Source organism: Stenotrophomonas sp. ATs4 (genome assembly GCF_051861585.1).
Lineage (GTDB): Bacteria > Pseudomonadota > Gammaproteobacteria > Xanthomonadales > Xanthomonadaceae > Stenotrophomonas > Stenotrophomonas maltophilia_AS.
In genome coordinates this window covers 1-56568 of sequence record NZ_JBLYPK010000015.1, presented here as the reverse complement: position 1 = coordinate 56568, position 56568 = coordinate 1, and the positions used below count along the sequence as shown (strand labels likewise).

Annotated in this window: 51 protein-coding genes (1 of these 51 only partly in view); 31 read left to right on the top strand and 20 right to left on the bottom strand. The window is 66.5% G+C overall.

The features are described 5' to 3' along the window. A protein-coding gene (locus ABR323_RS20905; RefSeq protein ID WP_439450681.1) for a M28 family metallopeptidase crosses the window boundary here: on the bottom strand, positions 1–191 show its start. It extends 1525 nt beyond the left edge of the window; 191 of the gene's 1716 nt are visible here — the first part of the coding sequence; the start codon lies at positions 189–191; its stop codon lies beyond the left edge, outside the window. A gap of 86 nt (positions 192–277) precedes the next feature. After that, positions 278–940 carry a hypothetical protein gene (locus tag ABR323_RS20900; RefSeq protein ID WP_439450680.1) on the bottom strand — a complete coding sequence of 221 codons (663 nt, stop codon included), beginning with the start codon at positions 938–940 and terminating at the stop codon, positions 278–280. A 95-nt stretch (positions 941–1035) separates the two neighbouring features. Between ABR323_RS20900 and ABR323_RS20895 the strand changes: the two genes are divergently transcribed. Together ABR323_RS20895 and ABR323_RS20890 are read left to right on the top strand one after the other, a co-directional pair. Then, entirely contained in the window at positions 1036–2334 is a 1299-nt protein-coding gene (locus ABR323_RS20895) for a murein hydrolase activator EnvC family protein (protein WP_439450679.1), read from the top strand. Positions 2335–2441: 107 nt separating this feature from the next. After that, complete coding sequence (locus tag ABR323_RS20890) at positions 2442–3962, top strand: S41 family peptidase (RefSeq protein ID WP_439450678.1); 1521 nt, start codon at positions 2442–2444, stop codon at positions 3960–3962. A 106-nt stretch (positions 3963–4068) separates the two neighbouring features. Here ABR323_RS20890 and ABR323_RS20885 read toward each other — a convergent pair whose 3' ends face one another. Next, entirely contained in the window at positions 4069–4761 is a 693-nt protein-coding gene (locus ABR323_RS20885) for a rhomboid family intramembrane serine protease (protein ID WP_004138280.1), read from the bottom strand. Between the two features lie 226 nt (positions 4762–4987). Here ABR323_RS20885 and ABR323_RS20880 point away from each other — a divergent pair, with 226 nt between their 5' ends. After that, entirely contained in the window at positions 4988–6355 is a 1368-nt protein-coding gene (locus ABR323_RS20880) for an outer membrane protein transport protein (protein WP_439450677.1), read from the top strand. A gap of 142 nt (positions 6356–6497) precedes the next feature. Further along, entirely contained in the window at positions 6498–7097 is a 600-nt protein-coding gene (pnuC, locus tag ABR323_RS20875; RefSeq protein WP_439450676.1) for a nicotinamide riboside transporter PnuC, read from the top strand. 119 nt (positions 7098–7216) lie between these two features. Here the strand turns inward: pnuC and putA are convergent, their stop codons facing one another. Then, entirely contained in the window at positions 7217–10435 is a 3219-nt protein-coding gene (gene putA / locus ABR323_RS20870) for a bifunctional proline dehydrogenase/L-glutamate gamma-semialdehyde dehydrogenase PutA (protein ID WP_439450675.1), read from the bottom strand. Positions 10436–10709: 274 nt separating this feature from the next. Between putA and ABR323_RS20865 the strand changes: the two genes are divergently transcribed. The 6 genes from ABR323_RS20865 (at position 10710) to ABR323_RS20840 (ending at position 15587) form a co-directional block, all read left to right on the top strand. After that, positions 10710–11186: a DUF2244 domain-containing protein gene (locus ABR323_RS20865; RefSeq protein WP_135272059.1), complete on the top strand. Its 477-nt coding sequence runs from the start codon at positions 10710–10712 to the stop codon at positions 11184–11186. An 11-nt stretch (positions 11187–11197) separates the two neighbouring features. Continuing rightward, positions 11198–12163 (top strand): cytochrome c oxidase subunit II, encoded by a 966-nt coding sequence (gene coxB, locus ABR323_RS20860; protein ID WP_439450674.1) that lies wholly within the window; start codon positions 11198–11200, stop codon positions 12161–12163. 61 nt (positions 12164–12224) lie between these two features. Next, positions 12225–13832, top strand: coding sequence for a cytochrome c oxidase subunit I (gene ctaD, locus ABR323_RS20855; RefSeq protein WP_176022036.1), 1608 nt, complete (start codon positions 12225–12227; stop codon positions 13830–13832). An 8-nt stretch (positions 13833–13840) separates the two neighbouring features. Further along, on the top strand, positions 13841–14110 hold the full coding sequence (locus ABR323_RS20850) for a hypothetical protein (protein ID WP_439450673.1): 270 nt from the start codon (positions 13841–13843) through the stop codon (positions 14108–14110). Beyond that, positions 14107–14697: a cytochrome c oxidase assembly protein gene (locus tag ABR323_RS20845; protein ID WP_439450672.1), complete on the top strand. Its 591-nt coding sequence runs from the start codon at positions 14107–14109 to the stop codon at positions 14695–14697. The genes ABR323_RS20850 and ABR323_RS20845 overlap by 4 nt, the downstream gene beginning before the upstream one ends. Positions 14698–14711: 14 nt before the next feature. Beyond that, the gene (locus tag ABR323_RS20840; protein ID WP_135272063.1) at positions 14712–15587 is read left to right on the top strand and encodes a cytochrome c oxidase subunit 3; all 876 of its coding nucleotides are present in this window, start codon (positions 14712–14714) and stop codon (positions 15585–15587) included. A 20-nt stretch (positions 15588–15607) separates the two neighbouring features. Here ABR323_RS20840 and ABR323_RS20835 read toward each other — a convergent pair whose 3' ends face one another. Beyond that, the gene (locus tag ABR323_RS20835) at positions 15608–15826 is read right to left on the bottom strand and encodes a twin transmembrane helix small protein (protein WP_010484233.1); all 219 of its coding nucleotides are present in this window, start codon (positions 15824–15826) and stop codon (positions 15608–15610) included. Positions 15827–15883: 57 nt separating this feature from the next. Here ABR323_RS20835 and ABR323_RS20830 point away from each other — a divergent pair, with 57 nt between their 5' ends. The 5 genes from ABR323_RS20830 to ABR323_RS20810 all read left to right on the top strand — a co-directional run bounded on the left by ABR323_RS20830 (position 15884) and on the right by ABR323_RS20810 (position 20305). Next, on the top strand, positions 15884–16600 hold the full coding sequence (locus ABR323_RS20830; protein WP_439450671.1) for an SURF1 family protein: 717 nt from the start codon (positions 15884–15886) through the stop codon (positions 16598–16600). A 50-nt stretch (positions 16601–16650) separates the two neighbouring features. Continuing rightward, positions 16651–17220, top strand: coding sequence for a hypothetical protein (locus ABR323_RS20825; RefSeq protein WP_439450670.1), 570 nt, complete (start codon positions 16651–16653; stop codon positions 17218–17220). A gap of 10 nt (positions 17221–17230) precedes the next feature. Beyond that, positions 17231–18394, top strand: a complete 1164-nt coding sequence (locus ABR323_RS20820) for a COX15/CtaA family protein (RefSeq protein ID WP_439450669.1) — start codon at positions 17231–17233, stop codon at positions 18392–18394. Positions 18395–18398: 4 nt separating this feature from the next. After that, a complete protein-coding gene (gene cyoE / locus ABR323_RS20815) occupies positions 18399–19292 on the top strand; it encodes a heme o synthase (protein ID WP_004138490.1) in 894 nt (297 codons plus the stop codon). 203 nt (positions 19293–19495) lie between these two features. Continuing rightward, complete coding sequence (locus tag ABR323_RS20810) at positions 19496–20305, top strand: calcium-binding protein (RefSeq protein WP_439450668.1); 810 nt, start codon at positions 19496–19498, stop codon at positions 20303–20305. 125 nt (positions 20306–20430) lie between these two features. Here ABR323_RS20810 and ABR323_RS20805 read toward each other — a convergent pair whose 3' ends face one another. The 6 genes from ABR323_RS20805 to rpsU all read right to left on the bottom strand — a co-directional run bounded on the left by ABR323_RS20805 (position 20431) and on the right by rpsU (position 25597). Beyond that, positions 20431–21402 carry a bile acid:sodium symporter family protein gene (locus ABR323_RS20805; protein ID WP_132826159.1) on the bottom strand — a complete coding sequence of 324 codons (972 nt, stop codon included), beginning with the start codon at positions 21400–21402 and terminating at the stop codon, positions 20431–20433. A 28-nt stretch (positions 21403–21430) separates the two neighbouring features. Continuing rightward, a complete protein-coding gene (locus tag ABR323_RS20800; RefSeq protein ID WP_439450667.1) occupies positions 21431–21931 on the bottom strand; it encodes a fused DSP-PTPase phosphatase/NAD kinase-like protein in 501 nt (166 codons plus the stop codon). 26 nt (positions 21932–21957) lie between these two features. Continuing rightward, on the bottom strand, positions 21958–23697 hold the full coding sequence (gene dnaG, locus ABR323_RS20795) for a DNA primase (RefSeq protein ID WP_439450666.1): 1740 nt from the start codon (positions 23695–23697) through the stop codon (positions 21958–21960). A 60-nt stretch (positions 23698–23757) separates the two neighbouring features. Beyond that, positions 23758–24702 carry a YihY/virulence factor BrkB family protein gene (locus tag ABR323_RS20790; protein ID WP_135272070.1) on the bottom strand — a complete coding sequence of 315 codons (945 nt, stop codon included), beginning with the start codon at positions 24700–24702 and terminating at the stop codon, positions 23758–23760. A gap of 103 nt (positions 24703–24805) precedes the next feature. Then, complete coding sequence (locus ABR323_RS20785) at positions 24806–25249, bottom strand: GatB/YqeY domain-containing protein (RefSeq protein WP_135272071.1); 444 nt, start codon at positions 25247–25249, stop codon at positions 24806–24808. A gap of 132 nt (positions 25250–25381) precedes the next feature. Next, complete coding sequence (rpsU, locus tag ABR323_RS20780) at positions 25382–25597, bottom strand: 30S ribosomal protein S21 (protein WP_002808376.1); 216 nt, start codon at positions 25595–25597, stop codon at positions 25382–25384. A gap of 166 nt (positions 25598–25763) precedes the next feature. Here rpsU and tsaD point away from each other — a divergent pair, with 166 nt between their 5' ends. Beyond that, positions 25764–26789, top strand: coding sequence for a tRNA (adenosine(37)-N6)-threonylcarbamoyltransferase complex transferase subunit TsaD (tsaD, locus tag ABR323_RS20775; RefSeq protein ID WP_049449411.1), 1026 nt, complete (start codon positions 25764–25766; stop codon positions 26787–26789). A 33-nt stretch (positions 26790–26822) separates the two neighbouring features. Here the strand turns inward: tsaD and ABR323_RS20770 are convergent, their stop codons facing one another. Then, positions 26823–27488 (bottom strand): hypothetical protein, encoded by a 666-nt coding sequence (locus ABR323_RS20770; protein WP_439450665.1) that lies wholly within the window; start codon positions 27486–27488, stop codon positions 26823–26825. A 359-nt stretch (positions 27489–27847) separates the two neighbouring features. Between ABR323_RS20770 and folB the strand changes: the two genes are divergently transcribed. The 4 genes from folB to ABR323_RS20750 all read left to right on the top strand — a co-directional run bounded on the left by folB (position 27848) and on the right by ABR323_RS20750 (position 32542). Further along, entirely contained in the window at positions 27848–28201 is a 354-nt protein-coding gene (gene folB / locus ABR323_RS20765; RefSeq protein ID WP_005407807.1) for a dihydroneopterin aldolase, read from the top strand. A gap of 87 nt (positions 28202–28288) precedes the next feature. Then, a complete protein-coding gene (locus tag ABR323_RS20760) occupies positions 28289–29560 on the top strand; it encodes a mechanosensitive ion channel family protein (protein WP_439450664.1) in 1272 nt (423 codons plus the stop codon). 128 nt (positions 29561–29688) lie between these two features. Next, positions 29689–31863 (top strand): glycoside hydrolase family 3 N-terminal domain-containing protein, encoded by a 2175-nt coding sequence (locus tag ABR323_RS20755; protein ID WP_439450663.1) that lies wholly within the window; start codon positions 29689–29691, stop codon positions 31861–31863. A 130-nt stretch (positions 31864–31993) separates the two neighbouring features. After that, a complete protein-coding gene (locus ABR323_RS20750; RefSeq protein ID WP_439450662.1) occupies positions 31994–32542 on the top strand; it encodes a hypothetical protein in 549 nt (182 codons plus the stop codon). A 118-nt stretch (positions 32543–32660) separates the two neighbouring features. On the opposite strand, the gene ABR323_RS20745 is transcribed toward ABR323_RS20750, so the two are convergent. Continuing rightward, on the bottom strand, positions 32661–33824 hold the full coding sequence (locus tag ABR323_RS20745) for a PQQ-dependent sugar dehydrogenase (protein ID WP_439450661.1): 1164 nt from the start codon (positions 33822–33824) through the stop codon (positions 32661–32663). Positions 33825–33992: 168 nt separating this feature from the next. Here ABR323_RS20745 and yiaA point away from each other — a divergent pair, with 168 nt between their 5' ends. Beyond that, positions 33993–34445: an inner membrane protein YiaA gene (gene yiaA / locus ABR323_RS20740; RefSeq protein ID WP_439450660.1), complete on the top strand. Its 453-nt coding sequence runs from the start codon at positions 33993–33995 to the stop codon at positions 34443–34445. A gap of 80 nt (positions 34446–34525) precedes the next feature. On the opposite strand, the gene ABR323_RS20735 is transcribed toward yiaA, so the two are convergent. The 6 genes from ABR323_RS20735 to ABR323_RS20710 all read right to left on the bottom strand — a co-directional run bounded on the left by ABR323_RS20735 (position 34526) and on the right by ABR323_RS20710 (position 40564). Then, a complete protein-coding gene (locus ABR323_RS20735; RefSeq protein ID WP_439450659.1) occupies positions 34526–34849 on the bottom strand; it encodes a hypothetical protein in 324 nt (107 codons plus the stop codon). A gap of 112 nt (positions 34850–34961) precedes the next feature. After that, a complete protein-coding gene (locus tag ABR323_RS20730; RefSeq protein ID WP_439450658.1) occupies positions 34962–36263 on the bottom strand; it encodes an APC family permease in 1302 nt (433 codons plus the stop codon). Next, the gene (locus ABR323_RS20725; protein WP_439450657.1) at positions 36260–37021 is read right to left on the bottom strand and encodes a L,D-transpeptidase family protein; all 762 of its coding nucleotides are present in this window, start codon (positions 37019–37021) and stop codon (positions 36260–36262) included. Before ABR323_RS20725 ends, ABR323_RS20730 begins: the two co-directional genes overlap by 4 nt. Before the next feature lie 15 nt (positions 37022–37036). Further along, a complete protein-coding gene (locus tag ABR323_RS20720; RefSeq protein ID WP_439450656.1) occupies positions 37037–37885 on the bottom strand; it encodes a MurR/RpiR family transcriptional regulator in 849 nt (282 codons plus the stop codon). 148 nt (positions 37886–38033) lie between these two features. After that, positions 38034–39128 (bottom strand): dipeptide epimerase, encoded by a 1095-nt coding sequence (locus tag ABR323_RS20715; RefSeq protein WP_005412042.1) that lies wholly within the window; start codon positions 39126–39128, stop codon positions 38034–38036. Further along, positions 39125–40564, bottom strand: a complete 1440-nt coding sequence (locus tag ABR323_RS20710; RefSeq protein ID WP_439450655.1) for a C40 family peptidase — start codon at positions 40562–40564, stop codon at positions 39125–39127. The genes ABR323_RS20715 and ABR323_RS20710 overlap by 4 nt, the downstream gene beginning before the upstream one ends. A gap of 132 nt (positions 40565–40696) precedes the next feature. Here ABR323_RS20710 and ABR323_RS20705 point away from each other — a divergent pair, with 132 nt between their 5' ends. From ABR323_RS20705 to hglS, 9 genes are all read left to right on the top strand, one after another. Continuing rightward, positions 40697–42169 (top strand): transglutaminase-like domain-containing protein, encoded by a 1473-nt coding sequence (locus tag ABR323_RS20705; protein WP_439450654.1) that lies wholly within the window; start codon positions 40697–40699, stop codon positions 42167–42169. 51 nt (positions 42170–42220) lie between these two features. Beyond that, entirely contained in the window at positions 42221–45220 is a 3000-nt protein-coding gene (locus ABR323_RS20700; RefSeq protein ID WP_439450653.1) for a TonB-dependent receptor, read from the top strand. Positions 45221–45249: 29 nt separating this feature from the next. Further along, positions 45250–46785, top strand: coding sequence for a serine hydrolase domain-containing protein (locus ABR323_RS20695; RefSeq protein ID WP_439450682.1), 1536 nt, complete (start codon positions 45250–45252; stop codon positions 46783–46785). Then, positions 46718–47431 (top strand): M15 family metallopeptidase, encoded by a 714-nt coding sequence (locus ABR323_RS20690; RefSeq protein WP_439450652.1) that lies wholly within the window; start codon positions 46718–46720, stop codon positions 47429–47431. The genes ABR323_RS20695 and ABR323_RS20690 overlap by 68 nt, the downstream gene beginning before the upstream one ends. 228 nt (positions 47432–47659) lie before the next feature. Beyond that, the gene (locus tag ABR323_RS20685; protein ID WP_087921310.1) at positions 47660–48031 is read left to right on the top strand and encodes a hypothetical protein; all 372 of its coding nucleotides are present in this window, start codon (positions 47660–47662) and stop codon (positions 48029–48031) included. Between the two features lie 232 nt (positions 48032–48263). Beyond that, positions 48264–48674, top strand: coding sequence for an EF-hand domain-containing protein (locus ABR323_RS20680; RefSeq protein ID WP_004139214.1), 411 nt, complete (start codon positions 48264–48266; stop codon positions 48672–48674). A 95-nt stretch (positions 48675–48769) separates the two neighbouring features. After that, complete coding sequence (locus ABR323_RS20675; protein ID WP_049449377.1) at positions 48770–49522, top strand: HAD family hydrolase; 753 nt, start codon at positions 48770–48772, stop codon at positions 49520–49522. A gap of 31 nt (positions 49523–49553) precedes the next feature. Further along, on the top strand, positions 49554–50042 hold the full coding sequence (locus tag ABR323_RS20670; protein ID WP_439450651.1) for a hypothetical protein: 489 nt from the start codon (positions 49554–49556) through the stop codon (positions 50040–50042). A gap of 220 nt (positions 50043–50262) precedes the next feature. After that, positions 50263–51627 carry a 2-oxoadipate dioxygenase/decarboxylase HglS gene (gene hglS, locus ABR323_RS20665; RefSeq protein ID WP_439450650.1) on the top strand — a complete coding sequence of 455 codons (1365 nt, stop codon included), beginning with the start codon at positions 50263–50265 and terminating at the stop codon, positions 51625–51627. A 118-nt stretch (positions 51628–51745) separates the two neighbouring features. Here the strand turns inward: hglS and ABR323_RS20660 are convergent, their stop codons facing one another. Then, the gene (locus ABR323_RS20660; RefSeq protein ID WP_135272091.1) at positions 51746–53260 is read right to left on the bottom strand and encodes an acetyl-CoA hydrolase/transferase family protein; all 1515 of its coding nucleotides are present in this window, start codon (positions 53258–53260) and stop codon (positions 51746–51748) included. Between the two features lie 459 nt (positions 53261–53719). On the opposite strand from ABR323_RS20660, the gene glnE reads away from it, so the two are divergent. Further along, positions 53720–56515, top strand: a complete 2796-nt coding sequence (gene glnE / locus ABR323_RS20655) for a bifunctional [glutamate--ammonia ligase]-adenylyl-L-tyrosine phosphorylase/[glutamate--ammonia-ligase] adenylyltransferase (RefSeq protein ID WP_439450649.1) — start codon at positions 53720–53722, stop codon at positions 56513–56515. Positions 56516–56568 lie beyond the last annotated feature (53 nt).

Sequence of the window (56568 nt, the reverse complement as noted above, 5' to 3'; positions counted from 1 at the left end):
TCGAATTCATCCGAGGCCAGGGTCTTGACCATCTCGGCGAAATCGCCGGCGTTGATCTCAGGCGAGAACGAATGGGCGGCTGGCTTGGCAGCAGAAGTGTCGGTGGCCGGCGCGGGCGCCGGGGTGTCTTCGCCTTTGCAGGCGCTGAGCGCGGCCGCGGCGGCCAGGCACAGGAGGAGTTTGCGGGGCATCGTCGGTTCCTGGAAAACAGAGGGCGGCCGCACCTCATGCACGACCGTTAACAGCGAGTATCACCGAACCGCTAGGCTCGGTGCGCTCAATCCGCCGGAGCGGTTTCGGTGTCGAACGGGATCGGCTCGGCGCCGGTGACCGGGCCGATACGGGCGGTGCGATGCACGTACAGCACCACCTCGCGCTCGAACTGCAACGGGCCGTTGACCACGGCGTTCGGGCCAATGATCACCCGCGGCTTGCGGCTGGCGGTGAGCGAGACACTGAAGTTCGGCTTGCGCACGTGCACGCCACCGTTCACCTGCGAACCGATGCCGACGGTGATGTCACCGTTCACAGTCTCGACATCGTTGCCAACGCGGCTCTCGACCAGGCCGATGCCGCCGTTCACGGTCTCGACACCGCCTTCGATCTGGCTGCCGCGATCGGTGAAGATGCTGCCGTTGACGGTGCTGACACTGCCGCGGGCAATCACTTCGCGGCCCAGGCGTACACCGCCGTTGACCGTTTCGATCTTGCCGGTGCGTGCGCGGTCGGCAACCTTCACCCCGCCGTTGACGGTGTCGATGCTGCCGGTCTCGACGCCTTCGCCCACACGGATGCCGCCGTTGACCGTGTCCAGCTTGCCGTAGCGCTGGCCGGCGTCGGCGCTGATGCTGCCGTTGACCTTGCTGATGTCTTCCTGGGCCGCAACCGGCCCGGTGGCGAGCAGCACGCCCAACAGCAGCGGAATGGAAAGAGATTTCATGGGGACCTCGATGGATGTGCGGCTGGCAGGCCGCGTGCGGAGATGTCACCATTCCCCGGTACCCCCTGCAACTGCCTGAAGTCACTGGAAAGCCCTTGCGCGACAACGCCTTCCCATCACGCCGACATCACATCGCCGCCCAACGCGGCGGGCGCTGCCTGCTGTTGGGGCTGGCATTGGCGCTGGCCCTGCCGCTGCCCGGGGCTGCGCAGACCACGCGCGAGGCCGAGCGCAAGCTGCAGAAGCTGCGCAGCGAACTGAAAGGTGTGGCGCAGGAACGCCGGCAGATCGAAGGACAGCGGGGGCAGGCCTCGCAACAGCTGCGCGAGGCAGATGAGAAGGTAGCCCGCACCGGCCGTGTGCTGGCGCAGACCGAAACCGCGCTGCGCGAGCAGGGCCACGCCTTGGCCGAAGCCGAGCAGCGCCGCAGCACCCTGCAGGCCAACCTGGCCCAGCAGCACCGCGAGCTGGCCGGGCTGCTGCGCGCGGCGTATCAGTTGGGCAACCACGCACCGCTGAAGCTGCTGTTGTCCCAGGACACCGTGGCCGATGCCAACCGCGCCCTGGCCTACCATCGCTACCTGCAGCGCGAACGCGCGCAGCGCATCACCACGCTGACCGCCGACCTGAAGGAACTGGAAGCGCTGCAGGCGCAGATCGCCCAGCGCAAGCAGAAGCTGCAGGGTGCACAGCAGGACCAGAAGCAGCAGGCTGCGGCGCTGGAAGCCGACCGTCGCGATCGCGCAAAGACCGTGGCCTCGCTGGACGAGCGCTTCAAGGACCAGCGCGAGAAGGAACAGGCGCTGGGCCAGGATGCCAAGGCGCTGGAAACGCTGCTGGCCAACCTGCGCGCTGCAGCTGCCCGCGCCGAAGCAGAGCGCCGAGCCGCAGCGCGTCGTGCCGCAGCAGAGAAGGCCGCGGCCGAACGTGCCGCACGCCAGGCCGCAGCACAGGGGCGGCCGCCGCCGCCCACCAAGGTTCCGCCTGCAGTGGCCTCGGCGCCTGCGCCGAAGGTCGGTGGCCTGGGCTGGCCGTTGTCCGGCAACCTGCTGGCGCGCTATGGCGGCAAGCTGCCTGATGGGCGCACCAGCAGCGGCGTCCTGATCGGCGCGCCGGCGGGCAGCACCGTTACTGCCGTGGCCGATGGCACTGTGGTGTTCTCCGACTGGATGACCGGCTACGGCATGATCCTGATCGTCGACCACGGCAACGGCTACATGAGCCTCTACGCGCACAACGACACCCTGCTCAAGGATGCCGGTGCCCGGGTCAGCCGTGGCGACGCGGTGGCAAAGGTCGGTAATTCCGGCGGCCAGGGCGTCACCGCGCTGTACTTTGAGCTGCGTCGTGGCGGGCAGCCGGTCAACCCGGACAGCTGGCTGCAGCGGCGCTGAATTCCGGCTGGCCGCACGCCGCTGGATTCAACGGGAATTTAGCCACGCTTCGCGCATAATCGGTGCATGTGCCTTGGGCACGATGCCATCGTCGACAGGAGTGATCCATGCGCGCAGCCCGTACCGCCACCCTCTTGCTGGCTCTGTTGCCAGCGCTGTCCTGGGCGCAGCAGACCGCGCCCGCCCCGAGCCAGGAAACCAGCGGGCAGGCGGCGAACAGCGAGGAGGCGGTGACCTCGAAGGTGCCGCTGGAAGACATCCGTCGCTTCGTGGCGGTCTACAACGCGGTTCGCGCCGCCTACGTCGATCCGGTCGATGACAAGAAGCTGATGCAGTCGGCGGTGCGCGGGCTGCTGCTCGACCTTGATCCGCACAGCACCTATTTCAACAAGGAAGACGCGCAGGCCTTCGACGAGCAGGCCAGCGGCGCCTATGAAGGCATCGGCGTGGAACTGCAGCAGCAGCCGGACAACGCCAGCATGAAGGTGATCTCGCCGATCGACGACACGCCTGCGGCGAAGGCCGGCATCCTTGCCGGTGATCTGATCATCGCCATCGACGGCAAGCCGATCAGCAAGATCGACGCCAGCGAACCGCTGCGAGGCGCTGCTGGCAGCAAGGTGGTGCTGACCATCGTGCGCGAAGGCAAGCCCAAGCCGTTCGATGTCAGCCTCACCCGCCAGACCATCCGCGTGACCAGCGTGCGCAGCCGCCTGCTGGAGCCGGGCTACGGCTACATCCGCCTGAGCACCTTCCAGGCCGACACCGGTTCGGATTTCCAGAAGCATGTGCAGCAGCTGCAGAAGCAGTCCGGTGGTCAGCTCAAGGGCCTGGTACTGGATCTGCGCAGCAACCCGGGTGGCCTGTTGACCGCCGCCGTGCAGGTCGCCGATGACCTGCTCGACAAGGGCAACATCGTCAGCACCCGTGGCCGCATCAGCATCAGCGATGCACGCTTCGATGCAACGCCGGGCGACCTGTTGAAGGGTGCACCGGTGATGGTGCTGGTCGATGCCGGTTCGGCCAGTGCTTCGGAAGTGCTGGCCGGCGCGCTGCGCGACAACAAGCGTGCGCGCGTGATTGGCAGCCGCACCTTCGGCAAGGGATCGGTGCAGACCGTGCTGCCGCTGGACAACGGCGATTCGGTGAAGCTCACCACCGCGCGTTATTACACGCCCAGCGGCAAGTCGATCCAGGCCACCGGCATCGTGCCGGAGGTCGAACTGAAGCCTGCCGCGCGCCCGGAAGAGGATGCCCTGCCCGCCAGCCTGAGCGACTACAGCGAAGCGACCCTGCCGGGCCACCTGCGTGGCGACGACGAAGGCACCGAGGGTTACCACGCCGGTGCAGTGCTGCCGGGCGATGGCCCGATCAACGACGCGCTGGCCGAGCTGAAGAACCCGGGTTCCGTAGCTGCACGCCTGAAAGCCGAGGCCGCCAAGGCCGCCGCGGCCAAGGCTGCGAAAGCGGAGGCCGCAAAGCCGCAGGTCAAGCCGGACGCGAGCGCCGAGCCGAAGCCGGAAGCAAAGCCGGAAGCAAAGCCGGAAGCAAAGCCGGAAGCAAAGCCGGAAGCAAAGCCGGAAGCAAAGCCGGAAGCAAAGCCCGCACCGGTCCCGGCCAAGCCCTGAGGTAGCGCCGGGCCATGCCCGGCGAAGATCGATTCCGGCCCGGTATCGCCCCGGGGAGGTAGCAACGGAGCGTGGAACCGGCCGGTGGCCGGCACTACCGGACCTGTCAGAACCCGTGGCGCTTGCGCAGCTTGCGCGCGATCGCCGCGCGCACGTAGACCCCGTACACCAGGCCGAACATGAAGCCGCCGATGTGTGCCCACCAGGCGACCATGCCGAAGCTCGGGCCAATGTGGGCGAACACCACCTGCAGTGCGGCCCAGACGCCGATCAGCAGGTAGGCCGGGGCACGCACGAACTCCAGGAAAAGGCCCAGCGGGATCACCACGCCCAGCCGGGCGCCCGGGAACAGGGCCAGGTAGGCACCGATCAGCGCCGACACCGCGCCGCTGGCACCGATGATGATCTGGTCCGGGCTGCCCATGGTGTAGATCGCGACCAGGTTCGATACCGCGCCGCCCACCAGGAACAGCAGCAGCAACCGCCACGGCCCCAGCACCCGCTCGGCGGGCAGGCCGAAGATCAGCAGGAACACCAGGTTGCCCAGCAGGTGCGACCAGTCCGCGTGCAGGAACAGGGCGGTGAACAGGCGCAGCACGCTGCCGTCCTGCAGGGTTGCCCACCAGTCCAGCGGGTGGGTCAGGCCGGTGGACAGGGCGCCCCAGTCCAGCCAGAGACTGCCCCGGGCGTCGTCCGGGCGCGAGATCGACCACAGGAACGCCAGCCACAGTGCCGCAAACAGCACGGGCGTGGCCCAGCGCAGGGCCGCCTTCTTGCGCGACGGGAGGGAGACGAACATGGGCAATAGCCTAGCGCGCGGGCGCCTGCGGCGGGATTTGTCCTGTTCAGCTTTTGAGACGAAAAAAGCGCCTGCGCTGTTATTGTTTCATTAACAGCTCTGGGTAATACTCGCATACGGCGTCGTATGTCGGGAGGGGAATCCGGCGCGCTCCGAAGGGCCCCAAGGCCTGCCGGGCGCAGGCGCACTCAGAGCACCATCACCGCTTACCGGAGAGAGAACTACGATGCAAACCGCTTCCACCATTGCCCGACTGACCCTGCTGGCCGTCGGCGTTGCCGGTGCGCTGGCTGCCGCCGATGCCAACGCTGCCGCCTTCCAGCTGAAGGAAAACAGCGCCAAGGGCCTCGGCCGCGCGTTCGCCGGTTCCGGCAGCGCCGAGGGCGACGCCTCCATCATCGCCGTCAACCCGGCCGGCATGCGCCAGCTGGAAGGCACCATGATCCAGGGCGACGTCAGCGCCATCAGCTTCGGCGCCAAGTACAAGGGCACCGGCCGTACCGGCGTCAGCGCCCGCACCCCGAACGGCTTCCCGGCCCAGGGCGGCAACGGCGGCGACGCTGGCATGATCGCCCCGGTTCCGGCCGCGTATTTCCACATGCCGATCGGCGAACAGGCTCACTTCGGTGTGTCGCTGACCGCTCCGTTCGGCTTCAAGACCGAATACGACAACGGTTGGGTGGGTCGCTACAGCGGCCTGAAGACCGATCTGAAGGCCATCGACCTCGGCTTCGCCGCGTCGTATGACGTCAACCCGTACGTGTCCTTCGGTGCGTCGGTGTTCGTCGAGCACCTGACCATCGAACTGAGCAACGCCATCGACTACGGCAGCATCCTGGCCGGTGCTGGCGCTCCGGGCTTCACCCCGGGCAGCTCGGATGGCACCCTGAAGATCGAAGGTGACAACAATGCCGTGGGCTGGACCGTCGGTGGTCTGTTCTCGATCGACGAGAACACCCACATCGGCCTGAGCTACCGTTCCAAGGTCAAGCACAAGATCACCGGTGGTGATGCGACCTTCGGCGGCGCCGATCGTGCCCGTGCCCTGCTGACCAACTCGCCGAACACCCGTGGCTGGTTCATGGACACCAGCGGCAAGGCCAACGTCACCATGCCGGCCTCGGCTACCCTGAGCGTGACCCACAAGGTCAACGACCGCTGGACCGTGATGGGCGACGTGACCCGTACTGCCTGGTCGACCGCGTTCGACAACGTCACCGTCGACTACGCTTCGCCGCAGCCGAATTCGGAGCTGAAGTTCGGTTACCGCGACACCACCTTCGTATCGCTGGGCGCCGACTACAAGCTGAGCGACACCGTCACCCTGCGCGGTGGTGTTGCGCTGGACCAGACCCCGACCACCGACGCCCACCGCGACGTGCGCGTGCCGGATACCAGCCGCAAGTGGCTGTCGCTGGGCGTGGGCTGGACCCCGTCGGCAAACACCGAGTACAACCTGGGCTACACCCACCTGTTCACAAGCGACCCGAACGTGAACGTGCCGGCGACCACTGCCAACCAGGGCAACTCGCTGTCGGGCAAGTACAAGGTCCGTGGCGACGTGCTGGCTGCTTCGTTCCAGTACAAGTTCTGATCCAGGCCTCGGCCTGACGCAGTACCCGGAGGGCCCCGCGCAAGCGGGGCCTTCTTTTTTTCTGGGGCGGTTTGGGGCATCCACGCATGGTGTGGATCTACCGGGTTGTCTACGCGGCGCGCGGATCCACGACAATAGCGGCATGAACCTGTCCGATCCGAACTTCCAGCTGGAGCTGGCAGCCAACATCGCCGTCGCCGGCTCGATCCTGCTGGCCGGGCGCAACAACGTGCACACCTGGTGGCTGGGCATCGTCGGCTGCGCGCTGTTTGCCGCGGTGTTCGAGCGCTCCCATCTGTACGCGGACATGGTGCTGCAGTTCTTCTTCATCGCCATCAGCCTGCTGGGCTGGTGGCAGTGGCTGCGCGGCGACCATGGAGCGCCGCTGCCGATCACCTCGCTGCGACCACGCGCATGGGCCTGGCTGGCGCCGCTGGCGGTGGTGGCGACCTTCGGCTATGGCTGGATGCTGACCCACCTGACCAACGCCTACGCGCCCTACATCGATTCGGCGGTGCTGGTGCTGAGCGTGATCGCGCAGATCCTGATGATGCGGCGCAAGCTGGAATCGTGGTGGGTGTGGCTGCTGGTGAACACCGTTGCGGTGCCGCTGTACTACAGCCGTGGCCTGCACCTGACCTCGATCCTGTACGTGGGCTTCTGGATCAACGCGCTGGTGGCGTTGCGCCATTGGCGCAGCCTGATGCGGGATGAGGCCGGCACGGCGCCTGAAACACTGTAGCGCCGAGCCCATGCTCGGCTGCACCGTACAAGCCGAGCATGGGCTCGGTTCTACATGAAACAGAGGCACAAAAAACCCCGCTTTCGCGGGGTTTTTCGTTTACCGCATCAACCGGGCGATCAGTCGCCCAGGGTCAGCAGCGAGGCGTTGCCACCGGCGGCGGTGGTGTTCACCGTCACCGTCTTTTCGGTGGCGAAGCGCAGCAGGTAGTGCGGGCCGCCGGCCTTCGGACCGGTGCCGGACAGGCCCTGGCCGCCGAACGGCTGCACGCCGACCACCGCACCGATCTGGTTGCGGTTGACGTAGACGTTGCCGACGTGGACGCCGTTGCTGATGCGGTCGACGGTTTCGTCGATGCGCGAATGCACGCCCAGGGTCAGGCCGTAGCCGGTGGCGTTGATCTGGTCGATCACCGCGTCGAGCTGGTCGCCCTTCCAGCGGATCACGTGCAGCACCGGACCGAACACTTCCTTCTGCAGCTGGCCCAGGTCCTTCAGCTCATACGCGCGCGGTGCGAAGAAGGTGCCGTTGGCTGCCTCAGCCGACAGCTCGGCGGCAGCGATCAGGCGTGCTTCGCGGTCCATGCGCACGGCGTGGTCCTGCAGGATCTGCAGCGCGTCGGCGTCGATCACCGGGCCGACGTCGGTGGACAGCAAACCGGGGTTGCCGACCTTCAGTTCCTTCATCGCGCCGGCCAGCATGGTCATCACCTTGTCGGCGATGTCGTCTTGCACGAACAGCACGCGCGCGGCCGAACAGCGCTGGCCGGCGGAGGTGAAGGCCGAACCGATCGCGTCCTTGACCAGCTGTTCCGGCAGTGCCGAGGAGTCGGCGATGAAGGCGTTCTGACCACCGGTCTCGGCAATCAGCACGCCGATGGCAGCATCACGTGCGGCCATCGCGCGGTTGATCGCACGGGCGGTATCGGTGGAGCCGGTGAAGGCCACGCCGGCCACGCGCGGGTCGGCGGTCAGCGCGGCACCGACGGTGGCACCGTCGCCCGGCAGGAACTGCACCACTTCGGCGGGCACGCCGGCGTCGTGCAGCAGCTTCACCGCGTAGTAGCCGATCAGGTTGGTCTGCTCGGCCGGCTTGGCGATGACGCTGTTGCCGGCGGCCAGGGCGGCAGCGACCTGGCCCAGGAAGATCGCCAGCGGGAAGTTCCACGGGCTGATGCAGACGAACACGCCACGGCCGTGCAGCTGCAGCTCGTTGGATTCACCGGTCGGGCTCGGCAGCTTCTCGGCGTGGCTGAACTGCTCGCGCGCCTGCTTGGCGTAGTAGCGCAGGAAATCCACGGCTTCGCGCACTTCGGCGATGCCGTCGGGCAGGCTCTTGCCGGCTTCCTTCACGCACAGCGCCATGAACTCGGGCATGCGCGCTTCCAGCTGGTCGGCGGCATGTTCGAGGATGGCGGCGCGGCTGGCGGCCGGGGTGCGGTTCCAGGCCGGCTGTGCAGCCACGGCATTGGCCAGCGCCTTCTGCACGGTGGCGGCATCGGCGGCCAGCCACTGGCCAACCACTTCGCGGGTGTCGGCCGGGTTGGTCACCGGCTGCGTGGCGCCGGCCGGGTTTGCACCCGGCACCAGCGGCGCGGCCGACCACGGCTTGACGGCGGCGTTGAGCTGCTCGGCCAGGGCGCGCAGTTCGTTGTCGTTGGCGAGGTTGGCGCCCATGGAGTTCTTCCTGTCGTGGTTCTGGCTGCGCAGCAGGTCAACCGGCAGCGGGATCTTGGGATGCGGAATCGATTCGAACGAGGCGACCATCTCGACCGGATCGCGGATCAGGTCGGCGATCGGGACGCGCTCGTCGGTGATGCGGTTGACGAAGCTGGAGTTGGCGCCGTTTTCCAGCAGGCGGCGCACCAGGTACGGCAGCAGGTCTTCATGCGAACCCACCGGTGCGTACACGCGGCAGGGCAGGTTCAAGCGATCGGCCGGCACCACTTCGGCGTACAGGTCATCGCCCATGCCGTGCAGCTTCTGGTGTTCGTACACACCGCCATTGGCGATGCTGCGCACCGCGGCGATGGTGTGCGCGTTGTGCGTGGCGAACATCGGGTAGATCGCGTCGGCATGGGTGAACAGACGCTTGGCACACGCCAGGTAGGACACGTCGGTGTTCTGCTTGCGGGTGAACACCGGATAGCCCGGATAGCCTTCGATCTGCGCGCGCTTGATCTCGGCGTCCCAGTAGGCGCCCTTGACCAGGCGCACCTGCAGGCGGCGTCCGGCGCGGCGCGCCATGTCGGCCAGGTGGTCGATCGTGTACGGGGTGCGCTTCTGGTAGGCCTGCACGACCACGCCGAAGCCATCCCAGCCGGCCAACGAGGCATCGCCGAACACCTGCTCGATGATGTCCAGCGACAGTTCCAGGCGGTCGGACTCTTCGGCGTCGACGGTGCAGCCGATGCCGTAGCTCTTCGCCAGCTGCGCCAGTTCCAGCACGCCCGGCACCAGGTCGGTCAGCACGCGCTCGCGCTTGGCATGCTCGTAGCGCGGGTACAGCGCCGACAGCTTGATGGAGATGCCCGGGGCATTGTTGACGTCGCCGTCCGGGCGGCCTCCGCGTGCCTTGTGATCGCCGCCGATGGCGTGGATCGCACGACGGTAGTCTTCGAGGTAGCGAAGCGCGTCCTTCATGGTCAGCGCGCCTTCTCCGAGCATGTCGAAGGAGTAGCGGTAGTTCGCGTTGTCGCCCTTGTGCGAGCGCGACAGCGCTTCGCTGATGGTGCGGCCCATGACGAACTGGTGGCCCATGATCTTCATCGCCTGGCGCACGGCCAGGCGCACCACTGGCTCACCCACGCGGCCGACCAGGCGCTTGAACGCGCTGGGGGCATCGGCGCGGGTGGCGTCGTTCATCTGCACCAGCTTGCCGGTCAGCATCAGGCCCCAGGTCGAGGCGTTGACCAGCACCGAGTCGCTGCCGCCCAGATGCTTTTCCCAGTCGGCATCGGCCAGCTTGTCGCGGATCAGCTTGTCGGCGGTGTCCTGGTCCGGAATGCGCAGCAGCGCTTCGGCCACGCACATCAGCAGCACGCCTTCCTCGCTGCCCAGGTCGTACTGGCGCATGAAGGCTTCGATCGCGCCCTGGTCCTTGGCGCGCACGCGCACGCGGGCGACCAGGTCGGCGGCCAGCGCCTGCACCTTGGCCTGTTCCTCGGCGGGCAGGCGGGCCTGCGCCAGCAGCTCGCGGACGTGGCTGGCCTCGTCCTTCAGCCAGCCATCGGTGATGGCCTGGCGGAACGGGTTGGGGGACGCCGGCAGTTCCGGCGACAGCAGCGCCGGGGAACGCAGAGCGTCGCCGGCAGCAGGGAGAGAGGAGGGTGCGTTCATGCCGGTCCGGCCAATGGAAAACTTGGCGATTTTAATCATTTTTGCGCCTTGGGGAAGTGCCCTGAAGCCCCCTTCGTGAAGGGCTGATAGCCCCTAGCCGTGGTGGGTTCAGCGTGTTCAGCAAGCGCGGCAGTATTTGTGCTGAATTCGTCATATGCGTTGCCGGGGTCATGCTGTGTTGCAGCATCGGAAAAAGTGTGAATGCACCCTTGCTACTGGCGAGAGGGCGGGGCTACCATCGAGACGTTTCCCGCGGCAGGAACGCGGTTGCGACATGATCGAGGTGCTGACAGCTCCAGATGGATCAGGTACGCAGCTGCGACTGCGTCCCCCACGGGCGCTTGATGCCCGGCAGTTCGTCCTGTTGTTTGCTGTGTTGTCGGGAGCGATGTGGCTGGTGTCCGCCCTCGGGTGGTTGGCCGGCAATGCATTCGCCCCCGTGTTCGCGCTGCTGTACAGCCTGCTGCTGGCAGCCGCGTTGCGCGCGTTGTGGCGCAGCGGTGAACGGCAGGAGGAGATCCGGGTCGTGCCGGCGTACGTGGAGGTCATTCCCGTACCCGGTGGATCGCCGGTGTTCCGGGCCCACCCCCACTGGGTGCGCCTGCTCACCGATGATGAGAGGGTCCGGCTGGCATCCAGCGGCCGGCAGGTGGAGGTGGGGAGTTTCCTCGCGCCGGCCGAACGTCAAACGCTTGTTGAAACGCTTGAAGATTTGCTCGCCGCCAGCGATGGCGGCAACCGACGACGCTAAGGGTCTAGGCAATGAAGCAAAGCAGAGGGTGGGGCACGAAGTGCGTTGCAATGGCCGCCGCGATGGGGGCCCTGCTGTCGATGCCGGGGACGGCGCTGGCCCAGGCGGCCGATCCAAAGCCGTGGCAGCTGAACATGGGCAAGGGGGTGACCCAGACCTCGCGCCTGGCCTGGGAATCGAACAATCTTTCGCTGATCGTCTGTACGGTGATCGGCGTGATCGTGTTCGGTGCCATGGCCTATGCCATGTTCAAGTTCCGAAAATCCAAGGGCGCGGTCGCCGCTACCTTCAGCCACAACACCAAGGCCGAGGTGATCTGGACGGTGATCCCGGTGATCATCCTGGTGGTGATGGCGTGGCCGGCCACGGCCAACCTGATCAAGATGTACGACACCCGCGATGCCGAGATGACGGTGAAGGTCACCGGCTACCAGTGGATGTGGAAGTACGAGTACCTGGGCGAGAACGTCACCTTCACCAGCCGCCTGGACCGCGAGTCCGACCGCATGCGGCAGAGTGGCAAGGTACCGACCCGCGAGAGCCATCCGCACTACCTGCTGGACGTGGACAACCGGCTGGTACTGCCGGTCGATACCAAGGTGCGCTTCGTCATCACCTCCGACGACGTGATCCACGCCTGGTGGGTGCCGGCGCTGGGCTGGAAGCAGGATGCGATCCCCGGCTTCATCAACGAAGCCTGGACCAGCATCGAACAGCCCGGTGTCTACCGCGGCCAGTGTGCCGAGCTGTGCGGCAAGGACCATGGCTTCATGCCGGTCGTGGTCGAGGCGGTGTCCAAGGAAGACTTCAAGCAGTGGCTGGCGCAGCGCAAGCCTGCGCCTGCACAGGTGACGCCTGCCGCGCCCGCCGAACCTGCCGAACCTGCCGCACCTGCCAGTGAGGCGCCGGCGCAGCCGGCAGCACCGGCTGCCGCCGAGGCCGGCAACGCGCCTGCCGCAGCGGCCAGCGGAGCCTGATGTAACTGTCCGCGGCCGTATCACGGCCGCGGCGACAACCGATCCTGAGAGGTGTTTTGCAATGGCGCACTCGGCAGTTGGGCACGACGATCACCATCACCCGCAGAGCTTCTTCGAGCGTTGGTTCTTCTCGACCAACCACAAGGACATCGGCACGCTGTACCTGGGTTTCAGCTTCATCATGTTCGTCATCGGCGCGTTCATGAGCGTGCTGATCCGACTGGAACTGGCCCAGCCCGGCATCCAGTACATCCGTCCGGAAATCTTCAACCAGTTGACCACCGTGCATGCGCTGGTGATGATCTTCGGCGGCGTGATGCCGGCGTTCGTCGGCCTGGCCAACTGGATGATCCCGCTGCAGATCGGTGCGCCGGACATGGCGCTGCCGCGCATGAACAACTGGTCGTTCTGGCTGTTGCCGGTGGCCTTCAGCCTGCTGTTGCTGACCTTCCTGCTGCCCGGCGGTGCGCCGGCCGGTGGCTGGACGCTGTATCCGCCGCTGTCGCTGCAGGGCGGCTACAACGTCGCCTTCACCGTGTTCGCCATCCACGTGGCCGGCATCAGTTCGATCATGGGCGCGATCAACATCATCGCCACCGTGCTGAACATGCGCGCGCCGGGCATCGACCTGCTGAAGATGCCGATCTTCTGCTGGGCGTGGTTGATTACCGCGTTCCTGCTGATCGCAGTGATGCCGGTGCTGGCCGGTGCGGTGACGATGCTGCTGACCGACAAGTTCTTCGGCACCAGCTTCTTCAACGCGGCCGGTGGTGGCGACCCGGTGATGTTCCAGCACATCTTCTGGTTCTTCGGCCATCCCGAGGTCTACATCATGATCCTGCCCGCCTTCGGCGTGGTCAGCGAGATCATCCCGACCTTCAGCCGCAAGCCGCTGTTCGGTTACCAGGCGATGGTCTACGCCACCGCGGCGATCGCATTCCTGTCGTTCATCGTCTGGGCCCACCACATGTTCACCGTGGGCATGCCGCTGGGTGGCGAAATCTACTTCATGTTCGCCACCATGCTGATCTCGATCCCGACCGGCGTGAAGGTATTCAACTGGGTGAGCACCATGTGGCGCGGCTCGCTGACGTTCGAGGCGCCGATGCTGTGGTCGGTGGCCTTCGTCATCCTGTTCACCATCGGCGGTTTCTCCGGCCTGATGCTGGCCATCGTCGCCGCCGACTTCCAGTACCACGACACCTACTTCGTGGTGGCCCACTTCCATTACGTGCTGGTGACCGGCGCGGTATTCGCGCTGATCGCCGCGGTCTACTACTGGTGGCCGAAGTGGACCGGGCGCATGTACAGCGAGAAGTGGGCCAAGGTGCACTTCTGGTGGTCGATCGTGTTCGTCAATCTGCTGTTCTTCCCGCAGCACTTCCTCGGCCTGGCCGGCATGCCGCGCCGCATTCCCGATTACAGCGTGGCCTTCGCCGACTGGAACCTGATCAGCTCGATCGGTGCGTTCGGCATGTTCGCCACCCCGTTCATGATGGCCGCGATCCTGCTGTCCTCGCTGCGCAATGGCGAGAAGGCCGAGGCGCGTTCCTGGGAAGGCGCGCGTGGACTGGAGTGGACGCTGCCGTCACCGGCACCGGCGCACACCTTCACCACGCCGCCGACCATCCGCCCGGGGGATCTGGCGCATGACGACATCACGCATTGAGGTGGGACATGCATAACGAGAGCCCGCTGCAGACCTGTAGAGCCGAGCCATGCTCGGCTGATGCCTTGGGTAGAGTCGAGCCAAGCTCGACTGACGAAAAGCAGCCGAGCATGGCTCGGCTCTACAACACCGAAGAGCAGCCGACCAGCGGTCGGCCTTACCAGAGCGGAAGCATTGAACAGCAACGCCAGCGCGCCAAGCGCACGGCGATGTGGGTCGGCGCCATCGCCGTGCTGGTGTACGTCGGTTTCATCCTCAGCGGGGTGATCGGCCGATGAGCGAAGCACCGGCCAGCACCGCATCCCGCAGTGCCGGGCTGCCGCGCCTGATCGGCGTGGCGGTGGCCGTGTTCCTGCTTACGTTCTCGCTGGTGCCGCTGTACCGCATCGCCTGCGAGAAGGTGTTCGGCGTGCGCCTGGAGCGCGGCCCCGGCAGCGAGGCCAGCGCCAGTGCCGCCAATGGCAAGCGCACCGTGCGCGTGGAATTCGATGGCGGCGTCAATTCACGGCTGCCGTGGTCGTTCCATCCCGAACAGTTGACCATGGACGTGGTGCCCGGCGAGCTCAACGAAGCGCTGTACTTCGCCCGCAACGACAGCCAGCAGGCCGTGGTCGGCAGCGCGGTGCCTTCGGTGGCACCGGCGCGGGCGTCAGGGTTCTTCAGCAAGACCGAGTGCTTCTGCTTCACCGCGCAGACGCTGCAGGCCGGCGAGAAGCGCGACATGCCGGTGCGTTTCATCGTCGATCCGGACCTGCCGCCCGAGATCAGGACGATCACCTTGTCCTACACCTTCTACCGCAACGATGCGTTGTCCGATCGGCTGGCTCCCGCCGCTGCCTCGGCAGGCGCCCACGCTGCTCCCTGACCCGGATACCGACCATGGCCCAGACACCTACCGACGCCAACGTGTACTTCGTCCCGGCCCAGAGCAAGTGGCCGTTCGTCGGTTCCATCGCGATGATGGTGACGATGGTCGGCGTGGCCAGCTGGCTCAACGATGCCAGTTGGGGCCGCTGGACGTTCTACATCGGCGTGGCGATGCTGGTGCTGACCTTGTTCTGGTGGTTCAGCGACGTGGTGCGCGAATCGCAGGCCGGCAACTACAACCACCAGGTGGATGGATCATTCCGGATGGGGATGATCTGGTTCATCTTCTCCGAAGTGATGTTCTTCGGCGCCTTCTTCGGTGCGCTGTTCTACACCCGCAACCTGGGTCTGTCCTGGCTCAGTGGCGAAGGCCGCGGGGTGATGACCAACGAGCTGCTCTGGCAGGGTTATTCGGCGGGTTGGCCGACCAACGGGCCGGCAGCGATCGGCGGTGCGTTCCAGACCATCCCGGCCTGGGGCCTGCCGCTGATCAACACGTTGATCCTGCTGACCTCCGGCGTGACCCTGACCATCGCCCATCACGCGCTGAAGGCTGGCAACCGCCGCCAGCTGCTGATCTGGCTGGGCATCACTGTAGTGCTTGGTCTCGGCTTCCTGACCCTGCAGGCGGAGGAGTACATCCACGCCTACAAGGAATTGAACCTGACGCTCGGCTCGGGCATCTACGGTTCGACGTTCTTCATGCTGACCGGCTTCCACGGCGCGCACGTGCTGCTGGGCACGATCATGTTGATCGTGATGTGGCTGCGTTCGGCCAAGGGGCACTTCACCCGCGACAACCATTTCGGTTTCGAAGCCGCCGCGTGGTACTGGCACTTCGTCGACGTGGTGTGGCTGATGCTCTTCATGTTCGTCTACGTGCTTTGATCACGCACGCATCGGTGGCCTCAGCCGCCGATGCCGTGCGGTTTGATCCAGCCCATGTAGATGCTCACGATCACCAGTACGATCAAGGCCACCGACACCCCGATGCGGCGCGTCAGTGCGTTGACCGTGCGCTTGGTCTGGCCGCGGTCGACCAGCAGGTAATACAGGCCGGCGCCCAGGTTCCAGACGATGACGATCAGAAACGCGATTACCAGCAGGGTCTTCAGCGAATCACTCATGCGCGGCTCGAGGGCAGGGTGGATGTGCCTATCTGACCGCGTTTGCGCGGACTTGTCATGATGCGCCAGCACACGCCCCTGATCGGATGGTTGTTGGCGCTGCTGGCGATGGCCGCGTTCACTGGATTGGGGCTGTGGCAGTTGCAGCGCATGCATGCCAAACAGGCAATGTTGGATGCACAAGGTCCAGCTGCGGCGCAGGTGATGACGTTGGCGCAGGCGCTGGCGGCTCCCGGCGCATTGCACGGCGTGGCCGACCATGGTCGTTTCCTGCCCGGCGTGGTGCTGCTGGACAACCAGACCCGGCATGGCCGCGCTGGAGTGAAGATCTACCGCCCATTCCGCAGTGACGAGGGCAGCGTGATGCTGGTCGATCTAGGCTGGCGCGCGCTGCCGCCGGATCGCACCCTGCCGGATGTGCCGGCACCACCTTCGCCGGTGGCGGTGCGCGGGCTGCTGGCGCCACCACCGTCGGCCGGGCTGGCACTGGGCCCGGCGTTCTCCGCTACCGGGGAGGCCGGGCGCTGGCTGGCCAGCCGCTTGCCCGCCGAGGGCCTGGCGTCAGCACTGGAATTGCCCGCACTGCCCGAGCGGGTGCTGCGACTGGATCCAGCGCTGCCGTTCGGTGACGAGCGCGACCTGGACCTGTTGCCGAACACGCTGCCGCCGCAGCGCCACCTGGGCTACGCCGTGCAGTGGTTCGGGCTGGCCCTGACCGTGCTGGTGGTGGCGCTGGTGCTGGAGCGGCGCCGGAGGCGCGTGATTACCCGGTAGTGCCGGCCGCTGGCCGGCATCCCTTACCCAACCATGAGAAAATGCCCCGCATGAACACTGCTACGTCCCCGCAGGCGCGCGGCTCCGGCCGCCGGACCCTGGTGCTGCTGTTTGCCGTGTTCTTCGGGGCGATGGCGCTGGCCGCCGTGCTGCGCTTCACCGGCTGGCAGCCGACCGGGCACCGCAATGCGGGCCAGTTGCTGAAGCCGCCGGTGGATCTGCGCCAGCAGGCGCCGACCCTGGCCAGCGGCCAGCCCTACGCCTGGAACCCCGAGGCCCGTACCTGGCGTCTGCTGGTGGCACCGGCCGGCAACTGTGACGCGCAGTGCGTCACTTTGTCGCAGGGACTGGGCAAGGTGTGGCAGCTGTTCGGCCATAACGCCGATAATGTCGAGATTCTGTGGCTGGGAACGCCACCGGCGTCGATCGCCTCGCTGCCCGCGTTGCGGCCGCTGGCTCCGTCGCCAGCCCTGCGCGCGGCGCTGCCTGGCGTCGACGATCCGGCGGGATTGCCGGTCTACGTGATCGATCCGAACGGCTTCGTGATCATGCGTCATGCCCCGGGCACCGACCTGGGTGGCCTGCGCAAGGACATGGCCACGTTGCTGAAACTGAAGTGAGTCCCGTTTGATGAGCCTTTCCGCGCGTCCGGCGCTGCACCGCAATTTCCACCGCCTGGCGTGGTTCGCCATGATCATGACCGCGAGCACGATCATGTTCGGTGCCTTCGTGCGCCTGTCCGATGCCGGGCTGAGCTGCCCGGACTGGCCGACCTGCTATGGCCAGGCCACCTGGCCGCAGCACGTGGAAGAGACCATTGGCCACCCGGCAACCGACATCCGTCCGCTGGAAACCCACAAGGCCTGGCGTGAGCAGGTGCACCGCTTCCTGGCTGGCGCGCTGGGCATCGAGATCCTGACCCTGGCGCTGCTGGCCACGCGCAAACGACGCTTCGGAAGCACGGCGGTGGTGACCGCCTGCGTACTGGTGGCCGCCGGCATACCGCTGTACATGATGGGCTGGCATGGCACGGCCAGCGTGCTGGCGTTGATTGGCGAGGCGATCCTGCTGATCGCCGCACTGCGCTGGAGCAACATCGACCTGGCGCGCGCTGCACTGCTGACCCTGGCGGTGGTGATCTTCCAGGCTCTGCTGGGCATGTGGACGGTGACCTTGCTGCTCAAGCCGGTGGTGGTGATGGGTCACCTGCTGGGCGGCATGCTGATGTTCGGCCTGTTGGTGTGGATGGCCTGGCGCGCAACGCACATGCCGATCACCCTGGCCGAAGCGCCAAAGCTGAAGTGGCTGCTGCGCATCGGCGTGGCCGTGTTGGTCACCCAGATCGCACTGGGTGGTTGGGTCAGCGCCAACTACGCGGCGCTGGCCTGCGGCGGCGGCAGCGCCTCGCTGGACAACTTCCCGCGTTGCGCCAACCAATGGTGGCCGCAGCACAATTTCGTCGAGGGTTTCACCCTGTGGCGCGGCATCGGCGTGGACTACGAAGGGGGCGTGCTGGATGGCGCCTCGCGTATCGCCATCCAGATGGCGCACCGCATGTTCGCGGTGGTGGTGGCCGTCTACCTGCTGTGGCTGGGCGTACGCCTGTTCCGGTTGCCGAGCATGCGTGGCTGGGCCAGCGCGCTGATGGCGCTGCTGCTGCTGCAGGTCACCCTCGGCATCCTCAATGTGAAGCTGGCGCTGCCGCTGGAAGTAGCGGTAGCCCACAACGGCGTGGCCGTTGCCCTGTTGTTCGTGCTGGTCAGCCTGCTGGCCCGCCTGCGTGCCCCGGACTGATTCCATGTTTTCCAATTACCGCCAGTACTGGGACCTGACCAAGCCCAAGGTCGTCGCCCTCATCGTTTTCACCGCCCTGGTCGGCATGGTCCTGGCCATCCCCGGCGTGCCCAGCTGGGAGCAGGTGCGCGCCGGCGTGCTCGGCTTCCTCGGCATCTGGCTGGCGGCGTCGGCCGCGGCGGCGATCAACCAGCTGCTGGACGCGCACATCGATGCGCAGATGGCGCGCACCTCGTGGCGGCCGCTGGTGGTGGGCAAGGTCAAGCCATGGCAGGTGCTGGTGTTCGCCAGCGTGTTGATCGTGTTGTCGATGGTGATCCTGGTGCTGTGGGTGAACCTGATCACCGCAGTGCTGACCTTCGCTTCGCTGATTGGCTACGCCGTCATCTACACCGTGTACCTCAAGCGCGCGACCTCGCAGAACATCGTCATCGGCGGCCTGGCTGGCGCGATGCCGCCGATGCTGGGCTGGGCGGCGGTAACCGGTATGCAGGGTTCGTCGGACTGGGCGTACTCGTCGCTGCTGGTGCTGATCATCTTCATCTGGACGCCGCCGCACTTCTGGGCGCTGGCGATCTTCCGCCGCGAGGACTACGCCAAGGCGGAGATCCCGATGCTGCCGGTGACCCACGGTGTGGTGCACACCCGCAAGCAGATCATGGTGTATTCGGTGGTGCTGGCACTGGTCTGCCTGCTGCCGTACCTGGTGGGCATGAGCGGTGCGTTCTACCTGGGCGGCGCGATCGTGCTCAATGCCGTGTTCCTCTGGTACGCCTGGCGCATGCTGGACCCGCCGGACGAGCTGTTCTCGATGAAGATGTTCTATTACTCCATCGTCTACCTGATGGCGCTGTTCGCCTTCCTGCTGGTGGATCACTGGATCCTGCCCTGGTTGTGATCTCAGGGTCGGATCCCCGAAGGGGCTCTGACCCGGTCTGATCGCGCGGACATCCACGCCATGCTCGACTTGGGGTCGGATCCCCGAAGGGGCTCTGACCCCAACTGATCGCGCGGACATCCACGCATGACGTGAATCACCTTGAACGCCGGTTGTGGCGCCGCCATTGCTGTTCCTGACCCCAGGGAAAGGAAGCAGCAGGGATGCATACGATCTTCCGTTGGACCACCGCGCTGATCCTGGCGCTGGGCATGGCCGTGAGCGCGCATGCCGACGACACTGCCGCGCAGATTCGCCGGTATGCCTCTGACCACCGCATGCTGGTGCTGGGTGAATTCCACGGAACACGCGAGACGCCGCTGCTGGTGCGGCAGCTGGTGGACGACTACAGCCGCGATGGCTCGCCAGTGCTGCTGGCGCTGGAATTGCCACGAGGCGAGAACCCCACGCTGCGCGATTACCTCGCTTTCGATGGCGGCGCGCAGGCACGCGAGCGCCTGCACGGCCGCGCGTTCTGGACCGTGCACGACGACCAGCACGATGGCCGTCGCAGCCGCGACATGCTGGCGCTGATCGAAGACCTGCGCGCGCTGAAGGCACAGGGTCGCGTCATCGACGTGGTCGGCTATGACGTCGACAACAACGATGGCAGCAACCAGGTACGCGATGACCGCATGGCTGCCGAGCTGCGGCGTCTGTACCGGCGCGTGCCGGATGGGGCACGCATGCTAGTGCTGACCGGCAATGTGCACGCCATGCTGCAGCGGCCTGCATACGCACCGCCGGAAATGCAGAAAAGGCCGATGGCATCGCTGCTGCGGGACCTGGATATCTACAGCGTGCGGCTGGGCGCGTTGCGTGGCCATGCGTGGGGATGCGCGGGCACTTGCATGGCGCGGTCAATTCCCGAACAGGTGGCGCGTGGCCCACGGGTGGATACCTATGTCGGACGTCAATACGATCTGTGGCTGTGGATGCCGGAGCTGAGCGTCGGCACGCTGGTTAACCCGTAGCGTTAGACAATTCATCCACGCATGGCGTGGATCTACTGCGGGTTCACGCCATCCGTGGATGTTTCTCCCGCAGCAACCCGCGCGTTCAGTAGATCCACGCCATGCGTGGATGATTTCCCAGCGGGTCAGGGCTTGCGCCGCGCATACCGCTGCGCGATCACGCCGCAGACGATCAACTGGATCTGGTGGTAGATCATCACCGGCAGCACGATGGCGCCGAGGCTGCCGCCAGCGAACAGCACCTTGGCGATCGGCACGCCGGTGGCCAGGCTCTTCTTCGAGCCGCAGAACACGATGGCGATTTCATCTTCGCGGTTGAAGCGCAGACGGCGGGCGATGAAGGTGATCAGCGGCATGGCGATGCCGAGGAGCACGGCAGCCACCACCGCGACCGCGAACAGCGACAGCAGTGGCGTCTTGCTCCACAGCCCTTCTGTCACGGCTTCGCCGAATGCGGAATAGACCACCAGCAGGATGGTGGCCTGGTCGGTATAGCGCAGCAGCGCGCGCTGCTTCTCCACCCAGCCGGCAATCCACGGCCGCAGCAGGTGACCGGCCACGAACGGCACCAGCAGTTGCAGCATGATGCCGCCGATCGCATGCAGCGGGTCGTGCACGCCGCCGGAGGTGCCGGCCAGCGCGGTCAGCAGCAGCGGGGTCAGGAACACGCCAAGGATGCTCGACAGCGAGGCACTGCACACCGCTGCAGGCACGTTGCCGCGCGCCATCGAGGTGAACGCGATGGACGACTGCACGGTGGACGGCAGGGTGCACAGGAACAGCACGCCCAGATACAGCTCCGGGGTCAGCAGCCAGCCCGACAGCGGCTTGAACAGCAGGCCCAGCAGCGGGAACAGGATGAAGGTGCAGGCCAGGATGGTCAGGTGCAGCCGCCAGTGCAGCATGCCGCCGATGATCGACTCGCGTGGCAGGCGCGCGCCGTGCAGGAAGAACAGTGCGGCGATGGCGACGGTGGTGACATCGTCGAGGACCAGGGCCGCGGCACCTTTCATCGGCAGCAGCGAGGCCAGGCCGACGGTGCACAGCAGGGCGAGGGTGAAGTTGTCCGGTCGCAGGCGCGACCACCAGCGGGTCATGGTGGGCAGGGTCCTTGGGGCGGAGGGATCAGGGCGAAGCGGCTGGCGTGGCCAGGCGCTGGCGGGTAGCGGCTTCCAGCGACTTCAGGCCGGCTCGCTGGCCGAGCTGCAGTGCCTGCTCGGCGCTGGCGTGCTCGTAACGTGCATTGACCAGGCCGAGCACGGCACCGGCGCGGTTGCCGGACGCACAGTGCAGCAGCACCGGTCCCTGGCTCTGCTGCAGGGCCTGGTGCACGGCGCGGATATTGGCCGCGTCCAGGCCGTCGGCACCGGCCACCGGAATGCGTACATAGCGCAGGCCCAGTGATTCGGCGACGCGGGTTTCGTCGAAACCGCGATCCTCGTCGGGCTGGCGCAGGTCGATCACCGTGTGCACGCCCTGCGCGGCCAAGGCCTGCAGCTGCGCAACACTGGGCTGGCCGCCGGCGTACAGGCCGGGGCGGACTTCATGCAGGGCCGGATCTTCAGCCCAGGCCGTCAGTGGCAGGCAGAGCGACAACAACAGCAGGCAGGTCAGGCGCAGCAGCATGGTCTCTCCGGGGAAGCGTTCTGCCGCTAGAGGCGCAGCGTGGCGCGGGCCTTCAACAGCTCGCGCAGTTCGTACTTGTCAGTATCGTCCAGACCCTGTTGGCGCTGCTTTGCCAACAACTCTTCCAGACGTTGCACCAACAGCTGTTTTTCCAGCTGGGCCACGGCATCGTGCAGTTCCAGGGTCCACATTGCATCGTCGCCGGGCATGGTCTGCGCGGCCAGCGTGTGCAGGGAGGCCTGCTCTTCGCGGCCGTCGAAATGCTCCAGCAGGGCGCCAGTGCTGATATCCGGGCGCTGTTCGACCAGCCCCAGCAGCTCCAGCAGCAGCTCCACGCCGGGCAGGCGCAGGCCCTGGAAGTGGTGCTTGCCGCCCAGGGTCAGGGCCAGTGACGGCTGCTGCAGCAGCACGGCGATCGCGCCGCGCACCAGGCTGCGCCTGGCCACCGGTTGGATCGTGCGTGCCGGTTGCCGCTGAGGCATCGGAGCGCGCGCGGACTGGGCGCCGCCGCCGAGCCCGGTCAGCTGCCCCAGCTGCTGTTTCATCAGGTCGCCGAAGGCGCCGTCGGGAATCTGCGCCAGCATCGGTTTGGCCCGTTCGGCCAGGCGTGCCTTGCCATCGAGCGTGCCCAGGTTGATCTCGCGGGTGAGTTCGTCGAAGAAGAACTGCGACAGCGGCGTGGCCTGCTTCAAACGTTCGTCGAACGCCTCGGCGCCTTCCTTGCGCACGATGCTGTCCGGGTCTTCGCCATCGGGCAGGAACAGGAAGAACGCCTGGCGGCCATCCTTCATGCGCGGCAGCACCGACTCCAGCGCCTTCCAGCCGGCGCGGCGGCCGGCGGCATCGCCGTCGAAGCAGAAGAACACGTCGGGCGCGTTGCGGAACAGCAGCTCGGCATGGTCCGGCGTGGTCGCCGTGCCCAGCGTGGCCACCGCCTGGGTGACACCGAACTGGAACAGCGAGACCACATCCATGTAGCCCTCGACCACGATCAACCGCTCGATCTTCTGGTTGGCCTGGCGCACCTGCCACAGGCCGTACAGTTCGCGGCCTTTGTGGAACAGCGCGGTCTCGGGCGAGTTGAGGTACTTGGGGCCGTCGTCCTTCTCGAACACACGGCCGCCGAAGGCGATCACCCGGCCACGGCGGTCGAAGATCGGGAACATCACCCGGTCGCGGAACTTGTCGTAGACGTGGCCGCGGTCGTTCTTGGAGAACAGGCCGGCGCGGTCGAGCAGCTTCATGCGCCGCTCGTCCTTGCCCAGCGCATCGCGCAGGCCGCTGTAACCATCCGGTGCATAGCCGATCTGGAAGCGCGCGCGGTTTTCTTCGTCCACGCCACGCCCATCCAGATAACTGCGTGCCTTCTCGCTGCCCTCCAGGTTCTTCTGGAAGAACTTGGTGGCTGCGTCCAGCGCCGAATACAGCTCGCGGCTGTCGTCCTGCTGCTGGGGGCTGCGCGGGTTCTCGCTGCGCGGCACTTCCATGCCCGCGCGCTTGGCCAGTTCATCCACCGCGTCGAGGAACTCGAGGCGGTCGTAGTTCATCAGGAAGCTGATGGCGGTGCCGTGCGCGCCGCAGCCGAAGCAGTGATAGAACTGCTTGGTGGGCGAGACCGTGAACGAGGCCGAGCGCTCGTCATGGAACGGGCAGCGCGCGGCGTATTCCTTGCCCTGTCGTTTCAGCGGCACGCGGCTGCCCACCACCTCGACGATGTCGGAGCGGGCCAGCAGGTCGTCGATGAAAGCGTCGGGGATACGGGCCATGGGCAACAGAACGGGGCGCGGCCGCCAGGGCGCGCTGCGGGGGCGGCAGGTTCCCCTAGTTTACTCGCTGGCGATGCCGGGGCTGGCCTGTTCGCCGTCAACCCCGGCTCTGGCCAGCTGCGCCCGTGCATGCTGGCGTTCGTCGATCACCGCAGTCATCAATGCACCGACGAAGAACACGGCGGTGGCGTAGTAGATCCAGACCAGTGCGATCACCAGTGCGCCCATCGAACCATACGCACTGCCCGGTGCCACGGTGGCGATGTAGACGCCAATCCCGTAGCGGCCCAGGGTGAACAGCACCGAGGTGATCGCACCGCCGATGAAGGCCTGGCGCCAGGCCACGCGACGGTCCGGCAGGTAGTGGTAGAGGAAGGCGAAGGCCAGTGTGTAGAGCAGCAGCGAGGTCAGGTAGCCGATTGCCGGCAGTACCGAGGGCAGCTGCGCGAACACCACCTGCAGTGCGGTGGTGGCGGTCATCGACAGGATCAGCAGGAAGCCCAGCGCCAGCACCACCCCGAATGAGAACACGCGCTTGCGCAGCCAGGCCTTGATGCCTTCCAGGCGCTGGCCGCTGGTATGGAAGATCCGGTTCAGCGCGTTCTGCAACTGGGCGAACACCGCGGTGGCGCCGACGAACAGCAGCAGCGTGCTCCACAGCCCAGCCAATGAACCGACGCTGGGCTGGCTGTTGGCGTTGTGCAGCACGGTGTCGGCGACGCTGGCCACGCTGCTGCCGGCCACCGAACCGATCTGGCTGATCAGCGTCTGCTGCGCCGGTGGGTACAGCGAGGCGGTCAGCCACAGCAGCAGCACCAGCAGCGGTGCCATCGACAGCAGGGCGTAGAAGGAGACCGAAGCGGCCTGGGTCAGCACGTCGATTTCGACGAAGCGCTTGGCCACCGCCATCGGGAAGCTGTCCTGCAGGCGATCAGCGTAGTGGCGAAGGCGTGCGGGGATGCCGTGGGGACGCGTGTCGGCGGGGGAGTGCGGTTGCTCGACCATGGAGATGTTGTAGCAGCCGGAGGTCGAAGGTGCGGTGAAGCGGGTGCATTAATGGGGTCAGAGCCCTTCCGCGATGCGAAAGGGATCCGACCCCGGCAATGGCTTACGCCAGCTGCTGCTTGACCAGCTTGGAGACCAGCCCCATGTCGGCCTGGCCGGCGAGCTTGGGCTTCAGTGCGCCCATCAGCTTGCCGATGTCGGCCGGGCTGGAGGCGCCGGTCTCGGCGATGGCGGCCTGGATGGCGGCCACGATCTCGGCTTCGCCCATCTTCGCCGGCAGGTAGGCTTCGATCACCACGATCTCGGCGCGCTCGATCTCGGCCAGGTCTTCGCGGTTGGCGGCTTCAAACTGGCTGACCGAGTCCTTGCGCTGCTTGACCATCTTGTCGAGCACGGCGATCACGGCGGTGTCATCCAGCTCGATGCGCTCGTCCACTTCGCGCTGCTTGATGGCGGCGTTGATCAGGCGGATCACGCCCAGCTTGTGCTTCTCGCCCGCCTTCATGGCGGCCTTCATGTCTTCGGTGAGCTGCAGCTTCATGCTCATGAGGAACCTCGTGGTGGTGGTGGGGCGGGGCGGATGCCCGAGCCCGGAAACGCAAAAAGCCGGCGACGCTTGCGCGTGCCGGCTTCGGCTCCATCGCGACAGGCAAGCCCGCCGCAACGAAGATGCGTCCGATCAGTACAGGCGCTGACGCTTGGTAACGTCGCGCGACGAGCGGCGCAGCTGACGCTTCACAGCAGCGGCGGCCTTGCGCTTGCGCTCCTGGGTCGGCTTTTCGTAGAACTCGCGCTTGCGGGTTTCGGCCAGCACACCGGCCTTTTCGCAAGTGCGCTTGAAGCGGCGAAGAGCAAACTCGAAGGGCTCGTTCTCGCGGACTTTGACGCTGGGCATGGAATCTCCGGGACACAGTAGAACCGGGTCACGCCCGGCGAGCCGCACATTATAGCGGCGAATCGACAAACTGCAAGCGGCCAACCCTGAATACGGGCCGGGGGTTCGAAAGCAGTGAGACCTGCACGTCCCCCGAGGGGGCGGCAGGGGCGTCATAATAGCAGGCATGCGAGTCCTTGGCATCGAATCTTCCTGTGATGAGACCGGCGTGGCGGTGTATGACACCGACCTTGCCGGCAGCGCGGCCCTGCGCGCCCATGCGGTCTACAGCCAGATCGCCCTGCACGCCGAATACGGTGGTGTGGTGCCCGAACTGGCCAGCCGCGACCACGTCCGCAAGCTGCTGCCGCTGGTGCGCCAGACCCTGGCCGAAGCCGGTCTGGGCGTGGACGATATCGACGGCGTGGCCTACACGGCCGGCCCCGGTCTGGTCGGCGCGTTGCTGGTCGGCGCGGGTGTGGCGCGTTCGCTGGCGTGGGCGCTGGAGGTGCCGGCGGTGGGCGTACACCATATGGAAGGCCACCTGCTGGCCCCGCTGATGGAAGACGACCCGCCGGAAGCGCCGTTCGTGGCGCTGCTGGTATCGGGGGGCCATACCCAGCTGGTGGCGGTGGATGCGATCGGCCAGTACCGCCTTCTGGGCGAGACCCTGGACGATGCGGCGGGCGAGGCCTTCGACAAGACGGCCAAGATGATGGGCCTGCCCTATCCGGGCGGGCCGCAGTTGGCCAGGCTGGCCGAGCAGGGCACGCCGGGTGTCTACCGCTTCGCGCGACCGATGACCGACCGCCCGGGGCTGGATTTCAGCTTCTCCGGCCTGAAGACCCAGGTCCTGATGGCCTGGCGTGACAGCGACCAGAGCGAGCAGACCCGCGCCGACATCGCCCGTGGCTTTGAAGATGCGGTGGTCGAGACCCTGTCGATCAAGTGCGAGCGCGCGCTGGAAGCGGCCGGGACCAATGTGATCGTGGTGGCCGGCGGTGTCGGCGCCAACAAGCGCCTGCGCGCCCGCCTGCAGCAGATGGCCGAGCGTCTCGGCGGCCGTGCGTGCTTCCCGCGGCCGGCACTGTGCACCGACAACGGCGCGATGATCGCCTTCGCCGGCGCGCTGCGCCTGCAGGCCGGCCAGCACAGCCCGCCGAAGGTGGATGTGACCCCGCGCTGGGACATGGCGACCCTGCCGGCGGTGTGAACCGGTAGCGCCGGGCCACGCCCGGCGAACGCATTACAGACGCCCTGCCAACGGCGATGCTGCCAACACCGTCGTCGCCCGCTCATGGCGTTGCAGCCAGCCCAGCGTATGCGGGCAGCGGGCGTGGATCAGCCGCCCGATCGCGGCCAGGTCGGCGCCGATGTCGCGTTCCAGGATGGGCTCGTGATGGGCGATCCGGTTGCGCAGGTGGCGGATGCGTCCGATATCCGCGTGGATGGCTTTCCTGATGGCACTGGGATGAGCGGAGGGAGCATGCTGCAGAACCCCGCTGAGTGCCGGTATCCACAGCGTGGAGTCGAAGCGACAGGTGAAGAGCTGCTGCCAGAACACCATTGGCAGGTTGGCGACGATCTCAGGTGCAGCGTTTACGCGGCTGGCAAGTTGTTCCAGGGCCGTGCGTGGAGAAGTACTGGATGAGGCTGGCAGTCTGCGTCGGAAGGCATCATTCCAGGGCCAACGCGGGCCGTGCTGCCGGGCGAGCACGGTTGCAGCGGCGTTACGGGTGACCACTTCGCACAGATGGACCGGCATCATCAGTGCACCGCACATCCGCATGTTCCAGAGGTACAGGGATTCGGCAGTGACGTCAGGGCCGCAGGTCGATGCGATTCTCTCGTAAGTAGACAGACGCTCCGCTGACAACGCGCGCCGCAGTGCATCGTATGGAGCCATCGTCATGTGCGGTGGTGAAGGAGGGATCGATGTTCGCCAGAGAGGGCGGCGGCCACCATCAGGGAACGTCGTTGTCCGTGTGGCTGATTCTCTGTATTTCGCCTCGGACGGATACCTGACCTGCCCTGTCGGAATTGGCCTTGACCGGCGATCTGGTCCTTGCCTAATCTGCGTGCCTGCGCCACCGGGACTCGCGGCTGGATTCCAGCTCCCCCCGGGGACAAACGGTAGTACCAAAGGGCCCCGCTAGCAGGGCCCTTTGTCTTTTCCGGCGCCGTATCCCTGCCGGCCACCCACCGCCCGTTCCGGGCAGGCTCACCGCCGTGCCGTTACCATGGCCCCCTGTATTCGGGCTGGTAACCGCAATGGACAAGGTTTTCATCGAGGGGCTGACGATCGACGCCCTGATCGGCATCTACGATTGGGAGCGACGGATCCGCCAGGACCTGGTGTTCGACCTGGAGATGGGCTTCGACAACCGTCGCCCCGCGGCTACCGATGACATCGCCCACACCCTGAACTACAAGGCGGTGAGCAAGCGCCTGGAGCAGTTCGTGCGCGAATCGGAATTCGGCCTGGTCGAGACCCTGGCCGAGCGCTGCGCGCAGATCGTGCTCGACGAATTCGACGTGAAGTGGCTGCGCCTGAAGCTGAGCAAGCCGGGCGCGGTGCGCGGCGCGCGCGCGGTGGGCGTGATCATCGAACGCACGCGGGACTGACCCGGTCGTGCCGGCCGCCGGCCGGCAACCCCGGTCGTGCCGGCCGCTGGCCGGCAACCTCAACAGCAATGAAGAAGGAGACAACGGATGGTGGACGCGGTGGTGGCGGTACAGTGGCTGGAAAAGCTGCAGAACACACTGGAACCCTATCCTGGCGCCTACCTGGCGTTGATGATCTCGGCGCTGCTGATCGCAGCAGGCCTGGCCAACTGGATCACCAAACGCATCCTGGTGCGTGGCCTGCGGCGCCTGCTGCAGCGCCTGCCGGGTGCCGAGTCGGGGCGTGGCAGCCATTTGATGCGGGTGATTTCGCGCCTGTCCAACGTGGTGCCCAGCCAGGTGATCGCCTCGGGCATCACCCTCATCCCCGACCTGCCGCCGGGCCTGGTCAACGTCATCATCAAGCTGTGCATCGTGTGGGCCGTGCTGACGGTGTCGATGGCGTTCTCGCACGCGCTGGACGCGGCCAACAGCCTGTACGAGCGCAAGCCCGATGCGCGCAACAAGCCGATCAAGGGCTACCTGCAGGTGGTCAAGATCGTGGTGTTCGTGGCTGCCGGCCTGTCGATCATCGCCACCCTGCTGGGCGTAGCGCTGGGCCCGCTGGTCACCGGCCTGGGCGCAGCCACCGCAGTGCTGATGCTGATCTTCCAGGACACCATCCTGTCGCTGGTGGCCAGCGTGCAGATCAGTGGCGACGGCCGCGTGCGCATCGGCGACTGGATCGAGATGCCCAGCCAGAACGCCGACGGCGATGTCATCGACATCGCCCTGCACACCATCACCGTGCAGAACTTCGACAAGACCATCACCACCATTCCGACCAAGAAGCTGGTGACCGAGTCGTTCAAGAACTGGCGCGGCATGCAGGAGGCCGGTGGGCGCCGGATCAAGCGCGCGCTGTATCTGGACCAGCACAGCGTCGGCTTCCTGGACGAGGGTGATCTGGCCTTCCTCGGTGAGTTCGCGCTGCTGCGCGACTACCTGCAGGCCAAGGAACAGGAGCTGGGGCAGTGGAACGGGCGCTTGCGCGAGCAGGGCGTGGCCGAGGTCAACAGCCGCCGGGTGACCAACCTGGGTACCTTCCGGGCCTATGTGGAGCGCTACCTGCGCAGCCACCCGGGCATCCATACCGATATGACCCTGCTGGTACGGCAGCTGCAGCCGACCACCGAAGGCCTGCCGCTGGAGCTGTACTGCTTCACCCGCAGCACCGCCTGGGGCGAGTACGAGGCGGTGCAGTCGGACATCTTCGACCACCTGCTGGCGATCCTGCCCGCCTTCGGCCTGCGCGTGTTCCAGGCCTCCAGCGACGCCATGTTGATGGCCGGGCAGCGCCAGTTGGCTGGCTCGGAGTAAGCTGCGGTGCCCCCGGCGGGGCCATACGGACCCCGCTGGTGGCTGAAACTGAATGAAGAAACCTCTCGCCAAATCGCCCGGGATCGCTAGAATGCCGGGCTTGTAAACGTTTTCATCAAGGACTGCCGGTGGCCTCCGATCGCATCGAATCCCTCATTGCCCAGATGACCGTCGAGGAAAAGGTCGGCCAGCTGGGTGTCTTCGCGGACATGGTCCGCCCGTTCGCCCCGGACGTGAACCCGGAAGCCAACGTGCGCAATGCCGACCAGGTGCTGCAGCAGGTGCGCGAGGGCAAGGTCGGGTCCCTGTTCAATGGTGTGGGCGCCGAGCTGGGCCGCCGCATCCAGCAGGTCGCCACCGAGGAAAGCCGCCTGGGCATCCCGGTGATCCTGGCGGCCGACGTCATCCACGGCATGCGTACCGTGTTTCCGATCCCGCTGGGCGAGGCCGCCAGCTTCGAGCCGGATCTGGCCGAGCGCACCGCGCGCGCCACCGCCATCGAAGCCACTGCCGCTGGCCTGCACTGGACCTACGCCCCGGCCGTGGACATTGCCCGCGACCAGCGCTGGGGCCGTGGCGCCGAAGGGGCCGGTGAGGACGTGGTGCTGGGCTGTGCGTTCGCCGCCGCTCGTGTGCGCGGCTTCCAGGGCAGTGACCTGCGTGCGGCCGATTCGCTGCTGGCCACGCCCAAGCACTTCGCCGCCTATGGCGCGGTGATGGCCGGCATGGAATACAACATGGTGGACATCTCGCCGCAGACCCTGCGCGACGTGCACCTGCCGCCGTTCAAGGCCGCCTTCGACGCCGGCGCGATCACCGTGATGTCCTCGTTCAACGACATCAACGGCGTGCCGGCCAGCGCCAACGCCGAACTGCTGACCGACATCCTGCGCGGTGAGTGGAAGTTCCCGGGCGTGGTGATCTCCGATTACACCGCCGACATGGAACTGGTCGCCCACGGCTACGCCGCCGACGACCGCGATGCCACCGCCAAGGCGTTCACCGCCGGCCTGGATCTGAGCATGCAGAGCGGCTTCTATGCCGAGCACCTGCCGGGCCTGGTCGAGAGCGGCGACGTGCCGATGAGCGTGCTGGATGAAGGCGTGCGCCGCATCCTGTGGCTGAAGGAAACCATCGGCCTGTTCGACGACCCGTACCGTTCGCTGGACCCGGCGCGCGAAGCGGATACCTCGCACATCGCCGCGCATGACGAGCTGTCGCGCGATGCTGCGCGCCGTTCGATCGTGCTGCTGAATAACCGCGACAACGTGCTGCCGCTGCAGAAGACCGGGCAGAAAATCGCGCTGATCGGCCCGTTCGTGCAGGACCGCGAGAACATCGAGGGCTGTTGGACGCTGTTCGGTGACAAGCAGCGTTACGTGGACCTGGAAACCGGCGTGCGCGCCGCCATCGGCGATGCGTCGCTGCTGGAGGTCGTGCCGGGCTGCGAGCTGGAAGTGGCCATCCCCGGTGGCACCGAAGCAGCGGTGGCTGCCGCGCTGCGCGCCGACGTGGTGGTGCTGGCGCTGGGCGAACCGCAGCGCTACAGCGGTGAGGCGCAGTCGCGCGTGGAAATCACCCTGCCGCCGGCACAGCAGGCGCTGGCCGAGGCCGTGGCGATGACCGGCAAGCCGCTGGTGGTGCTGCTGCGCAATGGCCGCGCGCTGGCACTGCAGGGCGCCGTGCGCAATGCACAGGCCGTGGCGGTGACCTGGTACCTGGGCACGCAGACCGGCCACGCGGTGGCCGATGTGCTGTTCGGTGACTACAGCCCGTCCGGCCGCCTGCCGGTCAGCTTCCCGCAGGTGTCCGGCCAGCAGCCGTACTTCTACAACCATCCGCGGACCGGCCGCCCGGAACTGCCGACGATGTCGGAGTTCAAGGCCCGTTGGCGCGAGATCCCGAACGAGCCGCTGTACCCGTTCGGCCATGGCATCGGCTACACCACGTTCGCTTACGGCGTGCCACAGCTGAGTGCAGCCCAGCTGGGCTGGGACGACACCCTGACCATCACCACCACGCTGACCAACAGCGGTGATGTGGCCGGCGAGGAAGTGGTGCAGTTGTACATCCACGACCGCGTGGCCAGCCGCGTGCGACCGGTGCGCGAACTGAAGGATTTCCGCAAGGTGGCGCTGCAGCCGGGCGAGTCGGCCGAAGTGGTGTTCACCCTGACCCGCGAGCAGTTGGAATTCACCGGCCGCGACGGCGTGCTGCGTGCCGAGCCGGGCCAGTTCGACCTGTGGGTCTGCGCCTCGTCAGCGGCAGGCGAAGCCGTGCAGTTCGAGCTGCTGAAGGCCTGATCGAAGAAAAGGGGACGGAGGGGATTAAGTCGTTTGTGGCACTAACGACTTAATCCCCTCCGTCCCCTTTTTGTTGTCCTCACTGGTGTGGCGCTACCATCGGCATTCTTGGACCGATGGATGCCCGCGCATGCGTACGATCGCTGTGTTGATTCCCGCCCTGTTGCTGGCGGCCTGCTCGCAGCCGGCGCCGCCGGCCGAGCCTGCAGCGGACGCGCCGCCGCCGATGGAGGCCAGTGCTGCAGCGACGCCTGCGGTCGAGCCTGTCGCTGAAGCCGCCACCGCCGCCGCACCGGCTACGCCTGCAGCAGACCCGGCCGCCGAAGATGCGCGTGCGCGCATCGAGACGCTGCTCGGTGATGCCGCGCAGTATGAAAAGGTCTTCAACGCGTTCAAGACCGCCGTGGTCGGCGGTGATCGCGCCGCCGTGGTCGAGGAAGTGCGCTTCCCGTTGAACATCAGCGGTGGAAAGAAGATCACCGGTCCTGGTGAGTTCCAGCGCAACTACGAGAAGATCATCACCCCGGCGGTGGTCAAGGCGGTGTCCGAGCAGGACTTCGGCAAGGTCTTCGTCAACCAGCAGGGCGTGATGATCGGTGATGGCCAAGTGTGGTTGAACGGGCAGTGCCTGGACCAGGCCTGCGCGAAGACCGAGGTCAAGGTCATCACCATCCAGTGAATGCAGACGGCCCCGCAATGCGGGGCCGTTTCGTAAGGGTAGTGCCGGCCGCTGGCCGGCAACCGCAGGATGCCGAGAGAATCCAGGGGGCCGGCCAGCGGCCGGCACTACCGGGACATCAGGTCTTCGGGGTGAGCTTCAGCAGTCGCGCCTTGCTGCCATCTTCCAGCAGCCACAGTGCGCCATCCGGGCCCTGTTCCACTTCGCGGATGCGCTCGCCCATGTTGAAGCGTTGGGCTTCGCGCGCGCGGTCGCCGTCGAAGGCCACGCGCACCAGTGAGGTCGAGGACAGACCGCCGATGAAGCCGCTGCCCTTCCACTGCGGGAACAGGTTGCCGCTGTAGATCACGAAGCCGGCCGGCGAGATCACCGGCGTCCAGGTCACCTTCGGCGCGGCGAATTCCGGGCGGGTATCGTGGTCGGGAATCGGGCGGCCGTCGTAGTGGTCACCGTTGGAAACAACCGGGTAACCGTAGTTGGCGCCGCGCACGATCAGGTTCAGTTCGTCGCCACCGGCCGGGCCCATCTCGTGCGCCCACAGCTTGCCGTTGGCATCGAAGGCCATGCCCAGGATGTTGCGGTGGCCCAGCGACCACACCTGCGCGGCAACGCCGCCCTGCGAGGCGAACGGGTTGTCGGCGGGCAGGCTGCCATCGTCGTTGAGGCGGATGATCTTGCCGAGGTTGCCGCCCATGTCCTGGGCCGGATCGAACTTCTGGCGCTCGCTGGAACTGATCCACAGCTTGCCGTCCGGGCCGAAGGCAAGGCGATGGCCGTAGTGGCCCTCACCGCTGACCTTGGGGCTCTGCCGCCAGATCACCTTCAGATCCTTCAGCTGGCCGGCACCGTTGGCGTCCAGTGCCAGCGTGGCGCGGGCCACGGCGGCACCGCGGGTATCCAGCGTGCCTTCCTCGGCATAGCTGAGGTAGATCACGTGGTTGCGGGCGAACTGCGGGTGCAGGATCACATCGCCGAAACCGCCCTGGCCGCCGTAGGCGACTTTCGGCACCCCGGTGATCTCGTGCTTCTTGCCGCTGGCCAGGTCCAGGTGCTGCAGCTTGCCGCGCTTTTCGGTGACCAGCAGGCTGCCGTCGGGCAGGAAGGTCATCGCCCAAGGCTGGTCGAAGCGGCTGACTTCGGTGGCGGTGAACGGACGCTGGTCGACGCTGGCGGCCGGAGCGGCCTTGGCGTCCTGTGTCGTCTCCGGACCGGCAGCGTTGCAGGCGGAGGTGGCGAGGATCGGCACCAGGCCGAGGGCGAGCAGCAGGGGCGTGCGGGTCATGGGTATCTCCAGCGTGGGGATGCGGATGGCCAGGCTCTCCCTTGTATACCACCGATGGGGTGATGGTCCCGGCCCGAAGGTCCTGTTTCCCCCTGTGCGCTGGCGCGCGGATGGTCTAGGGTGTTCACGCCCGGGCAAAGCATGCCCGCCTGACTGCAAGGATCTGCAATGAACGCACCGATCATCCATCGACCCTCGCCCGCCTTCATCGCCGCTTCCTGGGTGGCCCTGCTGCTGGGCGCAGTGGCCTATCTGGTAGGCCTGTTCAATGCGGAAATGCCGCTGAACGAAAAGGGCTACTACCTGACGCTGCTGCTGTTTGGCCTGTTCGCGGCGGTGTCGCTGCAGAAGAGCGTGCGCGACCGGGTCGAAGGCATTCCGGTCAGTGGCCTGTACTACGCCCTGTGCTGGTTCGCGCTGTTGTCTGCCCTGTTGCTGCTGCTGGTCGGCTTGTGGAATGCCACGCTGCTGCTGAGCGAAAAGGGCTTCTACGGCATGGCGTTCGCACTGTCGCTGTTCGGCGCGGTGGCGGTGCAGAAGAACACCCGCGACCTGATCGCCGCCGGTGGCGGTGAGAGCAAGCGCAGCGCGGCCGTGCCGCCGCTGCCGGAGCAGGAGTGATCGATCCGGTGTAGAGCCGAGCCACGCTCGGCTCAGTCGAGCATGGCTCGACGCTACAGCCGTGGTGCGAGAGTCGAGCGCTATCGCTTCAACCGCGTATCCGCCAGCTGAGCGTCCTCCCAGCCACGTCGCGCCGCGTTGCGCGCCTGTGTCCATTCCAGGCGACTGCGGCCACGCTCACTGGCCCAGCGCGATTCCAGTTCGCCTTCCACTTCCTCGTAGGCGCGGATCATGTCCTGTGCGCGCGCGGCGTGGCCGATGCGGTAGGCCGGCTCGTAGTCCTCGAAGAACAGCTGGTCGTCGTAGTACGGCTCGGCCGTGTAGCGCTCGCGCCAGTAGTTGGAAACAGCATCACGCGGCGTGCTGTCATCCGGCACGCGACCGGGGATCTGGTATTCGGCCATTGGAAGGGCTCCGTTGTTGACGAAGCCTGATCGTGCCTGCCTGGCAGTTAACGGCCCGGTCCGGCAGCGTGATCGCCAGATCAATCCGCCGGGCATGGCCCGGCGCTACCGGTCACCCGACGTCGGCATCCTTGCGCGGCAGCTTGTAGATCACCGCACCGATGGCAAACGCGACCAACGCAGCCGCAATGTTCTGCCAGCTGGCACTGGCGAACAGCGCCACGCACAGCAGCAGCGCCAGCACCGGAATCAATGGCCCACCGGGCAGCTTCAACGCACCGGGACGATCGGCATAGCGCTTGGCCAGCACCAGTACCGCAGCAGCGGTACCGATGTAGGCGAACAGACGCGTGGTCATCGACAGCAGGGCCAGCTGCACGAACGAACCGGACAGCGCCAGGCCGAGCGCGATCAGGCCCTGGCACAGGATTGACGCGGCCGGGGTATGGAAGCGCGGATGCACCTGCGCCAGGATCTTCGGCCCGTAACCATCGCGGGCCAGCGCGAACAGGAAACGTGGGCCCATCATCATCGTGTTGCTGTTGGTGCCGAGGATGGAGATGGTCGCGCCCACGGTGAGGATCAACGCCAGGGCTTCACCACCGAAGCCGGCAGCCGCATCGGCCAGCGGCGTGGCCGAGCTGGCCAGGCCGGCCAGCGTGCCCTGTGCCACCACCTGTACCGCGCCGTAGATGACGGTGACGGTGATGATCATGGTGATCAGCGCGAACGGAATATCGCGGCGCGGATTGCGGTATTCGCCGGCGGCGGCCGGGATGTTCTCGAAGCCTGCGTAGGCGTAGAGAAGCAGCAACGCGGCTTCACCCATGCGCTGCAGGTCATGCGGGTCCGGGCGTTGTCCGGAGAAGGCCAGCTGCGGGTCGATGTAGAACGCGCCGATGGCCACGAACAGCAGCAGCGGCAGCATCTTGCCGATCACCAGTACGACACCGGTGCGTGCGGCCGAGCGCACGCCCAGGATGTTGACGCCAGTGAGGAAGCCCAGCGACACCACGATCACCGCAATACGACCCATGCCGGCAGCGGCCCACGGCCAGAAGCGCGCGACCGCATCGGCCAGCGCATTGCTCAACGCGGCCGCCGAGCTGATGCGGGTCAGCCAGATCATCCAGCCGATCTCGAAGCCGGCGAAGCGGCCGAAGGCTTCGCGCGCATACAGGTAGCTGCCACCAGGTTCATCGAAGTAGCTGGCCGCCTGCGCGTAGCACAGCACCAGCAGGGCAACGACGATGCCGGCGGCGACCACGCCCCACAGGCTGAAGGGGCCGAGCAGGGCGACGGTAGCGGCCGGCAGCAGGTAGATGCCGCTGCCGATCACATCGTTGATCGACAGGCCGACGATCTGCCAGCGGCTGACCGCACGCTGCAGCTGCGGTTCTTCGTGCGCGCTCAACGGGCGTCTCCGCGCAGTGCGGGCAGCTGCCATTGCGCCTGCAGCCGCTTGTACTCGGCGCGCGGCAGCAGCACGAAGCGCGGCGTATCCTGCGGCCGCAGCCAGTCCAGCAATGCCTGCATGCGCGCCTGCGGCATGGCCGTGCAGCCGGCGGTGGCCTCACCCGGCTGGCGCCACAGATGGGCGAAGATGCAGCTACCCTTGCCGGGTTGGTTGTCCGGGTTGTGGGCGATCACGAAGCCCTCCTGGTAGCGCACGTCGCCCTTGTCGTGCAGGTCCAGCCGCATCGGCTCGGTGGAGCCTTTGACCGCCGCACTGCCGACCTTCTTCGCGTCGACGATGCGGTTGTAGAACGGCGAACCGGGCACGTCCATGCAGTAGCTGCTGTCCAGCATCGGCTGGTAGGGCATCGCGGTGCCGGGGCGGGTGACGGCATAGCCGAACGCACTGCCGAGCGCGAACACGCCTGCCGGGCTGCGGCCATCACCTTCCTGCTTCTGCGGGCCGTCGGCCTGCACCGGATGCAGGCCCAGGCCCCAGGCGCTGCCGGTACGGCCAAGCGCCACCGGGAACGCCTGCCCATGTGCATGCCAGCCCTTGCCATCGCGCACATAGGCCTGCAGTTGCCCCTCGGTGCTGTCCCAGCTTTCGCTGGTGACCACGATCAGCTGGCGCGCGCCATCCAGTGGCGCGGCGTGGGCGGACATCGCCGCGGCAAGCAGCAGTGCAGTGGCGGCAAGTCGGACCAGCGATCTCATCAACATGCGCTCCGGTCAGGAATCCAGCAGGTGGTCGATCCGCTCCAGGTTCACCGCAAGCTGCTGCTGGCGATCCGGATTGGTGTGGCAGAGCAGCACGAACAGGAAATCGAGCAGGGCGTGCATGGCGCTACGGTACAGCAGCTGCGCCACCTGCGGCGTGCGGTCATGCGCGCACACCACCAGTGCCGCATCAGCATGCGCGCGCAGCGGGTTGGCGGTGTGGCGGGTGATGGAAATCACCTTGCCACCCATGTCCTGGAACTGCCGTGACAGCTGCGAAAGCTGGGGCAGGTTGCCGAACTCGGAGAACATCAGCAGCGCATCACCGGGGCGCGCGGCCGACAGGTTGGCCAGCATCAGGATCGGGTCGGTATGCGGTACCACCAGCAGGCCGAGCAGCGACAGCCGCATGGCGAACTCGCGCGCGAACAGGCCGTCGTCACCCAGGCCGTACACGAACAGCTTCGGCGCGCCGTCGAGCTGCTGCACGATGCGCTCGATCTCCTCGCGTGGATTGGCCTGTCGGGTTTCCTCTTCGGCCTGTGCCTTGCTGCGGCGCAGGGCCTCACCCAGGCGCTGGTAGTCGTCGCTGTTGTCGGGTTCGCTGGGTGCCTGCTGCGGGTCGGCACCGGCGCGGGCCACGTCCTGGCCGATCGAGTACTTCAGGTCCGGGTAGCCTTTGAAGCCGAGCTTCTGGCTGAACTTCACCACGCTGGACTGGCTGATGCCCAATGCGCTGGCCAGCTGCTGGGACGAGTAGTCGCGCAGGAGATGGGCGTTGTCGAGGATGAAGTCGGCGATGCGGCGCTCGATGGCCGACATCTGCCCGCGCTCGGTGCGGATTTTCAGCAGGGGCGGCATGCGGGGTGTCCGGGCATGTGTAGGCGCGTTGCGGCTGGCAGCGTAGAGCAGATTATGTGGTGGTTCGGGCGCGTGCCAGCCGCGACGAGGATACGGGGTAGAGCAGAAGCAGGAGCATCCACGCATGGCGTGGATCTACCAAGTCGGTTCAACCCAGCATCTCCAGCCCGCGTACTTCGGTGATGCCCAGCCCCGGCACGTCGCTGATGCTGATCTCCGATTCGTTGAAATGCACGCCGCCACTGACCGGGTCGAACTGGCCCAGCGAGGGGCCGTCGAGGTCGACCTTGGTGATCACATCACTCTTGGCCACCGCCAGGTGCACGGCCGCGGCCACGCTGATGCTCGATTCGATCATGCAGCCGATCATGCACGGTACGCCGTAGATGCCGGCGATGTCGGCGATGCGGATCGCGTTGGACAGGCCGCCGGTCTTCATCAGCTTGATGTTGATGATGTCCGCCGCGCGCTGCTGGATCAGGTCCATCACCTGGCTCGGGCTGAACACACTTTCGTCGGCCATCACCGGCGTGTTGACCCGGTCGGTGACGTACTTCAGGCCGCTGATGTCGGCGGCCTTCACTGGCTGCTCCAGCAGTTCCAGTACCACGCCTGCTTCTTCCAGCGTGCGCATCGCATGCACCGCCTGCTTGGCGGTCCAGCCCTGGTTGGCATCCAGGCGCAGCAGAGCGCGGCCTTCCACAGCGGCGTGGATCGCCTTGACCCGTTCGATGTCCAGGCCGATGTCCTTGCCGACCTTGATCTTCAGCGACTCGAAGCCGCGCTCGATCGCCGACAGCGAGTCGGCCACCATCTTGTCGATGTAGTCCACGCTGATGGTGATGTCGGTGGTGATCACCGGGTCGCCGCCGCCCAGCATCTGGTACAGCGGGGCACCGTGCAGCTGCGCCCACAGGTCGTACAGCGCGATTTCCACCGCGGCCTTGGCGCTGGTGTTGCGCTCCATCGCGGTCTGCACCAGCGTGCAGAGATGGTTGAGGTTGACAACGTCCTGGCCGATCAGGCGCGGGGCGATGAAGTGGCGGATCGCTTCGATGATCGAGCCGTGCGTATCGCCGGTGATCACCGCGGTGGCCGGGGCTTCACCGTAACCGGTGTTGCCGGTGTCGGTGCGGATCAGCACCACCACGTCTTCCACGGTTTCCACCGTGCGCAGGGCGGTCTTGAACGGCGTCTTCAGCGGCACGCGCAGCATGCCCAGTTCGATGGCGGTGATCTTCATTCAGGAGTCTTGGCCCGCAGGCGCTGGATGTTGGTGATGCGGTCGATGTAGCGGACGGTATCGCTGGCCATCATCGGCTCCAGCGGCGTGACCGAAACACCATTGAGATGGGCCTGCACGCGCGTGCCGTCGGCACCGAACCAGCTGCCGCCCGCCGTATCGTGGATGACCCAGGTGCGGCCGTCGACGTGGCCGATGGCCATCATCACGTGGCCGGGGATGTAGACCAGATCGCCCACCTGAAGGTCGGTGACGGCGCGGTCGCGCAGTGCCTTGCCGTCCTTGCTGGTGAACGGCAGGCGATCCAGCGCCGGGCTGACCGCCTGTGCACTGGTATTGCGCGGCAGCAGCACGCCGAAGCTGCGGTAGATCTCGGATACGAACCCACTGCAGTCGCGGGTGTCGTAGTCGTGGCCCCAACCGTAGCGTTCGCCGAGGAACTTGAAGGCCTGCTGCTGCAGCAGGCGCGGGGTCAGTGGCAGGTAATCGGCGGCGGTATCCTGCGAGCGCGGCAGCAGGGCCGGCACCAGTTTCAGGCGACCATCGGCCTCGCGTACCGGCAACTGCACCACCCACGAGGCATGCGCCTGCTGGCCGTTCACCGGCTCGGCGGCCGGCCAGTCGGCCAGCACCGGCAGGCGCACGCCCATGTCCAGCTGCAGGCGCGAGACACGCGGTTCTTCCGGGGTGTAGGCAGTCTGCGCGGTGGCACCGGTGATGATCCGGTATGGTCCCTTCGCGCCGTGGCCGAGCACCGTGGCCTTGTCGCCGCTGGCGATGGCATCGGCCTCGATCCATGCGCTGTAGCGCTCGCTGTGCACGAACAGCCAGCGGCCGTCGGCACTGCGATGGACCACGGCGACTTTGTCGCCGGGGAACAGTGCCGATTCCTGGAAGCGATCGATGTCGGTGTCGCCGACGGTGCTGAAGACGCGCTCGCGGGTGGGGAAGGTGCGCAGCGCGGCACGCTTCACCACCAGCCCGTAGGCCGGTGCCACCTGGGCGGAAATCGCATCGAGGCCGAGGTTGGCTTCGATCGCGCTGCGCAGCGCGGGCGCGATCGCCTGGCCCTTGTCGTTGTAGAGGGCGCGGGTGGGCCAGCTCGACAGCCCGGTGATGCTGGCGCGCACCGTCGCCGCATCAAGCGGGGAGGGCAGTGCGGCAATGTTCTGGATGTGGCTGTCCTGCGCCCGCATCCGCGCGTTCTGTGCCTCGATCTGCGCGCGGTCCAGAATCGGCGCATCAGCGTTGTCCAGGCGCTCGGCCCAGTACTGCGGTGTGAGGTAGGCCTCGTGCAGGCCGATCACATAGGGCAGCGGTGCGCCGGGATCGGGTGCCGGGGCAGCCTGTGCGAAGGCAGGCGCGGCCAGCAGGCACAGGGCCAGAGTCAACCGGCGCGGCCAACGCCGGCGCGGTTCGCGGGAAGCCAGGCTCATGCGGTGCACACCCTCCTCGAATGCCTTTAGGAATATTTATTCCTTTTGGCGGCGAAAGCAAGAATAAATTATTGACCGGCACTCCGGCCCGTGTTACACAGCCGTTACCACCCGCGCTTGGGAAGTGTCGCTGTGGATCCTGCCGTTCGCAAACCGCGTCTGCCTGCCGCCGCCGGCCTATGTGCCGCGCTGCTGCTGTGGGCGTCGGCCACGCAGGCGGCAGACGGGCGCAGCAGCCAGCAGCGTGCGCGCGAAACGCAGGTGATCGACCTGATCGACAGCGGCCGCTTCAGCGACGCCGATGCGCTGCTGGCGACCGCGAGCGATGCTGCCGAAGGCGCGTTCCAGCGTGAGCGCATGCGCCGTATCCGTCTGGATTTTTCCCTCGACGAAACCGCCGCCAAGTCTGCCGTGCGCCGCTGGATTCCCGATCTGACCGACGAGGAATTCGCGCGCTGGGATCAGCTCGGTCTGATCGAGCATCTCGATATCGATGGCACGCGTTGGTATTTCAAGCGCGCACCGTCAAACCTGTTCCTGCTCAGCGACCAAGCGCGCGCACGCCGACGCGCGGATGCACCGATGTCACCGCCGGGCCCGAACGAGGTGCTCAATGCACACCACGCGCGCGTGGTTGCCGTGGCCGAACAGAGTGGCCAGGCGTCGGGACTGCCGCAGCGCATTGAATTCACCCAGTCGCTCACGGTGAAAGCCGATGCCGTGCCGGCCGGCGAAACCGTACGCGCCTGGATTCCGTACCCGCGCGAGGTTCGGGGCCAGCAGGCGCAGGTGCAGTGGCTGGGCAGCGCGCCCGGCAAGGCACGCGTGGCGCCAGCCAGCACCCTGCAGCGCACCGCCTATCTGGAAGCCAAAGCGGTGGCCGGGAAGCCGACCCGCTTCGAGATCCGCTACGCGGTCACGATCCTCGCGCGGCATACCGTGATCGACCCGGCCAAGGTACAGCCAACCCCGGCTGATCCGGCCTTGACGCCCTATCTGGCCGAGCAGCTGCCGCATGTGCGCTTCACCCCGGCGCTGAAGCTGTTCTCCGACCAGGTACTGCAGGGCGAGACACGTCCGTATGAAGTGGTGCGCAAGCTGTTTGCTGCCGTGGACCGCATTCCCTGGGCCGGTGCGCGAGAGTACTCCACGCTAAGCAACATCAGCGACTACGCGCTGCATGCTGGCCATGCCGACTGCGGACAGCAGACCCTGTTGCTGATCGCGCTGCTGCGCATGAACGGTGTTCCCGCGCGCTGGCAGTCGGGCATGGTGTTCTCCGACGATGGTAGCGGCTACAGCAATCTGCATGACTGGGGACAGTTTTACCTGGCGCCGTACGGTTGGCTGCCAATGGACGTGACCACTGGCGCGCTGGCCAGCGATGTGCCGGCCCTGCGCGACTTCTATCTGGGTGGCCTCGACGGCTACCGCATCGCCTTCAACGACGATTTCGGCCAGGCCTTCGTGCCGGCCAAGCAGCACTTCCGCTCGGAAACGATCGACTCGCAGCGCGGCGAGGCCGAGTGGGCAGGCGGCAACCTGTACTTCGACCAATGGAGCTACGACTTCCAGTGGCGGGTACTGCCAGCCGGGCAACGCTAGCGCGAAACACCACCCTCAACACCATTCAATTCTTGCAGGAGAGAGCAGGGGATGAAGGCTTACAACATCAAGCGGGCGGCGTTGTGCGTCGCCCTTGGCGCCTGTCTGGGCCTGATTGCACCCAGCGCATTCGCACAGGATGGTTCGGTGGTTGGCAGGCTGGTCAGCGACGCCGGCCAGGTACCGGCCGGGGCCACCGTGACCGTTCGCAATCCGGCCACCGGTTTCGTCCGCTCGGTGCAGGCTGAGGCCAACGGCAGCTACCGGATTCCGCTGCTGCCGGTCGGCACCTATGACATGGAGGTGAGCCTGCCCGGCGGTGCCGCCAGCCGTGTCGGCCAGGTCACCGTCAGCCTGGGCAGTGCCACCACGGTGAACGTGCCGCTGGGCGCGGTCAGCACCCTGGGTACGGTGGAGGTGCGCGCGCCGCAGGTGGTGTCGATGGTGGATGTGAAGTCCACCGAATCGGCCACCAACATCACCCGCGAGGAGCTGTCGCGCCTGCCGGTGGACCGTGACATCACCGCCGTGGCACTGCTTGCCCCGGGCGCGGTGAAGGGCAAGGGCTCGCTGGGCGGCCAAGGCATTTCCTTCGGTGGTTCGTCGGTGGCCGAGAACACGGTCTACATCAACGGCCTGAACGTCACCGACTTCTACAACCGGGTCGGCTTCTCGTCGGTGCCGTTCGCCTTCTACCAGGAATTCCAGGTCAAGACCGGCGGCTATTCGGTAGAGTTCGGGCGCAGTACCGGCGGTGTCATCAACGCAGTCACCCGGTCGGGCAGCAACGACTTCAAGGCCGGTGCCGAACTGGTGTTCGAACCGCGTGCCTGGCAGTCACAGGCGCGCGACCGCTATGACAGCGAAGGTAGTCGCTATATCACCGCCAGCCGCGATGACTACAGCCGCAGCGCCCTGAACGTGTTCGCCTCCGGCGCGCTGGTGAAGGACCGCCTGTTCTTCTTCGGCATGTACGAGGCACGAGACTACCGCCCGACCTCCACCAACGATGCCGGTACCCGCCTGAGCCAGGGCAAGGCCGATGATCCGTTCTGGGGCGGCAAGATCGACTGGCAGATCACCGACAACCAGATGCTGTCGCTGTTCGGCTTCTCGGACAAGAGCAAGACCCTGACCGATGTCTACGCCTACGACTACGCCACGGGACAGACTGTAGGTGAGCGCAGCAACCAGATCTACAACACCGTAGGTGGCAAGAACTGGTCCGGCACCTACAGCTGGCAGGTCAACAACGACCTGACCATGAAGCTGATGTACGGCGAGAACAAGCGCAACCGTGTGCAGAGCTCGCTGATGGACGAGAACTGCAACCGCGTGTTCGACAACCGCACCGCAAGCCAGGGCGTGCCGCCGGCACTGCAGGGCGACCGCAGCTGCACCAGCAGCGCGCAGCTGGAATCCGCGCTGGACACCCGCAAGGCCGCCCGCGCCGATTTCGAATGGACGCTGGGCAACCACCTGCTGCGCTTCGGCATGGACCGCGAGGAAAATACCTCCGACTACAGCCGTGCCTACCCTGGCCCGGGCGGCCTGCGCTACGACATCTATGCGCGCACGCCGGGCAGTTCGCTCAACGGTGGCGTGGTACCGGCCAGCGGCCTGGTCGCGCGTACCCGCCGCTACGAAGTGGAGGGCGCGTTCGAGACCATCAACTCGGCCTGGTACCTGGAGGACAACTGGCAGGTGACACCGAACCTGCTGCTGAACATGGGCGTGCGCCTGGAAGCCTTCGACAACAAGGGGGGCGACGGCAGCAGCTACATCAAGATCGACGACATGGTGGCACCGCGCCTGGGCTTCGCCTGGGATGTGCGCGGTGATGGCACCACCAAGGTGTTCGGCAACCTGGGCCGCTACTTCCTGCCAGTGGCCAATGTCATCAACATCAAGCAGGCCGGTGGCTTCCTCGACGAACGCACCTGGTATGAGTTCCTGGGCTACAGCGGTGCGGCCAACAATGTCCCCATGCTGGGCGCGCAGATCGGACCGGTGGACAACTCGCAGGGCGATGGCAGCGTGCCGGACCTGCGTGCCGAAGTGAACCGGGACATGGATCCGGTGTACCAGGATGAAGCGATCCTCGGCTTCCAGCAGATGATCAATGAAGCCTGGTCGGTCGGCGCCAGCGTGACGTATCGCCGCCTGCACAACGCCATCGATGACATGAACATCACCGCCACCGGCCAGTGCGGTGCCATCGACGGGGTGTGGGTCATGGGCAACCCAGGCCGCACCAACACCGTCTGGGGCGACACCAACTGCGATGGCAGCAACGACGGCTGGATCAGCATCGATACGTCCAAGGAAGGCTGGGCGTTGTACGACGATGATGGCAACTACGTGGGCCAGCGCGGCTGGGTGAAGCCCAAGCGCGACTACAAGGCGCTGGAACTGCAGGTCGACCGTGCGTGGGATGGCAAGTGGGGCTTCAACGCCTCCTATACCCTGGCCTATGGGCGCGGCAACGCCGAAGGCCCGGTCAACTCCGATACCGACTTCGCCGATGCCGGCCGCACCGAGAACTTCGACAATCCGTGGGTCAACTACCGGGGTTATGGCTACCTGGCCAACGATCGCCGCCACCAGTTCAAGTTCCGCGGCAGCTACGCGTTGACAGAGAATCTGAGCGTGGCCGCCACCCTGGGCGTACAGTCGGGCAGCCCGATCACCCGCTTCGGTGCCGGCAATCCTTTCGACGACACCGACTTCCACAGCTACTACGTGTGCGTGTCCAACTGCCAGGCGACGGTGCCGTCCGAGCGTGTGTTCGTGCACTCGCCGCGCGGCGGCGACGGCCGCACGCCGTGGACCTATGACCTGGATGTGAGCGTGTCCTACAAGGTGCCGATCCCCACCGACCTGCGCCTGAAGTTGGCGGTGTACAACGTTCTGAACCAGCAGCGGGTCGTCACGGTGGACCAGGACTACGAGCCGCAGGACAGCATCGGAACGCCGAATCCGCTGTACGGGTATGGCACTGGGTTCCAGTCGCCACGCTATGCGCAGCTGACCGTCACATGGGCCTACTGAAGGCGGGCGCCCGCTGCGTGGTCGCACTGATGGTCTTCCCGGCCACGGTGATGGCCGCGCAGGCCGGTGCGACCGCCTCCCTCGATGCCGATGTCGCCGCCGTGGTCCGGGTCGAGCATCTGCCCGGGCTGGCGATGGCGGTGGTCGAGAATGGACAGGTGGTCTATCGCCATGCGCAGGGTGTGCGTGGCGACGGCGGCCGCATCGACGAGGACACGCTGTTCAAGATCGCCTCCAACAGCAAGGCGATGACCGCCGCACTGCTGGCGCGACTGGTGCAGCAGGGCACGCTGCACTGGGACGATCCAGTGCAGCAGCACCTGCCCGGTTTCCGCATGTATGACGCCTGGGTGGGCCAGCAGATGCAGGTGCGTGACCTGTTGATCCACAACAGCGGCCTTGGATTGGGTGCCGGCGACCTGATGCTGTGGCCAGAGCCGAACGCGTTCAACCGCGCCGACATCATTGCCGGGCTGGCGCACCTGAAGCCGGTCAGTAGTTTCCGCAGCCACTATGCCTACGACAACCTGATGTACGTGGTGGCCGGCGAAGTGGCCGCGGCGGCCAGTGGCAAGCCGTATGACCAGTTGATGCACGAGCAGGTGTTCGAGCCGCTGGGCCTGTCGCGCTGCCAGGTGGGGGCGTGGTCGGTGAAGCGTGTGGGCAACGTCGCGCAACCGCATGCCCGGCGCGGTGATCGCAATGAGGTTGTGAACGCAGATGGTGCGATCAGCCCGGACCTGCCGTCGATGGCAGCTGGGGGCATCCGCTGTTCGTTGCGCGATATGACGCGCTGGATGCAGGTGCTGCTGGATCCTTCGCTGGTGCCGGACTGGCTGGGCAGCGAGCAGCGGCGCACGCTGTGGACCCTGCACATGCCGATGCCGCTGGGTGAGCGCCAGCGGCGCTGGGACAACGCGCACTTCTATGGCTATGGGTATGGCTGGCGCGTGTCCGACATGGACGGGCAGTGGAAGGTGGCGCACACCGGCACGCTGTCGGGCATGTACTCGTCGCTGGCGCTGCTGCCCGACCGGAAGGTGGGTGTGGTGATGCTGATCAATGGTGAAGGCGAGGACGCACGCACAGCGCTGATGCAGGCCGCGCTGAAGCGCTTCACCACACCCGACGATGCGCGTCCGGCGATGGAGTACCTGGCCGAACTGAAGGCGGACCAGGCCGCTCGTGCGGCAATCGGGCATCAGCGACCTGTGACTTCGGATGCGCAGCGACTCACGGCGTCCGATCTGCAGCGCTGGCAGGGCCGCTACACCGATCCGTGGCTGGGCCCGGCCTCGCTGTGCCCAGGCAAGGAAGGTCTGCGCTTCAGCGTGGACAAGTCGCCCAAGCTGCAGGCGACCGTGCTGCAACTACAGGGGCGCTGGCTGCTGCGCTGGGATACGCTGGGCGACGAGGCGCAGGCGTGGCTGCAACCGGGTGGAGGCTCGGCACCGACACTGGACCTGCGCGCCATCGATCCGGACATCGACTTCAGCTATGACTTCCAGGACCTGCATTTCACTCGTACTGGCGACTGCGCTGGCGGCGACCAGCAGCGCCGCTGAGCTACCGCGCGTTTCATCGGCCGCCGACGCGGCCAGCGCCGGATTGGTGGAGATCCGCACGTTGTCGCCAGGCATCGACATGGACATCCGCTACGCCGGCGCCAACAACTTCACCGGCGCGCCCGTGCCCGGCTATGAGGCGCCGTCCTGTTACCTGCTGGCGCCGGTGGCGAAGGCACTGGCACAGGTGGAACAGGACCTGCGCGCACAGGGCTTCGGCCTGCGCCTCTACGACTGCTACCGGCCGGTGCGTTCGGTGCAGGCCTTCATGGCTTGGGTGAACGACCCGCGCGAACTCTCGCGCAAGGCACAGCAGTACCCGGATCTGGACAAGCCACGGCTGCTGGCTGACGGCTACATCGCCGAGCGCTCCGGCCACAGCCGCGGTGCCACGGTCGATCTTGGCCTGCTGGATTGCCGCAGCGGTACATGTGCGCCGTTGGACATGGGCACCGACTTCGACTTCTTCGGGCCACGTGCGCATACCCGGACGAGCGGGCTGAGTGAGACGCAGCAGGCGAACCGCCAGCAGCTGGTGCAGGCGATGGCGCGCCGTGGTTTCGTCAACTATCCGCAGGAGTGGTGGCATTACACCCAGCAGCCCGAACCGGATCCCGGCACCGCGTACGACGTCCCGGTGCTTTAGGGGGTATCGGCAGGGCTGCGCCCTCGACAATTTCCCGCTGCTCCTGGTAGGTGTCGACCTTGGTCGACACGGTTGATCCACGGCATGCGTGGATGCTTTCCGTTCAATCGTCGAGATATTCGATTTCGATGGAGATTCATCCACGCATGGCGTGGATCTACCGAGGCTGCCGGATTGGGTCCGGGGCAGATCCCTTACACTGGCCGCCATCCCACCGTTTCCCACCCGATGAACCTTCCCCTGCACTTCGGCCTGCTCGGTACCCTGGAAGCGGGCGCCATCGCCCTGCTGGTTGGGCTGCTGGTGTACTTCCTGTGGTCGCAGCTGTGCCGGCTGCTGCACTGGACGGTCGGCCACGCCATCGGCTGGTCCTGTGTCATCGCCGTGATCATCTCCGCCGGCATTGATGCATGGAAGCTGTTCTACATGGGCATCGTGCGACTGGAATCGCCGCTGTATGCGCGCCTGTTCCTCGCCACCATCCACGATCCGAACGAACTCGGCAGCCGCGTGGTTCTGGAAATCGCCGGTGCGCTCGCCGGTGTCGCCCTGGGATGGGTGTTGTTCAGTTCGCGGTCATTGGAAAAAACCGTCGACTGACGCAGGTTTTTCGTTGCCTGCCGGTTAAATCCGGCAGCGCTGAATGCGCATCTTATGAGATGCTCACTTGCTGCTAACCACCGCGCTAATGCATGCGTGGAGGCGAGTGGTTAATCGTGTGTGTGCATGCCGGTCGCAACGCAAAATCGATTCAGAAAGACGGTGGCAGGGTAGGTGCCGTGCGGAGACAACACGCCGCGCAACACCACCCAATTGGTAGGAGACACCCCTGATGACTATTCGCAACCGCAAGCCCCTGATCGCCCTGATCGTCGCCGCCGGCAGCGTGCTCGCCATTCCGGCGATGGCCCAGTCGGCCAAGCAGCAGGCCGCGCAGGCACAGAACGAGGCCGCGCAGGCGCAGCAGTCGGCGGCACAGGCCGGGCAGGCGGCTGACCAGGCGACCAATGCGGCCGCGGCGGCATCGGCGCAGGCCAATGGCGGTGGCCAGACCTGGGCCAGCATCGATACCGATGGCAACGGCACCATCAGCAAGACCGAGGCGCAGGTGAACGCGGGCCTGGCCCAGGTGTTCGATCAGGCGGATACCAACAAGGACGGCGAGCTGAGCGCCGATGAGTACAAGGCCTACGTGGCCGCGCAGCAGGCCGGTGCGGGTGCCGGCGCGGCCCAGGGCCGCTGATCCACGCCTGATTCGGGAAGACCGGTGCATGGGGACCCGGGCGGCTACGGCCGCCCGGGTTTTTATCGTCACCAGCACCCCTGTATCCTTGCGCGATGAACACCTCCACGCCTGCGCCGTCGCGCGCCATCGGCCTGGTCGGTTTTGACGGTGACGATACGCTGTGGAAGAGCGAGGACTACTACCGCAAGGCCGAGCAGGATTACCTTGACCTGCTCTCGCGCTACGTCGACGTGCACGACACGCAGACCGCGCGCCACCTGCTGGAAGTGCAGCAGCGCCACCTGGGCACCTTCGGCTACGGCGTGAAGAGCATGACCCTGTCGATGATCGAAGCGGCCATCGACATCACCGGCCAGCGCATCGAGGCCAAGGACATCCAGCGCATTCTGGATATCGGCCACGACACCCTGCGCCATCCGGTCGAGCTGATCGACGGTGTGCGCGAGGCGGTGGCGGCCATCGCCGAGCACTACCCGGTGGTGTTGATCACCAAGGGCGACCTGTTCCACCAGGAAGCCAAGATCAAGGTCGCCAACCTGGGCGAGCTGTTCCCGCGCATCGAGATCGTCTCCGAGAAAGACCCGGAAACCTACGCCCGCGTGCTGGCCGAATTCGATCTGCCGATGCAGCAGTTCGTGATGGTCGGCAACTCGCTGCGCTCGGATATCGAGCCGGTGGTCACCCTCGGTGGCTGGGGCGTGCATACCCCGTACGCAGTGACCTGGGCACACGAGACCCAGCACGGCGTGGCCGACGACGAACCGCGCATGGTGACTGCCGATACCGCCCACGATTGGCCGGCCGCGCTGGCGGCGATCGAGGCCAAGGCCGCTGCAGCGGCCTGACAGGATCCGGCGGCTGCGGCAGAATCGGGGTATGAATCTCCGACTGCGCGTACTGTTGTTGTCCCTGCTGCTGGTGCCGGCCACCGTGCTGGCCCAGCAGACCGCCGAGCGTTCGGCGGCCTACACGGTGGAAACCGGTGACCGCTGGGTCGATGCCCAGCTGCAGGACATCAATTACTACGCCGAGCGCTACCCCGACGCCTTCCTCGACGAAGTGTCGCGCTATGCCGGCGTGCCGCGCGGGTACATCAGCGCGCTGTTCACCACCCATGGCTGGCAGGCGGGGGACATCTACTTCGCCTGTTTCTGGGCCAAGGCCAGCGGCCAGACCTGCCGCGACAGCGTGCGTGCCTTCAGCCAGGACCCGGACGGCGGCTGGGAAGCGGTGGTGAAGCGCATGCCGGCCAAGCCGGAGAACCTGCACTACCGCGCTGTGCGCCATGCCATCGTGGCCAGCTACCAGCACTGGGACCGGCCGATCACCCTGGATGCCACCCTGAGGCGCCAGTTGAAGCGGTAGCGCCGGGTTGCGTCTGGTGGGTGCGAACCTTGGTTCGCACTGCCTCTGCACCGGCCCCTGACAGATCAGTGCGAACCAAGGTTCGCACCCACCAAGAGCAGTCCGCAGGTCCCATCCCGGAACAGGCCAGGCGTCATGTTGCTCTGCATATCGCCGCCGCGCCGCGCTCCGGCGACAATACGGGTCCGAGCTGTTCCCCGTTCCCGTAATCGAGTGACTGATGAGCGCCTCTTTCGTTTCGCCTGATGTGATCCGCCGCCTGTTCGCGCAGGCCATGTCCCGCATGTACCGCACCGAAGTGCCGCTGTACGGCACGCTGGTGGAACTGGTGGAGCGGATCAACGCGCAGGTGCTGGAGCAGGACCCCGCGCTGGCCGCGCAGCTGCAGCGCAACGACGAGCGTGCGCGCCTGGATGAAGAACGCCATGGTGCGATCCGCGTCGGCACCGTGCAGGAACTGGCGACGCTGCGCCGCCTGTTCGCGGTGATGGGCATGTACCCGGTTGGTTACTACGACCTGTCGGTGGCCGGTGTGCCGGTGCACTCCACCGCGTTCCGCCCGCTGACCGGCGCCGCGCTGGCACAGAACCCGTTCCGCGTGTTCACCTCGCTGCTGCGCCTGGAGCTGATCGAAGACGAAGCGCTGCGTGCCGAGTCCGCGCGTATCCTCGAACGCCGCCGTATCTTCACCGAGGGCGCACTGGCGCTGATCGACCAGGCCGAGCGTGACGGTGGCCTGTCGCAGGCCGATGCCGAGCGCTTCGTCGACGAATCACTGGAAACCTTCCGCTGGCACGGCGATGCCACGGTCGACCTGGCGACCTACCATGCGCTGCACAACGCACACCGCCTGGTGGCCGACGTGGTCAGTTTCCGTGGTCCGCACATCAACCATCTGACCCCGCGCACGCTGGATATCGACGCTGCGCAGGCCGCGATGATCGAACACGGCATGGCGGCCAAGGCGGTGATTGAAGGTCCGCCGCGTCGTGCCTGCCCGATCCTGCTGCGCCAGACGAGCTTCAAGGCGCTGGAAGAAGCCGTGCATTTCCCGGACAGCGAGGGGGGCGATGCGGGCACCCATACCGCGCGCTTCGGCGAGATCGAGCAACGCGGCCTGGCTCTGACCCCGAAGGGGCGCGCGCTGTACGACCAGCTGCTGTCGCAGGCACGCGATGCCGGTGGCGAAGGCAGCACCGGTGGCGACTACGGCCAGCGCCTGCAGACGGTGTTCGCCAGCTTCCCCGATGACCACGACACCCTGCGCCAGGAAGGGCTGGGTTATTACCGTTACCAGCTGACCGACGCCGGCCGCGCCGCGCCGGAGCGCGTGGCCGATCTGCCGGCCGAAGTGCTGGTAGCCGCCGGACTGGCCACGGCCGACCCGATCGTCTATGAGGATTTCCTGCCGGTCAGTGCCGCGGGCATCTTCCAGTCGAACCTGGGTGGTGAAGAACAGCGGGCGTATGCCGCACATGCCAACCGCGAGGCCTTCGAGCAGGCGATGGGTGTGGCGGTGAATGACGAGTTCGAGATCTACGAGCGCCTGCAGGCCGAATCGCTGGCGGCGCTGCGCGCCGTTTGAGGGTAGAGCCGGCCGCTAGCCGGCTGTTCATGGCGCCGGCCAGCGGCCGGCACTACCCGATGTCCGTGCCTGGGGTCAGAGCCCTTTCCCATGAAAAGGGATCCGACCCCAATGGCAATCAGCCCTTCATCGTGCCGGTATCCAGCCAACGCTGATGCCACGACAGCGCTTCCGGCAGCAGGTGCGGGGTGTGCTTGCCGTAGCTCTCGCGGCTGGCGCGGTCGAAGTAATCCTGCAGCTGCGCGCGGAAATCCGGATGCGCGCAGTTGTCGATCAACACCTGCGCACGCTTGCGCGGGGTCAGGCCACGCAGATCGGCCAGGCCCTGTTCGGTGACGATCACCGAGACGTCGTGCTCGGTGTGGTCCACGTGGCTGGCCATCGGCACGATCGCCGAGATGGTGCCGTTCTTCGCCGTGGACGGGCTCAGGAACGCGGACAGGAAACCGTTGCGGGCAAAGTCACCCGAACCGCCGATGCCGTTCATGATCCGCGTGCCCATCACGTGCGTCGAATTGACGTTGCCGTAGATGTCCACCTCGATCATGCCGTTCATGCCGATGCAGCCCAGGCGGCGCACCAGTTCCGGATGGTTGGAGATCTCCTGCGTGCGCATGATGATGCGCTCACGGTAGAAATCGATGTTCTCCTTGAACGTCTCGTTGGCCTGCGGGCTCAGCGCGAAGCCAGTGCACGAGGCGTAGCTCAGCACGCCGTCGCGCAGCAGGTCGAGCATGCCGTCCTGGATGACTTCGGTGAACGCGGCCAGGTCGCGGAAACCGCTCTTGGCCAGGCCCGCCAGCACGGCATTCGGAATGTTGCCCACGCCCGACTGCAGCGGCAGCAGGTTCGGCGGCAGGCGGCCACGCTTCACTTCGTGCTGCAGGAATTCAATCAGGTGCGAGGCGATCTGCTCGCTGGTCGCATCGATCGGGCTGAACGGGCTGTTGCGGTCCGGGCCATTGGTGCGCACCACCGCCACGATCTTGTCCGGGTCGCAGCGCAGCGCGGTGTCGCCGATGCGGTCGTTGGCATTCACCAGCGGAATCGGCTTGCGGTGCGGCGGCAGCGCGGTGCCGTAGTAGATGTCATGCATGCCGTCCACGCCGGCCGGCTGCCATTCGTTGACCTCGACGATCACCTTCTTGGCCAGGTCCAGCCAGGTCTTGTTGTTGCCCACCGAGGTGGAAGGCACCAGCGAGCCGTCCTCGCGGATGGCCGACACTTCAATCACCGCCGTGTCGATTTCGCCGTAGAAGCCGAACCACACGTGCTGGGCAACGTGGCTGAGGTGGATGTCGATGTAGTCCAGCTTGCCCTCGTTGATGCGGTTGCGCGCATCCGGGTCGCTCTGGAACGGCATGCGCATGGCGATGCCATCGGCCTTGGCCAGCGCGCCATCGAGTTCCGGCGCGGTGGACGCGCCGGTCATCAGGCTGATCTGGAAGGGCAGGCCCTGGGCATGCACCGATTCGATGCGGCGGGCCAGTTCAACGGGAACGGCCTTGGGATACCCGGAGCCGGTAAAGCCGCTCATGGCCACGGTTTCACCGGGCTGGATCAGCGCGGCTGCGGCCTCGGCGGAGACCACGCGGTCACGGAGACGCGCGTTGGCGATGCGATCAACAGACATGACGACACGTGTTGCTGGGGGGAATCCCGATTATCGGCCATCCTCATCCGTACGGGGGGTTCTACCTTCGTGGAATGGCTTTTCCCCGCAGCGGTCACCCAAACCCGCCAGTTTTGTTTTGCAGTGCAGCGTGCAAAGTACTTTCGCAGCCCGCACGATGGACCTGCATCCCGACGTGGGGGAGGGAGCAGAGCCCGCTGGCAGTTCGCTGCAAGCGGGCTTTTTTATTGCCTGTCGCCCAGTATGAATACGCGGTTCCCATTATCGGTAGTGCCGGCCGCTGGCCGGCAACCCCGGTAACCTTCGGCAGGATCATCGAATCTGCCGGGCAGCGGCCGGCACTACCAGGTCATCGGATTTGCCGGCCAGCGGCCGGCACTACCAGGTCATCGGATCTGCCGGCCAGCGGCCGGCACTACCGGGTCCGTTGCGTCCCGGCCGGGTCGATACAATCAGCCCATGACCCTCGCCCCCGCTGACCTGCCCGCCTCCCTGCAGCCTCTTGTCGACCGCGCCTTGGCGCGCCTGGCCCAGGTCCTGCCCGAGCCCATCCGGGCCGACCTGCTGCCGCTGCTGACCCGGCTGGCGGTGGCCAGTGACTTCGCGCTGGACACCCTGGTGCGGCAACCGGCGCTGCTGGCGCAACTGGCCGCCCCCGGCTGCCCGCCGATCCCGGCCCCGGTGCTCGATCCGCTGCAGCCCAGCGACTGGCCGGCGCAGATACGACGCTGGCGCACCGCCATGTCCACGCGGCTGATCTGGCGCGACCTGACGGGTCTGGACGACGTGGCGCAGACCCTGGCCGGTGCCACCACCCTGGCAGAGGATTGCCTGCGGCTGGCCCTGGATGCCCTGCAGCAGGAATTCGCCCAGCGCCACGGCGTCATCGCCGATGAACAGGGTGCGCCGCAGCAACTGGTCGTGTTCGGCCTCGGCAAGCTCGGCGGTGGCGAGCTCAACTTCAGTTCCGATGTGGATCTGGTCTATGCCTACTCGCAGGGCGGCGAATCGGACGGACCGCGCCCGTTGGCGGCGGAAGAATATTTCGCCCGTCTCGGCCAGCGCCTGGCCAAGCTGCTGGATGAAACCACCGTTGATGGCTTCAGCCACCGCGTCGACCTGCGCCTGCGTCCGTTCGGCAGCGCCGGCCGCGTCGCGCTGTCGTTCGCGGCCATGGACCAGTACTTCCAGCGCGAGGGCCGCGACTGGGAGCGCTATGCGTGGTTGAAGGCGCGCGCGGTGGCAGGCGATATCGCCGCTGGCGAGGCGTGGCTGCAGACCCTGCGTCCGTTCGTGTACCGCCGCTACCTGGACTTCACCGCGCTCGATGGCCTGCGCGAAATGAAAGCGGCCATCACCGCCGAAGTCGCGCGCCGTGAACTGCATGAAGACATCAAGCGCGGCGCCGGTGGCATCCGCGAAATCGAATTCCTGTGTCAGGCGCTGCAGCTGATCCGGGGGGGCCGTGAACCGGCACTGCGCGAACGTCGCCTGCTGGTGGCGCTGGACGCACTGGTGGCCGCCGGGCAGATCGCGCCCGAGGATGGCAGTGCGCTGCGCGAGGCCTACCTGTTCCTGCGCCGGTTGGAGAACCGCCTGCAGATGCTGCGCGACGCGCAGACCCACGTACTACCCAGCGACGCGCTGGACCGCCAACGCATCGCCGTCGGCCTGGGGTATCCGGACTGGGACGTGCTGCGCGCGGCGTTGGCCGAACAGCAGCAGCGCGTCAGTACTGAATTCGCCGCGCTGCTGGCACCACGCAAGGGCCAGGCCGCGCCCGATGCACTGGCCAACTACTGGCGCAGCCTGCCCGAGGGCAGCAACGCACCGTTGCTGGCCGAAGCCGGTTTCCTCGATGCCAACGGTGCCGACCAGTCGCTGCGCGATTTCGCCCAAGGCACCGGCGTGAAGTCACTGTCCGACGCTGCGCGCGCACGGCTGGATCGCGTGCTGCCTGCGCTGCTGCATGCGGCCACGCGCTCGCCACAGCCGGATGCCGCGCTCAAGCGCGTGCTTGGCCTGCTGCAGGCGGTGCTGCGCCGGACCAGTTATCTCGCGTTGCTGGACGAGCAGCCCAGTGCGTTGGCGCGGCTGGTCGATGTGCTTGCGCGCAGCGCGCTGCTGGCCGAACGGTTGGCGGCGTATCCGCTGCTGCTGGACGAACTGCTGGACGTGCGCGTGTCCGGGCCGATGCCCGATGCCGCCGGCATGCTGGCCGAGTGCCAGCAGGTGTTGACCGTGGAGGATCCCGAGTCCGCGCTGCGCTGGCTCAATGAAACGCGGCTGGCGCTCAGCTTCCGCATGGCGATGGCCACGTTGGATGGCCGCCAGGGCGCGGTGGACAGCACCCGGCAACTGGCCGAACTGGCGCAGGCGGTGGTGGTCACCGTGTTGGCGATGGCCGAAGCGGACATGCACGCCGCACACGGCGAGATTCCCGGCGGGCGCTTCGCGATCATCGGCTACGGCAGCCTGGGCGGTCTGGAGCTGGGCTTCGGTTCCGATCTGGACCTGGTGTTCCTGCACGACAACCCCGCCGGGGTGGACGCCAGCGATGGTGCACGTCCGCTGGAGCCGGGGCGCTGGTACGCGCGCCTGGCGCAGAAGGTGATGGCACTGCTCGGCGCGGTCACCGCCGCCGGCCGCCTGTACGACATCGACGTGCGCCTGCGCCCGGATGGCGGCAAGGGTTCGCTGGTGTCTTCGTTGGCCAGCTACACCGAGTACCAGCGCGAGCGCGCGTGGACCTGGGAACACCAGGCCCTGGTGCGCGCGCGCGGCGTGGCCGGTGATGCGAGCTTGCTGGAGGACTTCGAGCAGGTGCGTGCACAGACGCTGGGGCGTGAGCGTGACACCGGAGTGCTGTATGCGGATGTGTTGAAGATGCGCGGCCGCATGCGCACCGAACTGGACCGCAGCGATGCCGCGCGGCTGGACCTGAAGCAGGGCGCCGGTGGCGTGGTGGACCTGGAGTTCCTGCTGCAGACCGGTGTGCTGGCGCGCAGTGCGCAGCATGCGCCACTGCTGCAGCCGCGCGATACGCCCTCGTTGATCGATGCGCTGGCGGTTGCCGGTTTCCTGCTGGAAGACACCGCGCAGGCGTTGCATGGAGCACATGCCACGTTGCTGGAGGTGGGCCTGGCCTGCACGCTGGATCGACGTCCGCGACTGGCACCGACCACGCCCGCGATTGAAGAGGCGTGTGCCGCGATTACGGCAGCGTGCAGAGCGGCAGAGCTGCCGTTCGACTGAGCGGCGGATGGCGGAGGTCTGCGGTTGGTAGATGCCAACCTTGGTTGGCACAA

What these genes read in the sequence shown, in the direction of transcription:
- ABR323_RS20900 (WP_439450680.1), bottom strand. Translation starts at nt 940, where the DNA reads ATGAAATCTCTTTCCATTCCGCTGCTGTTGGGCGTGCTGCTCGCCACC.
- ABR323_RS20890 (WP_439450678.1), top strand. Translation starts at nt 2,442, where the DNA reads ATGCGCGCAGCCCGTACCGCCACCCTCTTGCTGGCTCTGTTGCCAGCG.
- ABR323_RS20885 (WP_004138280.1), bottom strand. Translation starts at nt 4,761, where the DNA reads ATGTTCGTCTCCCTCCCGTCGCGCAAGAAGGCGGCCCTGCGCTGGGCC.
- ABR323_RS20880 (WP_439450677.1), top strand. Translation starts at nt 4,988, where the DNA reads ATGCAAACCGCTTCCACCATTGCCCGACTGACCCTGCTGGCCGTCGGC.
- pnuC (WP_439450676.1), top strand. Translation starts at nt 6,498, where the DNA reads ATGAACCTGTCCGATCCGAACTTCCAGCTGGAGCTGGCAGCCAACATC.
- putA (WP_439450675.1), bottom strand. Translation starts at nt 10,435, where the DNA reads ATGAACGCACCCTCCTCTCTCCCTGCTGCCGGCGACGCTCTGCGTTCC.
- ABR323_RS20865 (WP_135272059.1), top strand. Translation starts at nt 10,710, where the DNA reads ATGATCGAGGTGCTGACAGCTCCAGATGGATCAGGTACGCAGCTGCGA.
- coxB (WP_439450674.1), top strand. Translation starts at nt 11,198, where the DNA reads ATGAAGCAAAGCAGAGGGTGGGGCACGAAGTGCGTTGCAATGGCCGCC.
- ctaD (WP_176022036.1), top strand. Translation starts at nt 12,225, where the DNA reads ATGGCGCACTCGGCAGTTGGGCACGACGATCACCATCACCCGCAGAGC.
- ABR323_RS20850 (WP_439450673.1), top strand. Translation starts at nt 13,841, where the DNA reads ATGCATAACGAGAGCCCGCTGCAGACCTGTAGAGCCGAGCCATGCTCG.
- ABR323_RS20845 (WP_439450672.1), top strand. Translation starts at nt 14,107, where the DNA reads ATGAGCGAAGCACCGGCCAGCACCGCATCCCGCAGTGCCGGGCTGCCG.
- ABR323_RS20840 (WP_135272063.1), top strand. Translation starts at nt 14,712, where the DNA reads ATGGCCCAGACACCTACCGACGCCAACGTGTACTTCGTCCCGGCCCAG.
- ABR323_RS20835 (WP_010484233.1), bottom strand. Translation starts at nt 15,826, where the DNA reads ATGAGTGATTCGCTGAAGACCCTGCTGGTAATCGCGTTTCTGATCGTC.
- ABR323_RS20830 (WP_439450671.1), top strand. Translation starts at nt 15,884, where the DNA reads ATGATGCGCCAGCACACGCCCCTGATCGGATGGTTGTTGGCGCTGCTG.
- ABR323_RS20825 (WP_439450670.1), top strand. Translation starts at nt 16,651, where the DNA reads ATGAACACTGCTACGTCCCCGCAGGCGCGCGGCTCCGGCCGCCGGACC.
- ABR323_RS20820 (WP_439450669.1), top strand. Translation starts at nt 17,231, where the DNA reads ATGAGCCTTTCCGCGCGTCCGGCGCTGCACCGCAATTTCCACCGCCTG.
- cyoE (WP_004138490.1), top strand. Translation starts at nt 18,399, where the DNA reads ATGTTTTCCAATTACCGCCAGTACTGGGACCTGACCAAGCCCAAGGTC.
- ABR323_RS20810 (WP_439450668.1), top strand. Translation starts at nt 19,496, where the DNA reads ATGCATACGATCTTCCGTTGGACCACCGCGCTGATCCTGGCGCTGGGC.
- ABR323_RS20805 (WP_132826159.1), bottom strand. Translation starts at nt 21,402, where the DNA reads ATGACCCGCTGGTGGTCGCGCCTGCGACCGGACAACTTCACCCTCGCC.
- ABR323_RS20800 (WP_439450667.1), bottom strand. Translation starts at nt 21,931, where the DNA reads ATGCTGCTGCGCCTGACCTGCCTGCTGTTGTTGTCGCTCTGCCTGCCA.
- dnaG (WP_439450666.1), bottom strand. Translation starts at nt 23,697, where the DNA reads ATGGCCCGTATCCCCGACGCTTTCATCGACGACCTGCTGGCCCGCTCC.
- ABR323_RS20790 (WP_135272070.1), bottom strand. Translation starts at nt 24,702, where the DNA reads ATGGTCGAGCAACCGCACTCCCCCGCCGACACGCGTCCCCACGGCATC.
- ABR323_RS20785 (WP_135272071.1), bottom strand. Translation starts at nt 25,249, where the DNA reads ATGAGCATGAAGCTGCAGCTCACCGAAGACATGAAGGCCGCCATGAAG.
- rpsU (WP_002808376.1), bottom strand. Translation starts at nt 25,597, where the DNA reads ATGCCCAGCGTCAAAGTCCGCGAGAACGAGCCCTTCGAGTTTGCTCTT.
- tsaD (WP_049449411.1), top strand. Translation starts at nt 25,764, where the DNA reads ATGCGAGTCCTTGGCATCGAATCTTCCTGTGATGAGACCGGCGTGGCG.
- ABR323_RS20770 (WP_439450665.1), bottom strand. Translation starts at nt 27,488, where the DNA reads ATGACGATGGCTCCATACGATGCACTGCGGCGCGCGTTGTCAGCGGAG.
- folB (WP_005407807.1), top strand. Translation starts at nt 27,848, where the DNA reads ATGGACAAGGTTTTCATCGAGGGGCTGACGATCGACGCCCTGATCGGC.
- ABR323_RS20760 (WP_439450664.1), top strand. Translation starts at nt 28,289, where the DNA reads ATGGTGGACGCGGTGGTGGCGGTACAGTGGCTGGAAAAGCTGCAGAAC.
- ABR323_RS20750 (WP_439450662.1), top strand. Translation starts at nt 31,994, where the DNA reads ATGCGTACGATCGCTGTGTTGATTCCCGCCCTGTTGCTGGCGGCCTGC.
- ABR323_RS20745 (WP_439450661.1), bottom strand. Translation starts at nt 33,824, where the DNA reads ATGACCCGCACGCCCCTGCTGCTCGCCCTCGGCCTGGTGCCGATCCTC.
- yiaA (WP_439450660.1), top strand. Translation starts at nt 33,993, where the DNA reads ATGAACGCACCGATCATCCATCGACCCTCGCCCGCCTTCATCGCCGCT.
- ABR323_RS20735 (WP_439450659.1), bottom strand. Translation starts at nt 34,849, where the DNA reads ATGGCCGAATACCAGATCCCCGGTCGCGTGCCGGATGACAGCACGCCG.
- ABR323_RS20725 (WP_439450657.1), bottom strand. Translation starts at nt 37,021, where the DNA reads ATGAGATCGCTGGTCCGACTTGCCGCCACTGCACTGCTGCTTGCCGCG.
- ABR323_RS20720 (WP_439450656.1), bottom strand. Translation starts at nt 37,885, where the DNA reads ATGCCGCCCCTGCTGAAAATCCGCACCGAGCGCGGGCAGATGTCGGCC.
- ABR323_RS20715 (WP_005412042.1), bottom strand. Translation starts at nt 39,128, where the DNA reads ATGAAGATCACCGCCATCGAACTGGGCATGCTGCGCGTGCCGCTGAAG.
- ABR323_RS20710 (WP_439450655.1), bottom strand. Translation starts at nt 40,564, where the DNA reads ATGAGCCTGGCTTCCCGCGAACCGCGCCGGCGTTGGCCGCGCCGGTTG.
- ABR323_RS20700 (WP_439450653.1), top strand. Translation starts at nt 42,221, where the DNA reads ATGAAGGCTTACAACATCAAGCGGGCGGCGTTGTGCGTCGCCCTTGGC.
- ABR323_RS20695 (WP_439450682.1), top strand. Translation starts at nt 45,250, where the DNA reads ATGGTCTTCCCGGCCACGGTGATGGCCGCGCAGGCCGGTGCGACCGCC.
- ABR323_RS20690 (WP_439450652.1), top strand. Translation starts at nt 46,718, where the DNA reads ATGACTTCCAGGACCTGCATTTCACTCGTACTGGCGACTGCGCTGGCG.
- ABR323_RS20685 (WP_087921310.1), top strand. Translation starts at nt 47,660, where the DNA reads ATGAACCTTCCCCTGCACTTCGGCCTGCTCGGTACCCTGGAAGCGGGC.
- ABR323_RS20680 (WP_004139214.1), top strand. Translation starts at nt 48,264, where the DNA reads ATGACTATTCGCAACCGCAAGCCCCTGATCGCCCTGATCGTCGCCGCC.
- ABR323_RS20675 (WP_049449377.1), top strand. Translation starts at nt 48,770, where the DNA reads ATGAACACCTCCACGCCTGCGCCGTCGCGCGCCATCGGCCTGGTCGGT.
- ABR323_RS20670 (WP_439450651.1), top strand. Translation starts at nt 49,554, where the DNA reads ATGAATCTCCGACTGCGCGTACTGTTGTTGTCCCTGCTGCTGGTGCCG.
- hglS (WP_439450650.1), top strand. Translation starts at nt 50,263, where the DNA reads ATGAGCGCCTCTTTCGTTTCGCCTGATGTGATCCGCCGCCTGTTCGCG.
- ABR323_RS20660 (WP_135272091.1), bottom strand. Translation starts at nt 53,260, where the DNA reads ATGTCTGTTGATCGCATCGCCAACGCGCGTCTCCGTGACCGCGTGGTC.
- glnE (WP_439450649.1), top strand. Translation starts at nt 53,720, where the DNA reads ATGACCCTCGCCCCCGCTGACCTGCCCGCCTCCCTGCAGCCTCTTGTC.